This window comes from Sulfuracidifex tepidarius (genome assembly GCF_008326425.1).
Classification (GTDB): Archaea; Thermoproteota; Thermoprotei_A; order Sulfolobales; family Sulfolobaceae; genus Sulfuracidifex; species Sulfuracidifex tepidarius.
On the sequence record NZ_AP018929.1, the window covers coordinates 865,074 to 922,744 of the forward strand.

The 57,671-nt window shown below is 44.6% G+C and carries 49 protein-coding genes, 1 rRNA gene and 3 pseudogenes (2 of these 53 cut by a window edge); 26 read left to right on the top strand and 27 right to left on the bottom strand.

Annotated elements, in window-relative coordinates; translation table 11 throughout:
* Positions 1–144, top strand: partial view of a hypothetical protein gene (locus tag IC007_RS04030; protein WP_149528399.1) — the 3' portion only. 57 nt of this gene lie to the left of the window's left edge; only the last 144 of its 201 coding nucleotides appear in the window; its start codon lies beyond the left edge, outside the window; the stop codon is at positions 142–144.
* A gap of 691 nt (positions 145–835) precedes the next feature.
* Here IC007_RS04030 and IC007_RS04035 read toward each other — a convergent pair.
* Both IC007_RS04035 and IC007_RS04040 read right to left on the bottom strand, forming a co-directional pair.
* The gene (locus tag IC007_RS04035) at positions 836–2,494 is read right to left on the bottom strand and encodes a YncE family protein (RefSeq protein WP_149528400.1); all 1,659 of its coding nucleotides are present in this window, start codon (positions 2,492–2,494) and stop codon (positions 836–838) included.
* A gap of 9 nt (positions 2,495–2,503) precedes the next feature.
* Positions 2,504–2,833 (bottom strand): hypothetical protein, encoded by a 330-nt coding sequence (locus IC007_RS04040; protein ID WP_054846698.1) that lies wholly within the window; start codon positions 2,831–2,833, stop codon positions 2,504–2,506.
* 342 nt (positions 2,834–3,175) lie between these two features.
* Between IC007_RS04040 and IC007_RS04045 the strand changes: the two genes are divergently transcribed.
* The 4 genes from IC007_RS04045 (at position 3,176) to IC007_RS04060 (ending at position 6,231) form a co-directional block, all read left to right on the top strand.
* A complete protein-coding gene (locus IC007_RS04045) occupies positions 3,176–3,289 on the top strand; it encodes a putative integrase (RefSeq protein WP_232049043.1) in 114 nt (37 codons plus the stop codon).
* Positions 3,290–3,508: 219 nt separating this feature from the next.
* Positions 3,509–3,901, top strand: a complete 393-nt coding sequence (locus tag IC007_RS04050; RefSeq protein ID WP_162205022.1) for a DUF302 domain-containing protein — start codon at positions 3,509–3,511, stop codon at positions 3,899–3,901.
* Positions 3,902–4,157: 256 nt separating this feature from the next.
* Entirely contained in the window at positions 4,158–4,904 is a 747-nt protein-coding gene (gene cobB / locus IC007_RS04055; protein WP_149528401.1) for an NAD-dependent protein deacetylase, read from the top strand.
* Between the two features lie 58 nt (positions 4,905–4,962).
* Positions 4,963–6,231 carry an APC family permease gene (locus IC007_RS04060; RefSeq protein ID WP_054846696.1) on the top strand — a complete coding sequence of 423 codons (1,269 nt, stop codon included), beginning with the start codon at positions 4,963–4,965 and terminating at the stop codon, positions 6,229–6,231.
* A 179-nt stretch (positions 6,232–6,410) separates the two neighbouring features.
* Here IC007_RS04060 and IC007_RS04065 read toward each other — a convergent pair whose 3' ends face one another.
* From IC007_RS04065 to IC007_RS04075, 3 genes are all read right to left on the bottom strand, one after another.
* Positions 6,411–7,415, bottom strand: a complete 1,005-nt coding sequence (locus IC007_RS04065; protein WP_054846695.1) for a pyridoxal-phosphate dependent enzyme — start codon at positions 7,413–7,415, stop codon at positions 6,411–6,413.
* 184 nt (positions 7,416–7,599) lie between these two features.
* Entirely contained in the window at positions 7,600–8,133 is a 534-nt protein-coding gene (locus tag IC007_RS04070) for a hypothetical protein (protein WP_054846694.1), read from the bottom strand.
* Positions 8,134–8,198: 65 nt separating this feature from the next.
* Positions 8,199–8,501, bottom strand: coding sequence for a hypothetical protein (locus tag IC007_RS04075; RefSeq protein ID WP_054846693.1), 303 nt, complete (start codon positions 8,499–8,501; stop codon positions 8,199–8,201).
* A gap of 522 nt (positions 8,502–9,023) precedes the next feature.
* Here IC007_RS04075 and IC007_RS04080 point away from each other — a divergent pair.
* Both IC007_RS04080 and IC007_RS04085 read left to right on the top strand, forming a co-directional pair.
* Positions 9,024–10,448, top strand: coding sequence for an APC family permease (locus IC007_RS04080; RefSeq protein WP_149528402.1), 1,425 nt, complete (start codon positions 9,024–9,026; stop codon positions 10,446–10,448).
* 168 nt (positions 10,449–10,616) lie between these two features.
* Positions 10,617–11,983: pseudogene (locus IC007_RS04085) on the top strand (MFS transporter).
* A gap of 541 nt (positions 11,984–12,524) precedes the next feature.
* On the opposite strand, the gene IC007_RS04090 reads toward IC007_RS04085, so the two are convergent.
* The 9 genes from IC007_RS04090 to IC007_RS13270 all read right to left on the bottom strand — a co-directional run bounded on the left by IC007_RS04090 (position 12,525) and on the right by IC007_RS13270 (position 20,980).
* Positions 12,525–12,713 (bottom strand): hypothetical protein, encoded by a 189-nt coding sequence (locus tag IC007_RS04090; RefSeq protein ID WP_054846690.1) that lies wholly within the window; start codon positions 12,711–12,713, stop codon positions 12,525–12,527.
* Positions 12,714–12,789: 76 nt separating this feature from the next.
* Positions 12,790–14,664: a hypothetical protein gene (locus IC007_RS04095; RefSeq protein WP_149528403.1), complete on the bottom strand. Its 1,875-nt coding sequence runs from the start codon at positions 14,662–14,664 to the stop codon at positions 12,790–12,792.
* A 4-nt stretch (positions 14,665–14,668) separates the two neighbouring features.
* Positions 14,669–15,196, bottom strand: coding sequence for a hypothetical protein (locus IC007_RS04100; RefSeq protein ID WP_054846688.1), 528 nt, complete (start codon positions 15,194–15,196; stop codon positions 14,669–14,671).
* A gap of 835 nt (positions 15,197–16,031) precedes the next feature.
* Positions 16,032–16,232, bottom strand: coding sequence for a hypothetical protein (locus tag IC007_RS04105; RefSeq protein WP_232049013.1), 201 nt, complete (start codon positions 16,230–16,232; stop codon positions 16,032–16,034).
* Positions 16,233–16,554: 322 nt separating this feature from the next.
* Positions 16,555–17,346, bottom strand: coding sequence for an ABC transporter permease (locus tag IC007_RS04110; RefSeq protein WP_149528405.1), 792 nt, complete (start codon positions 17,344–17,346; stop codon positions 16,555–16,557).
* The gene (locus IC007_RS04115) at positions 17,333–18,250 is read right to left on the bottom strand and encodes an ABC transporter ATP-binding protein (RefSeq protein ID WP_054846685.1); all 918 of its coding nucleotides are present in this window, start codon (positions 18,248–18,250) and stop codon (positions 17,333–17,335) included. The genes IC007_RS04110 and IC007_RS04115 overlap by 14 nt, the downstream gene beginning before the upstream one ends.
* A gap of 183 nt (positions 18,251–18,433) precedes the next feature.
* Positions 18,434–19,261, bottom strand: a complete 828-nt coding sequence (locus IC007_RS04120) for a hypothetical protein (RefSeq protein WP_054846684.1) — start codon at positions 19,259–19,261, stop codon at positions 18,434–18,436.
* A 41-nt stretch (positions 19,262–19,302) separates the two neighbouring features.
* Positions 19,303–19,563 (bottom strand): IS1/IS1595 family N-terminal zinc-binding domain-containing protein, encoded by a 261-nt coding sequence (locus IC007_RS04125; RefSeq protein ID WP_054846683.1) that lies wholly within the window; start codon positions 19,561–19,563, stop codon positions 19,303–19,305.
* A 1,243-nt stretch (positions 19,564–20,806) separates the two neighbouring features.
* A complete protein-coding gene (locus IC007_RS13270; RefSeq protein WP_162302111.1) occupies positions 20,807–20,980 on the bottom strand; it encodes a hypothetical protein in 174 nt (57 codons plus the stop codon).
* 524 nt (positions 20,981–21,504) lie between these two features.
* On the opposite strand from IC007_RS13270, the gene IC007_RS04130 reads away from it, so the two are divergent.
* From IC007_RS04130 to IC007_RS04140, 3 genes are all read left to right on the top strand, one after another.
* Entirely contained in the window at positions 21,505–22,557 is a 1,053-nt protein-coding gene (locus IC007_RS04130; RefSeq protein ID WP_054846681.1) for a hypothetical protein, read from the top strand.
* Positions 22,558–22,566: 9 nt separating this feature from the next.
* The gene (locus IC007_RS04135) at positions 22,567–22,746 is read left to right on the top strand and encodes a hypothetical protein (RefSeq protein WP_054846680.1); all 180 of its coding nucleotides are present in this window, start codon (positions 22,567–22,569) and stop codon (positions 22,744–22,746) included.
* A 321-nt stretch (positions 22,747–23,067) separates the two neighbouring features.
* Positions 23,068–23,553 (top strand): hypothetical protein, encoded by a 486-nt coding sequence (locus tag IC007_RS04140; protein ID WP_054846679.1) that lies wholly within the window; start codon positions 23,068–23,070, stop codon positions 23,551–23,553.
* 219 nt (positions 23,554–23,772) lie between these two features.
* On the opposite strand, the gene IC007_RS14060 is transcribed toward IC007_RS04140, so the two are convergent.
* Entirely contained in the window at positions 23,773–23,895 is a 123-nt protein-coding gene (locus IC007_RS14060; protein WP_256202717.1) for a hypothetical protein, read from the bottom strand.
* Between the two features lie 311 nt (positions 23,896–24,206).
* Between IC007_RS14060 and IC007_RS13750 the strand changes: the two are divergent.
* Positions 24,207–25,341 (top strand): annotated as a pseudogene (locus tag IC007_RS13750) (IS200/IS605 family accessory protein TnpB-related protein).
* A 186-nt stretch (positions 25,342–25,527) separates the two neighbouring features.
* Here IC007_RS13750 and IC007_RS04155 read toward each other — a convergent pair.
* From IC007_RS04155 to IC007_RS04170, 4 genes are all read right to left on the bottom strand, one after another.
* Complete coding sequence (locus tag IC007_RS04155) at positions 25,528–27,216, bottom strand: MFS transporter (RefSeq protein WP_149528406.1); 1,689 nt, start codon at positions 27,214–27,216, stop codon at positions 25,528–25,530.
* Positions 27,217–28,147: 931 nt separating this feature from the next.
* Entirely contained in the window at positions 28,148–29,143 is a 996-nt protein-coding gene (locus tag IC007_RS04160) for a hypothetical protein (RefSeq protein WP_054846738.1), read from the bottom strand.
* 723 nt (positions 29,144–29,866) lie between these two features.
* Positions 29,867–30,355 carry a hypothetical protein gene (locus IC007_RS04165; protein WP_149528407.1) on the bottom strand — a complete coding sequence of 163 codons (489 nt, stop codon included), beginning with the start codon at positions 30,353–30,355 and terminating at the stop codon, positions 29,867–29,869.
* Position 30,356: 1 nt separating this feature from the next.
* Positions 30,357–32,018: a hypothetical protein gene (locus tag IC007_RS04170; RefSeq protein WP_149528408.1), complete on the bottom strand. Its 1,662-nt coding sequence runs from the start codon at positions 32,016–32,018 to the stop codon at positions 30,357–30,359.
* Between the two features lie 896 nt (positions 32,019–32,914).
* Here IC007_RS04170 and IC007_RS13275 point away from each other — a divergent pair.
* Positions 32,915–33,079: a hypothetical protein gene (locus tag IC007_RS13275; RefSeq protein ID WP_162302170.1), complete on the top strand. Its 165-nt coding sequence runs from the start codon at positions 32,915–32,917 to the stop codon at positions 33,077–33,079.
* Between the two features lie 726 nt (positions 33,080–33,805).
* Here the strand turns inward: IC007_RS13275 and IC007_RS04180 are convergent.
* Positions 33,806–35,257, bottom strand: coding sequence for a carboxypeptidase M32 (locus IC007_RS04180; RefSeq protein ID WP_149528410.1), 1,452 nt, complete (start codon positions 35,255–35,257; stop codon positions 33,806–33,808).
* Between the two features lie 1,432 nt (positions 35,258–36,689).
* Positions 36,690–37,535, bottom strand: a complete 846-nt coding sequence (locus IC007_RS04185) for an endo alpha-1,4 polygalactosaminidase (protein ID WP_054846735.1) — start codon at positions 37,533–37,535, stop codon at positions 36,690–36,692.
* 1,195 nt (positions 37,536–38,730) lie between these two features.
* Here IC007_RS04185 and IC007_RS13755 point away from each other — a divergent pair.
* The 3 genes from IC007_RS13755 (at position 38,731) to IC007_RS13765 (ending at position 39,903) form a co-directional block, all read left to right on the top strand.
* Positions 38,731–38,907, top strand: coding sequence for a hypothetical protein (locus IC007_RS13755; RefSeq protein WP_156303850.1), 177 nt, complete (start codon positions 38,731–38,733; stop codon positions 38,905–38,907).
* A gap of 97 nt (positions 38,908–39,004) precedes the next feature.
* Positions 39,005–39,610 (top strand): DUF8612 domain-containing protein, encoded by a 606-nt coding sequence (locus IC007_RS13760; protein ID WP_232049014.1) that lies wholly within the window; start codon positions 39,005–39,007, stop codon positions 39,608–39,610.
* Positions 39,610–39,903: an ATP-binding protein gene (locus tag IC007_RS13765; RefSeq protein ID WP_232049015.1), complete on the top strand. Its 294-nt coding sequence runs from the start codon at positions 39,610–39,612 to the stop codon at positions 39,901–39,903. The genes IC007_RS13760 and IC007_RS13765 overlap by 1 nt, the downstream gene beginning before the upstream one ends.
* Positions 39,904–40,930: 1,027 nt before the next feature.
* Here the strand turns inward: IC007_RS13765 and IC007_RS13285 are convergent.
* The 3 genes from IC007_RS13285 to IC007_RS04200 all read right to left on the bottom strand — a co-directional run bounded on the left by IC007_RS13285 (position 40,931) and on the right by IC007_RS04200 (position 44,420).
* Complete coding sequence (locus IC007_RS13285) at positions 40,931–41,077, bottom strand: hypothetical protein (protein WP_162302171.1); 147 nt, start codon at positions 41,075–41,077, stop codon at positions 40,931–40,933.
* A gap of 206 nt (positions 41,078–41,283) precedes the next feature.
* Positions 41,284–42,735 (bottom strand): hypothetical protein, encoded by a 1,452-nt coding sequence (locus IC007_RS04195; RefSeq protein WP_149528411.1) that lies wholly within the window; start codon positions 42,733–42,735, stop codon positions 41,284–41,286.
* Between the two features lie 275 nt (positions 42,736–43,010).
* Complete coding sequence (locus tag IC007_RS04200) at positions 43,011–44,420, bottom strand: hypothetical protein (RefSeq protein WP_149528412.1); 1,410 nt, start codon at positions 44,418–44,420, stop codon at positions 43,011–43,013.
* Between the two features lie 96 nt (positions 44,421–44,516).
* Between IC007_RS04200 and IC007_RS04205 the strand changes: the two genes are divergently transcribed.
* From IC007_RS04205 to IC007_RS14175, 8 genes and pseudogenes are all read left to right on the top strand, one after another.
* Positions 44,517–44,714 (top strand): hypothetical protein, encoded by a 198-nt coding sequence (locus tag IC007_RS04205; protein ID WP_054846917.1) that lies wholly within the window; start codon positions 44,517–44,519, stop codon positions 44,712–44,714.
* A gap of 422 nt (positions 44,715–45,136) precedes the next feature.
* On the top strand, positions 45,137–45,310 hold the full coding sequence (locus IC007_RS13290) for a hypothetical protein (protein WP_156303879.1): 174 nt from the start codon (positions 45,137–45,139) through the stop codon (positions 45,308–45,310).
* Positions 45,307–45,969 (top strand): hypothetical protein, encoded by a 663-nt coding sequence (locus IC007_RS04210; RefSeq protein ID WP_054846916.1) that lies wholly within the window; start codon positions 45,307–45,309, stop codon positions 45,967–45,969. Before IC007_RS13290 ends, IC007_RS04210 begins: the two co-directional genes overlap by 4 nt.
* A 149-nt stretch (positions 45,970–46,118) precedes the next feature.
* A complete protein-coding gene (locus IC007_RS04215) occupies positions 46,119–46,400 on the top strand; it encodes a PH domain-containing protein (RefSeq protein ID WP_054846915.1) in 282 nt (93 codons plus the stop codon).
* 545 nt (positions 46,401–46,945) lie between these two features.
* The gene (locus IC007_RS04220; RefSeq protein ID WP_370685226.1) at positions 46,946–47,182 is read left to right on the top strand and encodes a DUF1286 domain-containing protein; all 237 of its coding nucleotides are present in this window, start codon (positions 46,946–46,948) and stop codon (positions 47,180–47,182) included.
* An 87-nt stretch (positions 47,183–47,269) separates the two neighbouring features.
* Positions 47,270–48,467, top strand: a pseudogene (locus IC007_RS14170) (RNA-guided endonuclease InsQ/TnpB family protein); the annotation flags it as partial.
* A gap of 203 nt (positions 48,468–48,670) precedes the next feature.
* Positions 48,671–48,808, top strand: a complete 138-nt coding sequence (locus IC007_RS14070) for a hypothetical protein (RefSeq protein WP_149528413.1) — start codon at positions 48,671–48,673, stop codon at positions 48,806–48,808.
* 73 nt (positions 48,809–48,881) lie between these two features.
* On the top strand, positions 48,882–48,992 hold the full coding sequence (locus tag IC007_RS14175; RefSeq protein WP_369396121.1) for a hypothetical protein: 111 nt from the start codon (positions 48,882–48,884) through the stop codon (positions 48,990–48,992).
* A gap of 105 nt (positions 48,993–49,097) precedes the next feature.
* On the opposite strand, the gene IC007_RS13295 is transcribed toward IC007_RS14175, so the two are convergent.
* A complete protein-coding gene (locus IC007_RS13295) occupies positions 49,098–49,685 on the bottom strand; it encodes a hypothetical protein (protein WP_162302113.1) in 588 nt (195 codons plus the stop codon).
* A 542-nt stretch (positions 49,686–50,227) separates the two neighbouring features.
* On the opposite strand from IC007_RS13295, the gene IC007_RS04240 reads away from it, so the two are divergent.
* The gene (locus tag IC007_RS04240; protein WP_149528414.1) at positions 50,228–51,682 is read left to right on the top strand and encodes a hypothetical protein; all 1,455 of its coding nucleotides are present in this window, start codon (positions 50,228–50,230) and stop codon (positions 51,680–51,682) included.
* Between the two features lie 1,406 nt (positions 51,683–53,088).
* Here IC007_RS04240 and IC007_RS13515 read toward each other — a convergent pair.
* Positions 53,089–53,337, bottom strand: coding sequence for a hypothetical protein (locus IC007_RS13515; RefSeq protein WP_149528415.1), 249 nt, complete (start codon positions 53,335–53,337; stop codon positions 53,089–53,091).
* A 390-nt stretch (positions 53,338–53,727) separates the two neighbouring features.
* Here IC007_RS13515 and IC007_RS04250 point away from each other — a divergent pair, with 390 nt between their 5' ends.
* Complete coding sequence (locus IC007_RS04250; RefSeq protein ID WP_149528416.1) at positions 53,728–55,131, top strand: hypothetical protein; 1,404 nt, start codon at positions 53,728–53,730, stop codon at positions 55,129–55,131.
* 303 nt (positions 55,132–55,434) lie between these two features.
* Entirely contained in the window at positions 55,435–56,886 is a 1,452-nt protein-coding gene (locus IC007_RS04255) for a hypothetical protein (RefSeq protein ID WP_149528417.1), read from the top strand.
* Between the two features lie 707 nt (positions 56,887–57,593).
* On the opposite strand, the gene IC007_RS04260 is transcribed toward IC007_RS04255, so the two are convergent.
* A 23S ribosomal RNA gene (locus IC007_RS04260) occupies positions 57,594–57,671 on the bottom strand; it runs 2,931 nt beyond the window's last position.

The following is a 57,671-nucleotide window of genomic DNA, read 5'->3' on the forward strand; positions in this document are numbered from 1 at the left end:
GTCATGACGATTAAGAGCATAGATGTAATAAATGAATTAAATATTAATAAAAACAAAGCTAAACTAAACCTATTCTTTAATGTCAGAAATAATATAGATATGGTGAAGATGGATATACCATTCAAAAGCTCCATCAGCGCGTAAACCGAAGGATTAGTTGACGAGGAAGATATAACTATAGGTACGACCAAGTTGGAACCTATTGTAACTAAGATAATAGGTAAAATTTTATTATTTACATAGAATTTGAATTTATTATTTTTAATATTATTAGATATAAAATACTTTTTAAATCTTAAATTAGAATAAAACACAAATGCCGTAAAAATTAGAAACATAATAAAATAAAACCAATTATAAGTATTTAACGTAATTATTATGTACAAGGTAATATCAGCTATTAGTGTTCCAGCCATACTCGCAATGTTTGCAATCGATATAGCCCTACTCACATTATTTACATTTTTAATTCTAACATAAGACACTAAGGATCTCAATAAAATCTCAGTACTTATGAACAGAATAATTGATAACTGTATTATCAAAAAATTTTTAGTTATTAATAATAATATAGGAATATATGGTAAAAATAATATATATTTTAAAAGTTTTATAATTTTATTTTCATTCAAAAAGTTAAAAAATATTAAAATTATATCAACTACAGAAAATGTTGCTATACTTATTAACACTCCTTCTACAGAATTAGTCACGTGATATACAAATAAAAATACAAAGCCTAAAAAAAGACTTCTAATAAACCTAACATAAAAAGTCATAAACGATGTATCAAATATTACCCGTTTTTCATAGTTCATGCATTTTTCACTAAACCTTAGAGATATTTATATTCGTCAAAGATGTTGTATGTATTTATATTGATTTTTAGCTCTTTCAATATTCTGTCAATTATCAGCCTTAATATATCCCCTTTCCCAGCATCCTTTTTCACCTCATTATAAATGTGTAGTATTTTATCATCTTCTAAGTTTATGTTAAGGTTGTATTTAAAATATACCTTAGCAATTTTTACTATATAGTTATCTAGAGATATATCATTTATGTCTGTTGCTGAATTCAAATAGTTTAACAATTTTACATTCAAATAACTACTGCTTAAATTCTGTTTACCTTCTTGATAAAATTTTACTAATGCTGGCATTACACCGCCGTTATTTCCTAAATATAGCAATAAAATGTAATAGTTATCATAATATTTTCTGAATAAAATTTTTTTAACTTCGTCAATATTTAAGAATTGGTTAATCTTTATTTCATTTTGTATAGAATTGATTCTAATTTGTCTATCTACACCTAATGGATAAAGATCTATTATTAAATCATTAGTACCTAGGTGTTCACTATTTAATACTCTTAGACTTAGAGAGTTGCTATTCAGATCAACAACACCTTCAACTTTAGAATTATATTTACCAGCTAACTCTATTTTTGCTAGAAAATTATTCTTTGGCATATCCCCTCCTACAGCATATACAATATCACCATTTATTTCAGGTATGGAATACGGTGCATAACCAATTATTAAGCTATCTTCGATATCTAAGGATTTTAGGTTGACCTTCAATAAATAAGGTATACTATATATAATTACGCTATTTGCATCAACGAATATCGGCTTACCTGTTGGTTTACCCGGTAAAGGTAACACGTTTTTGAAAGTTTTACTGCTTAGGTCAATGATGTACAATTTTCCGCTATAGGTGGCTAGTATTAAATAGTCGTTATTTGGATCATAAGCAGGTGGAGTAATATGTAAGTTTTTTTCCTCCTCGATCTGTACTATGCCATCTATGTTATTTTCATTAAATAAAAATATATTGCTCCCACAAGTTGCTATATATTCCAATTTAGTAGGTATAATTTCAACATTATTATACGCTACTAACGGGGCGCTACATAGTTTAAAATATTGCTCTTTATTGTTTTTTAAGTCAAATACAAGAAGAAGATACGTACTATTGTACACATCATATGCATATGATAGCAGAACATTATCTACGTATTTACATCTGGATAATAACAATATTCCATCTCTAAGTTTTATCGTATTTTTTAATTTAAATTTAGAATTATCATTAATTTCTATTATATTAATATATGGTCCTATAGGTGCAATTAGTGTCTGATCATCCAACAAACATGGTGTAGATTTATTTCTCCATAAGATTTCTTCCTTAGACAATTGAAATGTGTCTAATACGGTTCCATTATTCTTATCTACTAAGGATATTTTGTTATATGAATGAGGAATAATTAGTTTTTCTTTAACTTCAACTAAATCATTATATGTCCCACCAGCTACTTGGAATTCTAACTTCCAAATTAAAGTGAAATTATCTTCTGAAAAGTTATATACATATTCCTTGTAATTAAATCTATCAATTTTTATTAAAAAAATCTTATCTTTATGTTGCAAATCCAAATGAGGAATTGTCCCTATTCCATGTAATTTGTGGACATTCCTTATGATCATCTTAAATACCTACGCTATTACTAAATCGAGTGAAGCATCCATTATGGCATAAGATAACTCATTCATGTTAATTTTTAAGTATTGCTTATTGAATATATCGTAAAGTATAAAACTTTGGTTATCATAGCCTACAACTATATATGGTTTTCCATTTCTATCAAGAGTTCCTACATGGCTCTCACTAAATTCTCTAGATAGATTTCTCGGATATAGCCTTATAATTGCGAATTTATTACTAGCAACTAACCTCTTTAAAGCCTCATAGAACCTCTGTTCTACTGGGTCGTAATGTATAACTACATCAAAATCTTCTATTTCTTTATTTAATTCAGTTTTCATCGGTTGTAGTTCGGCTATTTTTGGTCAAGTTAGCGTCTTGGACCTTTATAATTTTACTTATCAAAAGGTGAGTATATCCAACTATATTGTTAGTTTAATATTTATCATATAAATTAAAGAAAATGCTTTCAATTTAATGTAGGGTTTTATAAAAATCTTGCATTAATAAATAATAAGACATCAGCAAGATAAGACTATCCAGACTTTTTTAACTAAATCTGAAACAAACGTAATTGTTGGGCACACTGAAGAAGGGGGCATAGTTTAAATTATGATTTATGGGTTTTCTCAGCCGTGTAATATAAGATTCGTCAAAGAGGGAAGAAGTATTATGTTTACAAGATAGAGAAGGACTCAAAGGGTAACGTAAAGGAAATTTACATAGGTTCCTTAGATAAGATAATCGAAACTTACCTTAAATTGAAAGCAGGGGTACTGGGGGATTCGTCCCCCTAAAGGGCTCGAGCCGGGACTTGAACCCGGGACCTTCGGGTCCACAGGTGTTCCTCCTAGTCTTTAGGCTAAAATTGTCGCTATTCTCTTTAGAAATCGTTCTATTTTTCATAAAAACCAGTTAAATCGAAGTTCGCGCGAATAAAATAATAATTTTTTTAAATAGATTACTAAAATAACGATATGGGAAAAATTTTTATTAAGTTTTTGAGGATAATCTTCATGGAGCTCCTAAAGGTAAAGGAAAAGTTCCAAGAAGCAATAGAATTGTTGGGCAATGCGATTCAGGAAAACAACCTCAAAATAGTATCTAGAATTAATGCCCAGGAGAACCTAGCTAAGGCTAACCTGAAGATAAAAGGAAACTACATTTTCGAGGTATTCAGGCCCGACCTGGCTTACAAATTATTTAACTTAGATATAAGGGCAGGGATAGTCCCTCCCCTTAGGATTTACGTCTTTGAAAAGGGTGATGAGACGTTCGTGGAGTACTGGAAGCCAAGTGAAATACTAAACAAGTGGGGGGCGGAGGAGATAGGAAGGGAACTGGACGAAACGTTCTACAAGATCATGAAAAGGCTCAGCGTGATTGAAAGGGAAAGTCTCTCCCTCTGAGAGGATGAGGTTAATTACCATCGCGTTGCACTTCTCCTCTTTTCTAAAATTGTTCGCTCCCGAGAATGGATTATTTAAGTGAACTACTCCTGCCCTCACTGAGGTCTTCCGCTCATAGCCCCAGATAAACAAGGATACGTCACGGATGAACCTTCCCTTGAATAACGTGTTCACGTGCACGTTAGCTGTGAACACTCTTGGTAAACCCGTCTGGGAGGACGCGAAATCGTTATAACACCTCAATCTATTTGTCCCTATGTACGAGAAAATAGTGGAATATCTTCTTTCCTCTTCCTATCAAATAGCGTTCACCGGGGCGGGGATGAGCACGGGCTCAGGTATATCAGACTTCAGGGGACCTAACGGACTCTGGAAGAGATATTCCCCTGAAATTGCTTCTGCGGACTTCCTGAGGAAAGATCCCAAGTCTTTCTGGGAATTTTATTCAGTTAGAATGAGGGGGCTTTTCGAGGCATCGGCAAATCCCTCACATAAAGCCCTGGCAGAAATGGAGAGAATGGGACTCTTGAAATGGGTCATTACACAGAACATAGACGGCCTACATCAACAGGGAGGCTCCCGTAACGTTATCGAGATACACGGTACCATGAGAAGGTCTTATTGTTCTACGTGTTTTGAGCCTTACGAATCAAGCGAAGTCCTGAAAATGATAGACCAAGGACAAAACCCACCTCTGTGCAAGTGCGGAGGCGTGATCAGACCTGACGTTGTACTCTTCGGCGAACCCGTAAAGGAAATAGAGAGAGCTTTAAAGATAGCTTCTAGGGCTGACCTAGTCATGGCCATCGGGACTTCGCTTACAGTATACCCTGCTAACCTGGTTCCGAGGACGGTAAAGGAAAACGGCGGGAGGTTGATCATAGTGAACATGGAGGAAACTCCTTTGGACGAAGTGGCAGATGAGGTTGTCAGAGGCCAGGTAGAGAAGGTCTTACCGGAGATAGTTGAAGAGATAAAGTCTGAGTTGGGTAAAGTTAGATGAGGGTCGAGACAATTAGAAAAGGTGAAAAGTTAAAAGACAATTAAACCACCGAAGATCTGTGCAGAGATCTAAGAAGCTGAGCTTCTTTCAAGCATTGTCGATAGGCTTAGGAAATATAATAGGGGCAGGTATATTCATAATGGCTGGGGCTAGCATAAGCTCCGCAGGGCCTTCCGCCATAATAGCATTCGTGGTAACGGCAGTTTACGCTTCTCTTGTAGGTTTAAATAACGCTGAGCTGTCGTCCGACTTCCCCTCGGTAGAAGGAGGGGTGTACAGCTTCACCAACCTGACCATGGGGGAGACCATGGGGTTCCTTGTGGGCTGGTTCAGGCTTATAGCATACTCCATTAGCGGGGCTGCTACAGCGTTGGGGTTCTCAGGTTACTTGGTCTCGTTGGGCTTACCTACAGTTCTGTACTTCCCTTTTGCCGTAATCTTGATACTCGTTCTAGCTTTAGTGGATTATCACGGCTTAAGGCTTGCGGCGATAATCGAGAGCCTCCTTGTAGTGATTAACATAGTCGGTCTGATAGCATTCATTGCGTCCTCTACACTGATTTCGGGCTTCAGGGAGGAAAACTTCGCTCCGTTCTTACCTCACGGCGTTCTTGGTCTTCTCGTAGCCTCAAACATAGCCTTCTTTGCATACTCTGGGTTCAACACTATAGCTACGCTGACTCCCAGCGTTGAAAACGGGGAGAGGACGGTACCGAAGGCGATAATTGCCTCGCTCATGATAAGTTCCTCCTTATACATGCTCGTCACTTTCTCCATGATAGACTCTCTGTACTGGACTAAGTTCGGCACTGCTTCAGACCCTCTGTCGTTGGTACTGGAGAGCATCAGGACACCCTTACCTTTGCTTTACTTCATAGACGCAACTGCGCTCATAGCAGCTACAACTGTAACTCTGTCCATCATAATAGCTGCCGAAAGGACCATGGACCAGATGGTCATGGACTCCATGCTACCGCGTTTCCTGAAAGGAAAGAAGGAAACCTTAATCGTAATAGTTTCGGTCATGCTTGCTTCACTTAGCCTGGGAAATGTGGAAAGCATAGCGCTTGCATCTAACTTCGGTATAGTTTTCTCCTATGCTCTTTCAGGTATTCAAGTCGCAATAGCTAGAAAAAGAGGAATTAAAGGTAAGTTCAGATCCCCGTTATTTCCGTTCATACAGATAGCGTCTGTGATACTATCCTTAGTATTCATGGTATCCCTGGGGAGCGATGCGCTCATAATAGGAACGATAACTCTCATCATTGGCTTGGTATTATTTACTTTCCATAAGGAGTTCATTAAGCACGAGGGTCACAGCGTATGAAATCAACTCACTTTAATGCATCTCCCTTCATATTCTCTCCATCCTCTAAAGGCCTATGTTTCCCTTTGGGTGCAGGGGTAAAGGAGAGTTACTTTATTACTAAATTCGGAAAAAATATTATAACTTTTCCTAAGAAGTTATAAATACAATTTAGCCTCCCTTCAACGTCGTCTCAAACTTCAAATCGTCTTCAGGCCTGACCCCGTGAGTACCAGGACAGCCATGTCCTTGTCCTTCCTCTTTTTATACCCCGCTAACGTCGTAGCTGAGCTGTACTCCACTAATAGTCCCTTTCTAGCCAGATCCTTCCATGCGTCAACTATCTCGTCATCAGAGACGGTAACACATTCGCCTTCCTTGATCGCCTCCAACATTTCCCGTAGGAGGGTTGGGTTGGTAGAGACTAAAGCGTCTGCTATGGAAGTCACGTTTTCAGGCGGGTCGTAGTCCTCGTGATTAACCACGGAACAGAGAGGGCTCACTTGTTTGGACTGTACCGCGACTATTTTGGGCATATCGCGGATGACTCCTTCCCTTAACATATGCTTGAAACCCTCGTGAACTCCCAAGAGTAGTGTCCCAGCCGAAACGGGTAAGTAAACTTCGCTCGGAGACTCCCACCCCAAATCCCTAACTATCTCGTAGGCCAGAGACCTTATCCCGTCTCGGAAGTGTGGCTCCAAGACGTGAGAAGCGTGATATAACCCCGACCTCTCCGCCGCAAGTTCCACGTCCTCCCTACTTCCATTGACTTTCACAACCGAGGCACCGTAAGCCACAATTTGTTTCACCTTGTTCCCCTTAGCAGACGAAGGGACGAAGACTGACACCTTCATCCCCGCAGCTGCACCGTAAGCTGCTACCGATGCACCCGCGTTACCTGAAGAGTCCTCGGAGATCTCCCTAATCCCCGTCTGCTTTAGGTATGATATCATAGTCACAGATCCTCTATCCTTATATGACCCCGTGGGGTTCAGGAAGTCAAGCTTATAGTAAAGATCTCCCTTCAGCATTGGCGTGTTCCATTCTCCCAAGCTTACCCACTCCTTAACGTAAGGAAAGTTTTCCCTGAGGTTCCTCGAGAACGGAAAGTCCACCTCCAACTTGAAAGGACCTCCGCACCTAGTGCACTTAAGCTCCAGTCCTCCCCTTTCTTTTCCGCACCTAGTGCAGATCTGTTTCATGCATTTCATTTTCTATATGGAAATAACAAGTTGTTTTCCCCTCTCTTCGCCTCTAGGTAAGCCGTCCGAGGTCTAATTTAACTGTTAAGGAAGGAGAAAAGGGAAAGAGGGAGAAGAGGAGGACACTGAGAGAGACGATTAACGAGAAAACTCATGAAAAGTTAGGCTTTCCCTTTTGCTCTAATCATGAAGCTCTGGGTAGGAAACTCTTCGTGTTTAAGGTCACCAATAGTCCTACCAGACCTATCATTTTCACCACGTCTCCTACTATTGCAACAGGTCCCAGTCCGAAGAGATAGAGAGGTAACCCTGTAGTGAACACTACAGCTCCCCAGAAGAAGAGGGATGAGTACGCGGGCTTGATCTTCCTTGCAGTTAGGAATATCGGCACTCCCGCCAATGGTTCGAAGAAGTAACCAAGAAGTATTAGTTCTACACCCAGGAACTTACCTAGAGACAGGAAGACTAGACCTATTCCAGCGATAATAACTGCTAGAGTTCCCAATACGTCAAGCATCCTCTGTTTCTCCAGCTTCACATTGTGATAGCTCAGAACTGATGGTATAGCCATTGCCCATATTACCCATAGTATAACTACTGAGGGAAGAGAGAAAATGAAGTTCAGCCCCTTCAAGTCAAGTAGAACCAGCTCTGCCAATATCACCAAGGAAGCTACAAGACTCACCACATTACCTTGAAACAAATATTTAATGTTCATGGTATAAAAGTAATTTCAAGAATCAAAACATTATATTAAGTAACTTTTTATAACACGGCTACTTATCACGTCTTTCTCTTGAAAGAAAGAGGTTCTAGAGTTTCGTCGTTTTTACCTAATATTATCGATACCCCATCCTCGTCTTCGATGATTATAATCCTCATTATAGTTGAAACTAAGTATTCCTTTCCCCTCGAAGCGTCATCTTCGTATTCCCTGCAGTCCCATAGGGAGTCACACCCAAGGTCCAGCTTCTCCCTGATTTCATCCACGGGATACCCATGCTTCTTGTAATGCGATACTATCCACTTCATTATCTTCACAGATGTGTCTCCGTCGCTTTCCTTTCCGCATATGTTGCATCTCATGATATTTTTATTCGTCTATTATTCTCTAAAACGATTATCCGATACCTTTGTCCCACTCTTTATTAAGACTTGAACGACAATCCTCCACACATAGTCTTCGTTTATCTAACTTGTTAAGTATACCTTGCATGTCTGCATTAACTTGTTTTAACATAAAATAGATAATAGCTGTTTAAATGAATTTTTCTTTTTAAATTCTTTCAGAAATTCTCTCGCCTTTCCAAGAAGCTCTTACACTAGTTGCGCGTACATTATCGTTCAATATAAGCCAGATCGTGTTTCCCCCTTACTCTCCTTAGAGAGCATGTAACCTAACCTTAAATAGAAAACTCGTCTCAACGGAAGAAGAAATTTATATCCTTTATATTATACTAAATACAGGTTAAATTTAAATATACTGGATAGCCTATCCATATCCGGTAGTAAGAGCAATGATTAGAACTCATACCTTTACAACTAATATTAAGAGAAATCAAATAATAATATCAATAGATGGGAGATCCTATTACCGAGGTGTGTTGATTGGCTGAGCTCAAGAGGAAGGTGTTCCACATCCTCGATCTGGTGCCACTCTCTACCTCGAGCGTAGCGCCGGCTTTCAGCATTTCCGCAGCATACGGCGTGATGACAGAAATCATGGGAGTTCACGCGACGATGTCAGTCCTTGTCGCTTTCCCGTTCTTCCTGATGGCCTCCTTGCTCTTGAGGAAGTTGAACAAGATATCCCCTAACGCGGGAGCGTCTTACCACTGGGGAGCAAAGCTGGTAGGGAAAAGGTATGGTTTGTTCCAGTTCTGGATAGTCTCCCTAGCTTACTTCCTTTCTCTTCCTCCAATTGTGATACCTGCGGGAGAGTACACGCTTGACCTCCTTTACAGGATAGGGATCATTAGTTACTCGTTCGAAAGCAGCGTGTTATGGGACTCAATCGTGGGTATAGCATGGGTGATAGTGTCAGCGATACCGCTCATCTTAGGTGCGAAACCCACAGCCAAACTGACAGAGGCGTTCTTGGCAGTGGAGCTGGCAGTGTTGGTGAGCTTCATCGCGATAGGGATCTACTCCATCCCTAGGTCAATAAACCCTTTCTCGCCCTCGATGCTCTTTGACGGGAGCTTCCTCTTCAGCCCCAGGGGATTCTTGGGCTTAGCGGCAACCTTAGTAATAGTAGCCACTATTCTTGATGGATGGGAGATAGACAGTTACGCTTCAGAGGAGTCACAGAAACCTACCCAGTGGCCTGGGCTCTCGGGGATAGCAGGGCTAGCAATAGTCTTCTCCATTTACATGGTCACGATGCCTCTCATGTCGATGGAGACTCCCACCTCAGCACTCAGCGTCTCGGTAGATCCCCTCGCCACTTGGGCTTCGCAAGTCATCCCAAGATACGTGTGGGTGATGGACATAGCCGTGATCTCTTCTACTGCTAGTTCTCTGTGGTTAACAGCTTACATACTTAGCAGGGTATGGTACTCTGCTGGTAGAGAAGGTATACTACCCTCAAAGTTCTCTTCTGTCACGGGAAACGGTAGCCCTTGGGTGGCTGTAGTGTCAATTACGCTCTTAGAAGTGGTAGTGCAGATATTACAGCTTTCTTCCCCCAGCCTGCAGTCCTTCTTCGGGCTCGTCCTGACTGCAGCTGGAGCTTTCCTTTCCCTGGAGTTCAGCATGGATGCTTTAACCATTACTTACCTGGTCGTGAAGGGGTCAATCCCGCAGAGGTACGGAGCGGTCTCTTTACCTACCGCACTCTTCATGTCGTCTGTGGTCTTCCTCGGTATCCTAGATGCAGGTCAAGCTTTCGGAATCAACTCATCGCAATATGCCCTAGTTCTATTATCACTTATCCTCCCAGGTCTCCTTTTCCTGTTAAGAAATAGAAAGATGAAACTAGTAGAGGTGAAACTAGATGATTTGGAACGAGATGTACGAAAAGATCCAACTTAAAGGTTTAAATTCACACATTTCGTAATCTCCTTTTCGTATCTCTATCACTTTATGCTAAATCTAATTTAAAAACCTTTTTCAATAGAACTATATAAACCAGATATATCATCATTTATCTATATTTTCTAAGTTGAATACGCTTAAATTCAGCTCAGCTATTTTAGTCCCATGAAACTAGGCGACGTATTCAAACCCCTAGACGACAAGAAGTTCAGCATGTTCCACGTGAAGAGCTTGTTCACCACTGGAATGGGAGTATTTTCAGACGGATACCTCCTATCTTCAATAAGCCTTGTTTTACTCTTTGTGCTCACAGACTTCGGTATTTCTAAGAGCAGCCCGTCTTATGACTTCTGGTTGGGTGCGTTATCTGGTACCGTCTTCATAGGTGCAGCGTTAGGTGCAATCCTCTTCGGAGTACTAGCAAACAAGGGCAGGAAGACGTTTTACGGTGTTGACGTCATGCTCATGACAGTCGGGGCCGCGCTTCAGGCGTTCGCTACATCCCCCGCAGAGCTCGCGGCGATAAGGTTCCTGGTCGGTATAGGCACTGGTGCTGACTACGTTTTGTCACCCCTCATAATGGCTGAACACTCCAACGCTAAGGACAGAGGAAAGCTGATAGCTATAGGGTTCGGTCTGATGTGGAGCCTCGGTGCAGTTACAGCTTCCCTTGAGTTCCTCGGGCTTGAGGCACTCTCTGTACCCCATAGCCTGATGTGGAGGATAATCCTAGGTGCTGGTGCCATCCCAGCAGCTTCAGTGATCTACCTCAGGAGGAAGGTCCCAGAGACAAGCAGGTTCCTGCTCAGAATAAAAGGCGACGTTAACAAGTTCGAGACTGTAGTGAAGCAGATAACGGGAGAGAACGTCAAGGCGGACTCCAACTTGGCAGACAGAAACGGTATACTGACTTACTTCGGCAAATTCGGTAAGATATTCCTTATGGCGTGTGTCTTATGGTTCCTCTTCGACTTGACTGGCTACGCTAACGGACTCTTCGGTCCAACCTTAATAGCCAGGTCTATAGGAATTTACAACCCAGCGGTGTTCTCGTTGATATATCCCTTGTCTTCGGTTTCCCCGGCAAGTTTGTCGGAATATCCACAATTGACAAGATAGGTAGGAAGCCACTCCAAGCTATAGGTGCTGCAGGAGAAGGACTGTTCCTCCTGCTCTTCGCCTTGCTCTTGACCAGCATGTCGTCGTTGGGGCTGTTAGTGCTCTACGGACTTCATGAGCTCTTAGGAAGCATAGGACCCGGAATAATAAGTACTGCTGGCATGCTCGGTGTAGAACTTGCTCCTACTAAAGCTAGGAGCATGGTACAAGCGTTCACTGTGGCTTCCGGTAGAAGCGGAGCTGCAATAGCTTCATTCGTATTCCCTACGCTATTCCTTTCCGTAAGCAAGGAAATAGCCTTAACGTTCTTTGCAGTCCTGATGTTCGTGGCAGCCGCGATAACTCTGTTGGTGCCTGAGACTAAAGGCAAACCCTTGGAGGAATCTAGCAAGGAGGAAAACGTCGCCACCTAATGGAAGAGAGTCCTTTTTTGTTTTTCTTTATTCCATATATATATATTTTGTTTTATTTCATCTTTTTATGTTTAAATCTTTGTAGAATCAGGACGATGTCCTCGTCTGATTCCTAAGCTCCCGCTTCTGAAGGAAAAAGAAGTTCTTTCTTTCACTTTTCGCGTGGAGATATAGCTCGTGATGAGGTTTCCTGACAGCGAAGAATGATGTCGATGAAGACGATATCCGTTTTAAGGATTACGTCAATTCATAGAATGTTGAGTCCTTACAACGTACCAAATCTTATTTAATCGTTCATCTAAAAGAGAGTTTCACGTTCTCCTGATACGTGTTAAGACGTCCCACGAAACAGGATTTCGGTCATTAAAGGGAAAACAAGCTTTAAGTATCAGGGGTGATATTTGCTATTCTCCACAGAGCCTAAGGACTCAGTGAGGGACCTTTTCGATAGAGAAAAGGAGCGTGAAGAGCTCTTAAATAAAACGAATGGTTTCTCACTCTTTATCCATCATACTTTAATGACAGTGAATACTGTTTCACTTTAGTTCAATTGAAGAACGTCCATCTTTGACTTAGACGGAGATTTTCCCTCCCTCTTCTCCTCTTGGTAATTCTTAGCTATGTCCTTCGTCTCATTTACAGGAATTCGGCAATGAACCACGCAAGGAAGAAGTCTTTTACCGAAGTCGTGAACGTCGGGAAATGAGGTCTCCGAGATCCAAGGTGACAAATGAGGCGAAACAGATGAATGGATGAAAATGAGGAAAAAGGAAAGGAAGGAAAAAAGACTCTTATGTACTTAACCTCTACGTCTGAGCCTGAACTTGTACCGGTACTTGAACCGGCAATACGAAGTTCCCTGACGTTAGATAACCGACATTGGTATATAACTCGAAATTCATAGTTTCAAATAGTGGTTCGAACTCAGAAGCATCTAAGATACTTATGTTGTCTTTCTGATACAATTGTGGATTTCCAAATAGCTGAATCTGAAGAGGAATAGAGACTTTTATTGTTTGGTTAATGAAACCTCCCGGCGGGACTTCTATCGTTGAGGGGAAGTCTACTCTGGCGTAACCTACAAAGCATCCTTGTTCGGTCCCCGACGGCACACCGCTACTGGCAGGTAAGTGGAACACGAATTTCTCGTCCAGCGAAATATAGGCATAGTAAATATCAAGTGTAGAATTAGACGGGTTAGCCACAGCGAAGTTAAACTCTATCCTGATAGGAGTCTCTAGGAAAGACAGAGGGCCGATGGAAGTTACGTTTACCCCTTCAGGTTGAGCAAATGTATCTACTGTAACGGAGTTAAAGCAATCTACCTGCACGTTGGTAAGTTTTGCATCTATGTTTCCCTGAAACTCGGCAAACCCTGAGTCGTCATAGGAAGATTGAGATTGAATTTGGAAATTTCCATCGAAAGTACCTTTACCATACACGTGATAGTTGAAGCCCAGTACACAGTCAGATATCGTTATCTTTCCTTCCATTAGACCATTTAAATTCGCGGTAAAGTAGTTATCAAAGAGCCCATAACATACTTCGTACCCATCCTGAAATACAACCTCTCCAGAACCAGTTATGGTAGCAGTGGATGTAAGGTTGAGAGACTTAATTTTTTGGCTAATGGTAAGTTTGGTTCCATTGCTGAAGACGACTTGTCCCTTGAAATCATGGAAGGACGCCTCTGCCCCGCTTACTACTAGATTTGAGACAGTACCGTCAATTGTTACATTCCCCGGAGACCCGCCTGAAGGAACCAAGGTGATCGAGCCTTGATAAGACGCATCGCCAGAGAGGACGTTGCAATCAGGAAGAGCCCAGTAGCCCGAGAGATCTCCCTCAAAGTTAAACGGATTAGGTGGAGCGAAAATGTTAGAAGAAAGTTCTGCGCATAGAGGACCTTCATAATAGCCGTCGAAATTGAACTCCCCGCTTTTACCGCCTATAACTACACCGCTTAACGTCAGGGCATTTCCGTACTTTTCTACCAGCTTTGACAGAGGTTGAGAATTCTGGCTAGGATTGAAGAAACAGTAAGGTAAACCTACTGCCTGAGGGTTGCTCACCACATCTACGCTGTTAGGGTCTAGATATACTATACCCCCTGTCTTCTTAGTTAGAACTTGAGAAATGTAGTTATATGGAGTCACAGGTATCATGTTCCCGTAATTGCTCACTATAGCTATCTTCTGTAGGGCGGGTAACTGTACCTCTACTGCAGGGTGTCCGGCAAAGGACGCGTTAACAGTACTTGGAGAGACCTCGAGGTTCAGTCCCTTCTTTATCACGTTCCATGAATTTCCCTCAAATCCCAGTATGTCCTTTATCTTTAGGATCACGTTAGGGGTGACGTTCTGGAGGAGTAGTATGTAAAGCGTTCCGCTACCTAGATAGACCAATCCATAGTAGATGGGTTGGTTCGATGCTTCCAGGTCTACAGTGGAAAGTTGCTGGCTACTCTGTATCACCACAATCTCGTTGTTCTGTGCTGAAGCTAGGGAAGACACCACTTGAGCGTTCTGCGACGCCATACTCTGCGCTGAAGGTACAGAGAAGAGCAGGAAGCTGAAAGGAATGAGCACGGCCATCATTATGATCAGCACTATTATCATGCCTATGACAGTACTGAGGGCCCTCCTCTTTCTCTTGGTCAATTTAGCATGGAGAAACTTCATCCTCTCACCCTAGTATCGTATACCCTATCCTGGCCATCTCTCCGTTTATGTTGACCAGGAACCACACCATCACTGTAGATCCTTGGTTGAAGTTTATGAATTGAACCGCATTAGGAGAAGTAGTATATATCATCATACTCCCGTCATAAAGCACACCGTCTCCAGTGTTGTATACTTTCACGTTCTCCATTTTACCTGGTGTGCCGTTTATGTCAACCCAACCGTTGAAGGTCGGTGCAGCGGGAGTTATGAGATTTTGAGAAGAGGAATAGAAAGAGGAAAGGGAGAACGCCACGACGTATAATGGCCCGTTGTAACCCTTGAGGAATGGATAAATGACCACGTAGTTCTCATCACCTTCTTGATTCACCAACTGCTTCACTTGTAACGAAGTAGACAGGACTTGTGCCTCTTTAGAATCATTCACCTGAGCAGATTGTACAGTGAAGTACCCACCTAGGAATGAAAAAACTACTAAACCGATTATAATCGTAGCTGCAATCAAAATCAGTGAAGTGACACTCTCATTCATTATCTATCAATATAACTGGATTATAACTTCTATAAAACCCTTTCTTATGAAAATTCTCAGAAATTTTATTAAGAAGTACATTTTAGTTAGCTAAAGTATTTTTGTTTGGATATTCTTTTCCCTTGGCTAAAATGAAAGAACTTCGATAGTAGCTTGACTATCTTACGAGCTTATAAAAGGATACAAGGGGATTAAGTTTAAATGTTAAAAAAACCTATTTAACTTTAGAGTCGTCGGTTCACTCCTCAAGTCACAGCCGTTTAAGCTGCGAAGACTTGAAGGAGTGACTGGAGCAAGCTCTCTAACAATCCGAGGATTGTATTCAAGAGCTGCTCCACTAACTGTAGTACGAGGCTTAGGCTGCTTGATTCTGCCATATGCTTCGCCTAATTTTTAAAGAGTTAAACATTATAGATAAAAGTTTCTATTAATCCAGTGGTTTTATCTCGTTTTCTATTTTTTGATGAAAAAATCTAGAATCTAATCTGTTTTCCAATTTTTGAATAAATAAATTGCTTATCTCAGTTAGGCCTAAGCGAAAACCTGATGTTTCGCCATGAAGCGTAATACATTAGCCTGGGACAGGAACGTTTGAAGGATACATTAGCTGAATTACTACCAGAGGCTTTTGGAGAGGCGTTAAGATCAGTGAGCAAACTGAGTACTTGATTCATCTACTTCACGTTTCATAACACCTTTTTATCCCCCTCCTTTCCCTAGGGAAAGTAAAGTCTAAAAGATAAAGTGAAAAATTGATCATTTCTACATTTTTATTTAAAAAAAACAATTAGAGCTTTAAAATATTTAAAAAATCTTGAAATTACTTTCCAGAACTTTATTCATTACTTGTTTGCTCATCTTTAAGGTCTGCAAGAATTAACAATACATCCATACCGAAAAACCTTGTCTTCGCTATTGAAGGGGAGTCTGCTGAAAGAACCTTTCCGTCAGAGGTCTCTATCGTTAGCTTCTTAGCGTCTATTCCCTCGGCATTCACACCTTTGTCAGCAAGAAGGCTTGCAAGGTCTATCTTCATGCTCATGTTGTTCACAGTTTTTTAGAAACGTTTCAAGTATAAAAATAACCATGAAAAATCGAACGCTGCTGCCTGAAACTCAAGCCTACACCCTGAAATCAAGTTAACGGGATTTCCAGTTCATCATGGGATTAAATACAAATGAAGAGCAAAAAACGTTAAAACTAAAAGATAACACTGCTTTGACTTAAAAAGATACAGGATGCGGGAAGAGGTAACGACGTTAAAACGACTTCAGCTTTAGCCATAGAACTTGTTATACAAAAGTTTTCTTAAAGTGGTAAAGGATTAAAACAAGGTTGTTCATTATGCAATAGGTTTTTCACACATCCGTGAGCTGTCTCTTCCTGTAGATCACCAGACACAATACGATGCCCAACAACATATAGGCCAAGAATATGGCTATGCTCTCTGGCACGGTCGGGTTATATGTAACCGAGTCACCGGTTGGTGACAACACCCTGACCACATGAGGTGGATAAACCCTTTGTGCTAAGTCTGTAATGGACTGAAGTGCGTAGGTCACAAGGAAGAAGGGCTCCTTATTTAGGTCGCCCATGATGGATTGGACCAGGGGGAAACCTATCAGCAACACGAAGATAGAGATAGTGATTGACACCGTGGGGCTTTTCACCGAGGCACTGAAGAGGGACACGAAGGACACAAGGGAGATTATTCCAACAATCGATATACCTACGATTTCCCACCAAGTGGGTATGATGGAGTGATAGAGTATGAACGTGGAGGCGAAGGACCCTGCTAGGTAAGCTAAAACCACCAAGACAACAGCTAAGATTGAGGACAGGAACTTCACAGCGAATATCTTCTCCCTGTTGAACGGCTGAGTGAGGATGAAGAGCCCCTCCTTTGAGAAGTCCCTTGATACTAAGTCCCCCGCGAACATCGACGCTATCAAAATGAAGAGGATCTCTGAGTAACCCAGATTAGCTTCAGTGAAGAGGAAAGCTGAGGCTGGCTTCGTGACCACGTGAAAGTCAACGAGGAACGTGTTGATGAACGAGATCAGCACGGCTAAGGGAAGCATTATTTGGAACCTTTTCGTCCTTACATAGAAAAGAGTGTTGTAGTAGAAGATGTCTTTAACTCCTGCCACCGAAGACACCTAGCACTCTCACGAAGGCGTTCTCAAGACTCGAGCTACTGTCGTAAAAGCTCCTTACGTCATACGTCTCGACCAGCTTCCTCAGTATCTTCTTCCTGGTCTCCGAGTCGCCGTCGTAGAATATCTCGAAACGTCTGTCCCCGTCCTCCTGTACCCTGGTTACCATTCCGGCCAGCAGCTCCTTGAGGATACCTGGGTTTATTTGGTACTCGAACTCCACCTTTACCGAAGTAGGCCTGAAGATCCTCTCAAGGTTAGTTACGGAACCCTTGTAGATTATCTTCCCCTTGTTCATGATGAAGACGTAATCACACATGTCTATCACCTCTGACAAAATGTGGGAAGAATAGAGAATGGTCTTGTTCTGCTTGATTTCACGTATGACACTCTTTACCTTGTATATCTCAATTGGGTCCAGGCCATCAGTGGGCTCGTCGAGTATGAGGATCTGCGGATCCTGTGCTATCACAGCCGCTAGGAAAGTCCTCCTCTTCTGTCCCTTGGAGAGTTTACCGCACTTCGAGTTAAGGTTTGGTAAATCAAGTCTGGCGTTCAGTGACTCAACGTCAGCCTCTCTCCCCCTGAGCTTCGCTGCGAACTGGATGAACTCCCTCACCGTCATGAAGTCAGGAGGCTCTGGTACGCTCACCAGAGAGCCCATCTCCTTCAAAGCTTCCTCCTTGTTCCTGAATATGTCCTTCCCGTTCATCAATATCCTCCCCGAGTCAGGGTATATCAGGGTAGTAAGTATCCTGAACAAGGTAGTCTTCCCAGCCCCGTTAGGGCCTAGGATAGCGTAACATCCGGGCTTGTCTATTTCAAAGGAGACACTCTCCAAAGCGGTGAATTTACCGAAATTCTTGGAAAGCCCTTCAACTTGTACAGAAGGTGACATAACAAAGTGTAATAAACTTTAGCTATTAAAAATCTTGTCGTATAGGGTTTAAGCTAACTCCTAGATGCCCATGTCTCTCCTCATGAATTCAGGGTCTTCATGTAGTTTCAAGATATCTCAGGTTTAAAATATTTTATCAAGAGCTGTCATGCCTACTCTGTTACGTAGAGGTGTGAGATTCAATCACCTTCTCCTGAAAGCCAGGAACGAGAGGACTGCCATTATAGCTACCCCTACAACGAGCAACGATATAGGTAAGACGTAGCTAGTGGTCTTCTCCTTGGTGCTGGGCGTACGGACTGAGCCGTTCTCTAGCTGTTTCACTAAGCTACTTGGTATAGTTGAATTAGTTGAATTATAGGCTGTGGAGTTCTGAGTCCTTGAGTTTGTCGACGTTGACGTCTGAGTTGAGGTAGGCTTTACATGGTCACTAGGGAAATGCCAGTTCTTCACAGTGCTGAAGATCGTAGCTGAACCGAATGAAGTCGACGCTACTATCAGGAGCTGTAGTATCACCCCGTTAGTCTCATTGACCCAGATAGTCATGTTAGCAGTACCTATGGATTCGCTCTTCACCAAGTTCACCTTGTAAGCCTGAAAGTCCCCCTTTGGAGAGCTGAAGGTACAAGTAGATACAGTGGCTTGACTCCCGTTAACTGTGAAAGTACCGGCCTTGAGTGACGAGAGTTCCTTCTGCGACATCATGGGGAAGCCTGAGCCCAGCCCTATGGAGGTCGAGTAAGAACCGTTGTACATTTCCATCAGGAAGTACTCGGTCAGGTTCATGTTGTTCTTGCTCGCTACTGAATAGATGCTACCATACCCCTGGGTGCGAAAATATACTTCACCGTTAGAATCCCCTGTAACGTACTGAATCACGGTACCGTTGCCCTGCTCCTTTATGATTGAGAGAGCCTCTAAACAGACGGAAGTGTAATAACTTATCGCAGATCCCGCTTGGATTGAGTCTTGGGTGGATGAACCGGCTGAGACTACAGTACTCGATAGCATAAATACCACCACAAATAGGGCAATAAACCCTTTCCTCGGATTCATCTTTCTTCATCACAAGTTTTGGCAACCCACTTATAAATCGTGCTCTTCGGTATGAGAAGTTCCTTTGAGACCTCCCTCACTGACTTACCCTGTTTGACCAAGGAAACCGCTCTGTTCCTTACAGAATCTGGGTACTTGCTGAAAGTAGCGTTCTCGACCCAATACCTATGACAGTCCTTGCAGTAGTATACCCGTTTCCCACTCTTTAATTTCCCGTACTTAATGACGTTAGTGGACCCACAACACCTACATTTCATCTAAACATCAGATAGATTTTCCTGAAACAGGATTATAAAAGATTTTAGTTCAACTGTTATATAGTCAAAAAAGACCTTTAATCCTTTTTAATTAATATAGATTTTTTAACATTTAATTTCTATTATAAGGTAGTAAAGTATCTGTGAAAGAGCTTTTCGTATCCTATAATTTCAGGGTTTCTCTCCTTGTACTAGAGGAAATAGGCTTACCTATTTTCGTGGCAGAGTGTACAGAAGATTTTATATATATATAAAAAAAATCTCCTCTTTTCTTTTCCTTTTCTCCTGTTCTTTGCTTTACTCCAATTCCTATGAGGTAGTGATGGATACTGACTCCCTCCCCGCCCTAAAGGGCGAGGCTTTCAATCTTTTGTAATAACATGAGAGACAGAAGACTTTGGTAGTACATAAAAGGTGTAGATGGACATTGACAGTTAGTATTGCAAATTATATATAGATCTATACATCTTTTTTCCTTGGCTCAATTTACATGGAACCCGTCTAGATTCCTCCACTTAAATCAAGTCCTTCTCGCTGGTTGGTCTTATATCTCTTCCCTGTGATAAAGGTCAGTCTACATTTAGTCCTTTTGTAGGTTATTTGCATACCATAGAAAATCTGTCTAGAGGTTTCTACAGCAAGTAGACTTTTTAAATCATAAATCCGCCTAAAACAGAATGAAGTCAGGAGTTTCTCTGAGTTCAACCTGCGTCCTGATAACTCTTCAAACTTCACGCAAATTATGTTACACCCAACCGAGGAAAGTCACTACGTGCACTACAGCACTAACATAGAGTTCGATTCAGCTTGCGTAGTGGTTTGGCTTTCCTCTACAACGTGTAAGTTCCTTATATAAGATCGTAAATTAATGAAAGTTACCTTCTAGGCTATTATGATAATATAATTTATCAGGGGAACATAAGATTCTTAAACATTTGACCAGGGTGTTCTTACTATTTTGAACGAAATGTCTATTTCCTTACCAAAAAAAGTGAAAAGAGACGGACTTCACCTAGAAAACAACTCAGATCGACCTCTATATAAGCCTTTTGTTTAATAGATTACAAAATAAAGAGATTAAATGAAAGAAATTAGAAAATAAAATACAAAATAGCCTTTTCTTTATATTCCATTATATCCTTTGACGAGAAAAGATTATGACGGAACAGAACAAGCAATAGGTCCAACTGGACGCTGTCTGCATGCCAGTTTTGACAACACAGAAAATTTTCAATATATGGAATTAAAAAAAATCCTTGTTTTTATATTTTACAATAGAGCTAGGTGCAGCCCTATTATTAGGCCCTTCAAAAGATCTAATACTAGAGTCAAGATCTGCTGCAACAGCTGCACCAAACCTCCTAACAGACCTCCTAATAGACCCATAGTTTTTACCTAAATCAAAATCAGCGTTCATTATATATAAACTTTTCGTTTATAATAGAGCTAACCAAAAAAATGAAAATGTACTATAAAGATAAGAAATAGCTAAGAGGGAAAAAAAGGTTTTGCCTTGCTACCCCATCAGACGACCTCCTTATGCGCCCGAGAAGACGGTCAGGAGGGTCTTGATGAGGGTCTCCAGGAGCCCCAATATCAGGTTTAGGAGCTGTTCCAGGAGTTGCAGTACTGGACCTAGGGCTGAAGACTCTGCCATGCTTAACCCTGACCCTCTCTTCTACCTCATGCTAAAAATATGTTTTGTATTAGATTAGCTTAATACTTTCATATCAGTTTTTTGAGATAGAATTATATAGAATTAGTTAGCATGATAAATCACTCGAGTACTTGAAAATCGCTGTCGAGACAGTTTGTATACTACTATATACTATTAAATATAGATAAAAAAGAGATAAATCTTTTTAGTTCATTACATTATAAATAAACAAAATATTTACACTAAGCTTAAATAGTTGCTTTCGATTAAAGACTTGAAACATTATGAGAAAGAAAACTACAAAGTTTCTGAAAGTGATGGAGGTTGTCATTGTTTCCACGGGCCTCATAGCGGGCATCTTCTTGGTTTCCCTCCTTCAAGTCTCTGTGGTCGACGGTAACTTGGAACAAGGAGCTTTCATGTCGTCTTCTCCCCTCCTGACAATGCCGAGCACGGCGAACCTTAGCTACGACTGGGCAGTGGGTGGTTACACGAACGTGATAGGGAAGTCAGATTACGGTGCATTATGGGACAACGGCTTCTCCGCAGTGAAGCTTGGAAACTACACTGTGTCTTACATGGTTAACGTACCAGTGAACGTTTCAGGTTATCTCAACGTGAGCCTACTCAGCCCGTTCTTCAACTTCTTCGTCCCACCACCTACCCCCGTAACGGTGAACTGGATGTGGATACAAGACGGTGTGATATACATGGACAACGGCTCTGTAATGCCTGACATCAACATTTGGTTCGTCCCCAACGCTCCCATTTATGACGGTGTGATCTACTTAATTTATGGAGGAATGGAACTGAGCCATAATGGTCCATATAACGAGACAGTGTTTTACAGCAACGGACAGTGGGTCATAGAAATAAACGGACATAAGATAGCTACGGTAGGAGATAAAGGCGTGCAAATGAAGATACACGGAGAGGAACTGATAGCAACTGACGTCTTCGGAATAACGTGGCCTTACTCTCTCGTCAGTGGCTTCTCAGTGAAGATAGACAGTTTCTCCACTGAAACCAACGATGTGCTCCCATCAGCAGGTGTGGAAGTGCACAGCGCCTCCGCCTCTCAATTTACAAACGATAACCCCGACTTCGTTGCGACCTTCAAGTTCTACGTGAATAATGACTTAGAACACTTATACTACGCTAATTCGTCAAGCTTATCAGCTGACTACGGTTACATGGCAGGAGCTAGCGCACCACCTCAAACAGTTTACGGCAGCTCTCTCGGGTACATTAACCTCATCGGAACGAAGGCAGGGATCTCCAGTGTATCGTCTAACGCCTTAGCTTATCTGACCCAGATGCCCGGCACAGAATTCTGAGGGACGTTCATGAAAAGCTTAGCAGAGAAGTTAAAGGAGAAGGGCTACAACGCTGAAGAGATCAAGGTAAGGAAAGTACAGATAGACAGAGAAGATGAAACGTTCGAGATGAAACCTCTTTACTCTTTAGAAATAGAAATACAAGGAAGGAAGGTGTTGGCCCTAGTAGGGAGACTAAAAAAGCATTGAATGAACTTGTTGTGCGACCTCACGGTCAGGACAAGCTCGACTAAAGTACTCTTCTTTTTCACAGAGAGTAGTTATAATCAAGGAATCGGGGAGCTACTTTAAAATTATTTATTATAAGTCACTATTCTTTAAAAAGTTTTAAAGATGATAGACTGCCTTTAATTTTAGCTATTTCAGTGTTTAATATAAGTCCAAGACTTGTCTTGAGTATTTTTTATTAAAAGTTTTCAATAGTTAGTACCACAGCATAGAAGGAAAACGTTAAGTCAATAGGGAAAGTTTTATATGTTAATAATAAAATATTAGAAAAGGGGAGAAATTATGAATAAATGGTTGATAATTTTAATAATAGGAATAATAATCCTTGTAATAGGAGTAGGGCTCGTATTCTACGGTTCTAGTACACTAGCTGGACAGATAGTCTCGGCTGAGAATCACCTCAAAAGTGAGAGTTATATGACCCTACCCCCCACGAGTAAGATCACAATCCCGGTGGCTCGTGGTGAAATTAAGCAACTTCTCTATGAATCGAGTGAACCAGTGAGCGTTAACACGACTGTAGTTAACGATAACGGAATATACATCGGGGAACTGGTTGGAACCACATCTAGCACGACTTACACCATCGTTAACAACAACACTGTTCCGGTAAGCCTAAGGTATGATACTATTACAATAAGTGGTGCCCCTGTTGACGCTGCAGCTGCTGGCGTCCTCCTAGCAATCGTGGGAGTTATCGTAGCCATAGTTGGGGGTATAGTAAGCCTAGTAAGGTTCCTGAGGAACAGAAGCAGACCGATGGGCTGAAACCTCAGCAATTTACACTTCATCGGACTTTAAAGAGCAAGGATACTTCCTCTTAGAGCCTAGCTTTAAGGTCTCTCAAGTCCCGTTTAGACCTGAAATAAATCTTGTCTTTTAAGGTCTGACGAAATATAGTGTGAAACCAGAAGTTAAAACCTCATGTTTTTTAATCCTCTTCTGGATTTACCCCTTAGTTGCTCATTCACAAGATATCATCGCTGTCTAGAGATTAATAGCTCTCTTCATGGTAGCGTCGTAAGGCACGGAGAGGAAATCCATTAAGATCTCCTGCCTATTGACGACTTGTAGCGAACACCCAGTTTTTCTATATATCAGACAATTCACGTCTCCTTTATGAATTCAGTTTATTTATCGAAATCAAATGAATTTAATTGAGAATTCTTGTACGAACTGGGTTAGTGTTACGAAATGATTTTTATCCATTTTACAGGGGAGGAGACTTTAGAATCTAAACCTTGTCTTTTAAAATCTGACGAAGTGTAAGCATGAACCCTAACGGATAAAAACATTTAGACAGCAGGAATTCCGTAAACTACTAACCTTTATTTGATCTACTACAAATTACAAAAGATTGAAAGCCTTGTCCTTCCAGGGGATGGAAATTTAAATAGTTCTTTTCTTTTTAAATTTCCTTAATGGCTGGGAGGGTTAAAGCGATCAGAGCTACTGTTTCTATGAAGATCGCTCTCTCTGAACCCCTCCTAGCCCTCGTGAACGACTACGTGAAAGCAATACGTTTTTCGTTATTTTGGTTGAAGGAAAATGTCCCGAACCCAGAAGAGAAGGGAGTGTTAGGAAAAGTCCACGAGGAGTTATACACGAAGTTAAGAGAGGAATACGACCTACCATCAAAGGTTGCTGAGGACTGTTATAGGGATGCTCTCGCGATATACAAGGGTTGGTACAACAACCCGAGAAGAGGACGTTCCCGAGAGTGTACAAACCTACAGTGTGGCTACCCTAGAGCGAGCTATAGCGTGGACTTCGATAACATGACTGTTAGGATAGCGAGTGTTGGTGAAAACTACCACTGGGTTATCCCAGGAACCTCAAGGACTACATGAGTTGGAGGATGAAGAAGCACGTCTAATAGTTAAAGGAGACAATGCTTTCCTCAAGGTCGTTTTTGACAAACCGTTGGAGAGAGATGAACCAAGGGAAAGTGTTGCTGTTGATGTTAACATGGGTGAGGTAGTAGTCGGAAGAGATGACACTCACTACGTTAGGATCCCAACTAGGCTTGAAGTTCATCACTGCAAGTCTTTAGCTGAGAGGTTACAGAAGTATTACCCAAAGAGGTGGAGGGAGAATAAGAGGATCCTCCACAGGACTCACTCCTTCCACCTAAAGGCTGAGAGAATGGAGGATGCTAGGAAAGTGGGGAAGTGGGTAGTTGAAATAGCAAGGATGATGGGTGCCAACGTCATAAAGTTAGAGAGTCTCAGGAACCTCATCAAGAACGTGGATAAATTATCTAAGGAGTTTAGGGATAAGTTATATCTAATGCAGTACCGTCGTGTTCAGTACTGGATAGTGTGGCAAGCTAAGGAGCGTGGCGGTCGTAGAATTCGTGAACCCCAGTTACTCTTCCGTTTCATGCCCTAAAAGTAGGAAAAGGATGGAGGAGATCTCTCATAGGTATTTTTCCGCTTTCCGTCTTGCGGTTACGAGAACGACCGTGACGTTATTGCGATCATGAACCTCAACAGGAGGGGTTCTCTGACCCTCTCGACTGCCCCTCAAATGAGATATGTAAACACGAACCGATGAGGGGAACCCTCGCCGTGGCGGGGAGGAAGTCAGACTGACAAAAATCCCTTTGTATTAAAAGTAGGTTTTACATCAACTTTGATAAAAATTGAAGCATTCCACAAAACATCTAGGAAAGTTAAAAAGAGGTGAGGGAGAGGAAAAGAGCCTTCAAAGGGGAAGTTGCAGAGACAGCTAAATCCTTTGTCATTGCTGTTTAATCTCCCCCTTTCTCTCGGGTACCTTGTCTTCCTCAGCTATCACCACCTTGCCTCTCATGGCCGACACTATAGCAGCTACGAACGACATGGCCGCGCCAACGTAGAACGCTACCCGCAAAGCCTGCATGAACGCTGGTGCTATCGCATCAGGGAACCAATCCCTCGCCTCTATAGTTGAGAGTACGCTGTGAGGTATTGTAGAGACTACAGAAGGTGGTAACGTGGAGATTATCTCCCTCACTGGGTTGTATCCAAGGAAGGCGGAGAACAAGGCCCCGGTCACGGGGATGTGGTACGCCACAGGCGCAAGCTGCGGTGCCCCAGCGTCAGTGAGTGACGCAGCTAACGTGTGAGGCAAAACCCCAGAGAGGGTGATGATCACTATGGTGAAGAACATTGCTATACTGGCAGTCTGTCCGGTGTTCTGAAGCGTTGCCCTCATCCCCGACGCTGAGCCCCTAACTTCCTTGGGGACGCTATTCATGATTGAGGCAGTGTTGGGGGAAGCGAACATCCCGTTTCCTATACCCATGAAGAAAATTATGGCTGCAAACTCTGGATAGCTGAAGTCGTAGGATAGGGTGGAGAGAGCAAGGAAACCTGAGCCCACTATCACCATGCCCAGCGTCGAGAGGAGCCTTGCCCCGTACCTGTCGGAGAGCCACCCGCTTATCGGACCCATGGACACGAACCCTATCATAAGGGGTATCATGTATATCCCAGCCCACAGTGGAGTCTCACTGTAACTATAACCGTGAAGGGGGAGCCATATCCCCTGGAGAAAGATAACTAACATTATCATGAGACCACCGTAGGCAAAGGAACGCAACATGCTAGCGAAGTTGCCCGCCGAGAACATCCTGATCTTGAACAGACTAAGCCTAAATATGGGGTACTTGACCTTGGTCTCCACAAATACGAAACCAGCTAGGAGTGCGAGCCCTGAGCCCATGGACGCAAGAACCCACGGGTTACTCCAGCCGGTTTGAGATCCACCGTACGGCATCAGACCGTAAGTAACAGCAATGAGGACAAGAACAAGCCCTAAGGCGAAGGTGAGGTTCCCCGGTACGTCAATTCCCTGTCTCTGTGGCTGGCTCAGCTCCTTAAGTTTGGTGTAGCTCCATACCGTTCCGAAGATACCCACCGGTACGCTGACGAGGAACACTAACCTCCAGTCTATTGTTGATAGAATACCGCCAAGGATCAGCCCCACAAGAGATCCCGCGAGTGCGGCTATCTGGTTTATCCCTAATGCTTTTCCCCTTTCCTTGATCGGAAAGGCGTCCGTCAGTATGGCAGCGCTGTTGGCGAAGAGGAAAGCCCCACCTATCCCTTGTATAATCCTGAAAATAATGAGCTCTAAAGCACCCGTATCTCCCTTCCCCGGAGTCAGGGAGAGTAGTATGGACCCTATAGTGAAGATAAGGAAACCTAAATTATAAAGCCTTACCCTACCGTACATGTCGGATAACCTGCCGAACGAGACTAGAAGGGTAGCTGTAACCACATTATAACCCATGAGGATCCACAGAAGGTATTGGAAAGACACCAGGGGATTTATGTCTATCCCCCTGAAGATCGCGGGTAGGGAAATGATAGTGATGGTACCATTGATCGTCGCCATTAGGATCCCCACGGTAGTATTGCTCAAAGCGATCCACTTATACTGCATGATTATAGTTAAGTATTTAATATTTTTATACTTAACTTTCTGCGAAAGATAGAAGAATTATCACTACTTGCTTAAAATTATTAATTTAAACTATAAATCTTACTTTTATAATTTTATAAGTAAAATCTAATCGAATAATTATCTTTGTATAATAATTATCTTTGTATAATGCTCCCGGATAGTAGAGGAGAAGGGGTATTAACACTTTTCATTTTAGAAGAGTCTTTATTAAAAAGTTATTAACGTTTTGCTCTTTAGGTCTTCTGATCCAGCCCCAGATCCTTGATTTCTTCTTGTGATGACCGCTTAAAATCTTTAATGAAAATTTTTTAGTTAAAATGAAAAATTAATGAACCTTTATTATGAAATAGTCCCATATGATCTTCTATATTTTTGTATATATTTAGTATGATAGTGCTATTATAGCAAGGAGTTTTAGATCCCTATAAAAGTACTGGAAGAGAAAGAGACTGACTCCCCGCCCTAAAGGGCAAGGCTTTCAATCTTTTGTAAAGAGAGACAGGAAATTAATGGGAAAGTAATAGTGCGAGGAGAGGGCTTCGCTTTATCGTGCTTGGAGCAGAGACAGAATGAACAGTTTAGGTAATTTTGAGGTCGACTTTCATAAGATTCATGTAAAAAGGTTCCTTCGTTCTTTTCCTGTAAACTGTATGTCTGACCTAAGGGGTAATGGAGGGCAGGGTAGAGTGTGGCTGACTTTTACAGAGAGTCATCTTTCTGTTTCAGTCTCCTCAACGAGCAGATACTCCAACACCTATTACAGTGTACAATAGAGTTGTGTGTGACAACGGCCATGAATTCATTACGGGTTAAGATACTATCGGGAGAGACGATCCACACATGGTCTACTTTTGATATTATGAGACTAAGGCCGCAGGATACATGAGGAATGCATGTCCCCTTCATGACATCAATCTAAGGTAAGGGTGAAGATCCAAGGTACGGGCCTCTTGAAGTTCAGGTTCACCACTACGTTATCGTCGCTACCTTGGCCTACAAGAACGTGCGGGTCTATTACGTAGCCTGGGTGCCCGTCCACCATACCCCAGTCCCACATCATCCCTCCAGCAGAAGGTGAGAGTATCACAGTGATGTAAGGTTTATTAGACGACTCGTTGTAGGTGACTTGACCGTTCACCGCATAGGCGAAAGCCAGGAAGGGGTACTGATCCGGGAAGGGTATGACGGAAATGTTGTAGGGGGAGTAGTACACCAGCGAGAAGTTATAGTCCTTGAACACCGTCCCGTTGGAGAACCTCTGGTATGTACCAGGCTGAACTACTACTATGAGGTTAGAGTCCACGGTAACTCCACCCTTGGTCCCGTTTATCTCGTAAGTAACCCCGTTCACGGGGGTTAACCCGAAGGCGGGCTTCACGGGGTAGCTAACTGTCTTGGGAGGTTCCCCGAAGGGCTTTGTAGACGTGACGAACTTGTACAGACCAGGAGAGGCGTTTGAGAACATGATGCCGTCACCGTACATCCATGATACTTGTCCCGCTGTGGAGACCCCGGTGAAGTTACCGTCAAAGGAGGAGTAATTGACCTTCACTGTGGACCACGTATTCGGAGCGAATACTAACACGAAAGGTAGGATCTTCCCCGTGAAGTAACCTTCGGTGGAGTTGTCCACTTCGAGCGCGAAACCTGGTCCACTGGTGAGCATGAGGGTGACTTCGTAGGAGGTAAGGGTCATGTTGCCCACGTGAGCGTAAGTCCCTGGCGGTACCACCAAGATCATTGGACCGAGCCACATGACCGTACCTTGAAGGTCATGGATGTACTTCACCGATTCCGCATCAACAGACATAGAGGGTTCGTGGGTAGAAAAATGATAAGCGAAGAGCCCTCCTGCCAAGCTTAGAAGGAAAAGAGAAACTATTACGAGGGGAATCTTTTTGTTCATGTAGAGTAGAACAAAACTGGAGAATTTAAACTTTCTTCAATTTAGAGAGATATATCACGATGCACTTTTTCACTCTGCCCACAATTGACTACACTATTAATAGATGAGTTTTTACACAGCTCAGCAAAGAGACCATACCTTTACATGGGTATGTAGCACAACTTCCTCTGCTTCTCTGTTCTTGTGATCCAGTTGCGCCAAGCGGTGAATCCGTGTACACATAGACTCACTAGGGTTAAACTATGTGTGTTCTACAGATGGAGGTGTCCAAGTACCTTACAATGGAGTAGAACCTTTTCTGAATAACAAACTTCAGGTGTAGTTTACGAAGAAACCTAGAAGAGGAGTTTCAACCTTTCTCGTGTAATTCAAGAAGCTAACGTTGATTTGCCCATTGCTATTGTAAAAGGACATGCTCGGGCTCGAAAACGGGAAGTACTCTTCCGCTTGGTAGTAGCTATTTCGTCAAGTTTGGGCTAGCTGGGCTCGTCGAAGGTCTGACATCTACAACGTTTACACGTACCGTTATCAAATTATAGCTCTTAGCAGTGTGCAATATTACAACGCAAATGACCAGTTAGTCATGTCTGTTAATGGCACTGGGCATGTCTACTTGAGCTATGAGACTCCACTGTTAAGCACGTTTGACTTTAATTGTTTTACAACTTATTATAATAATATATAACAATATTAATCCATTATTTATATAAGGAAAGAAAAAGTTCAACTGCCAGGGAAACGGTTTGGAAAGGAAGGTTCCTCAGTGTGTGAGCTTCTGTAGTAAAGGAACGCGGCTATTATGCTAGGTATAATCAGTATGTAGAAGTAAAAGTTGAACACTCCCAATGGGAAGGAGAGTGCGCTCACTCCCCAAAGCCAGGATCTCGTCTTAAACGCCAAGGCTAGGTAGATCCCAGAGAGGAACAGGGACGAAATGAGTGAGACTAGTAGAGCGGGATAGAACAGGAAAATGACACGGGTAACAACAAACCCTAAAGTAAGGTAAACCACGTTCTTGTCCCAAAGGGAGAGGAAGAGAACCAAGAGGATCGCAGTGAAAATGAGACGTGCCACGTCCAAGTTCCCTGGGTCGTAAACCATGAAGGAAGGAGTATAAAACGAGGAAGTGGTAAGGAAAGACGAGACATCGAGATAAGCGAAGATGGACAGGAAGTAAGCCACGTAAAGGATAGAGAATAACCTCAGGTTCACCTCACTCACCGTAGTAGCTGGTGTAGTTCATCACGAATCCGAAACTGGGAACGTGTTTAACAGTCGAGTAATTCTCGTAGCTCAAGTAGACATGCCCAGTGCCATTAACAGACATGACTAACTGGTCATTTGCGTTGTAATATTGCACATTGTTGGGAAGTTGAATTGATATAGCGTCTATAATAGCTGTAGATATTAGACCCTCGACGAGCCCAGCTAGCCCAAAGGTACTTAATGAAATAGCTATGGTCGTAGCTGCAGCCAAAATATCGGTTGGTATTTCGTATGGGTTATTGACGTGGACGTACGTAGATGTCGTATAAGTTGCCCACGTATTTCCTGATCTAGCGAAGATTCTTGAGCTTTCGTAGTTTATGTCACCGTCCTTCCACCTCACCTCCCCGTAATGGGAGAAAGATACGTGGGTACCCTCTACTTGGTACAGCATAGTTGGGGTACCGTTTCCCTCGATGAACGACTTGTCTGTACCTTCAGGTGTGTGATATTCCACGCACGTGAAGGATGTGGTCTCCTCCACTGCTCCTCCTACGTCACGGTATGATGGATTAGCGTAAAGTACCTCCGTCACTGTCACGTTAGCTTCTGGTACGTTCAGGAAGGAGCCTGCTTGATGTGCCTTTGAAGAGACGACCGGGCACGCTATTGTAGAGACGCAGTATTGCACCACGGCCACAGTAGCGTTGTAGTAAGTGTACATAGTAGGTGAGAATAACTTATGCAGGAAAGAATAGTAATAACTAGAGAACCCAAACCAGTTCACGTTAGCGCTGTAAGACGTACCTATGTACGGGCCTCCATAGTTTGAGGAGTTGCTCACGGCCTCCCATCCTACTTTACCAGTCAAAGCTGAAGATAAGTATATTGAACTGTAGTCGTCGCGGTGAGCTACGTTGTTGGAGATGGTCAGCCAGCTCATGGGGACTTCCAAGTCGTGAATTACGATACCCTTATAGCTCGGGCGGTAATCTGACGGAGGGTACCCATCAGCGTAACACGGAGCACTTCCGTTGAATGGAGTGACGTTAATCACGTAGTTGTCCAGTTTGCCTGAACCTCCTCCGCATCCCGGGCAATAAATACGTGGCGTCGCGTCAACCTTCTTGTCCAACTCGTCCTCCAATGAGTGGAGGTAAGAGTAGTCCACGTGCACTTCCCTCGGTACAACGTTGATCGTGCTCACCACTTGGATGGGGTAGCCGTGGAAAACCCACCGAGGGTTGTAATCCACCTCCTCAGCCGAGTAGTACATGTGACCTGACTTCACGTACGACGCTATCACGAGGAGCGAAGTGTTACCTTCCTTGCCCTCCCAAGCTTTAATGTATGGCGAAACCTCACTGAAAGGGATAGTGAGCTCGTCAGTCCTCCTGGTCTCCAGCTCCACCACCTTGTTGGGCAAGTTGACGAAGACGCTTACTATGGTGGGTTCCTGGGTTCCTGACACATATGTCTTCACTAGGAATGAAGGGTCTCCCATCCTGTTGAGGAAGTACTCTACCTCACCGTTGTCGGTGTGGTAGAAACCAACTAGGATTGGAGAGAACAGGAAGTACACTACGCCGAGGAATGAAGCTGCGACTGTCATGGCAAGGAGGACGTAAGAGAGGCCCTTCTTCCCCCATAACATACCTTTGTGGCTCATAATTTACCTCGCCCGCATGGAGCTTTCATTATATTTGTAGCTATGTAAATAAAAAATTTCCGTTCTGTTAACGCCTTTACTTTCATACATTTTCCTGTCTTCCAACATTTTCGCGTCTCCATGATATTACCAGCATTAACATTAGAGCTATTGGTTATATATTTTGTGATATTAGGTTTAGAAAGTTTTCATTCTACGTATTTAACCTTTTCCTTAGACTTTGAAAAGCAAGGAAACTATCGCCAATACGTTAGGCGTAGATAATCGCTGATGAGAGATCGTTGTGCACTCGCTCTGTCTTTCAAAATTCAAGGAAGTGTAACCTTAAGCAAAAATTTTTCAAGTAGTATCAAGTCTATATTTAATATATTTTAGTTTCTAGTAATTAACTGAAAGCAACGTAGCTTCCTGTGTTAGCGCCCCGTCTCTAAATCATAATTCTCAAAATATTGAGTCAATACAGATTTTTCTCCACTGTATCACGTGGACTGAGACTAGAACCTTTGAGTCCCCCTGTGCGTACGTCAGGCTTTTCCTCTGACAACTCATCAGTGAATTAACCTACACTATACTTCATCAGGTGTTAAAGGGCAAGAAACATTCTGCGTCGACGTTCAAGGCTCACAGCGCTACCTCACGCTTGGTGTTAGACCATTAGCTCCTTTGAACATTGAAGTAACTCTTTACGGCGAACGTTGAGGTCTCAAGATAGTACAGATCTGAAATATAGATCTTGTCTTTTAAGGTCTGATTGAGTATAAACTGAGATCCGAAATCGTTTTACCACCACGATTGCTAGTAAATAATGAACCACACGCGTCAAACATCTAAAAAATAACGGTTTTAGTTAAATTTTTACTAACGGTTTTATTAATGCGCTTGACGTTTCAAAATCCGTGTTGTCCACATCTCCCCGAGTGTACGTCTCCCCCACCTACTCTACGGAGTTCCGCGTCTCTTTCCCGCACGAGAGGGAGTTAAGGGCTTTCGATAAGGAATCCCGTAAATCATTTCCTCCAACGTTAAAGGTCAGGAGACCCCTTGATGAAATTAATTATTAAAAAACAATCTTCACTTTTCAACTTGATATGTGATTTCTATACCTTACTGTTTCTGGCCCTGAGCTTGGTCTTTCTTCTGAGTCTTGTTCTTCTTGCCCGCCATTTTGGCTCTAAATACATGATACTCTCAGGACAGTTAAAACACTTTTTAGGCAAGAACGGTTATATCTCTAACATTAATAGAGAAGGGAGAACCGCATAAATATCTAAATTGCATGGCTCAGATTAACTTGTCTTTTCATTACAACCGCCTCACTAGTGTAAATAATTTAATATTTCTTAGACGTAGAATGAAAGAAAGTAACGTGCATCCGACGTGCGAACCTTAGTTCTTTATAAGGGGAAAGAAAGTTAGGTCTCGAATCATACCCTCGATACCCCCGTAGCTCGCCCATTATGCTACGCTTCACGAGAAGAACACCCAGATAATGCGTCCTGAGACTCTGTCCTACCTAGTGTGCAATGGTACAGAGAATGGTATCCCGCATTTGCCCGCTTCATCTGTGACGTTTGCTCCTACCTACCCAAGGATCGCAAGATCGTGATTCGAAACGAAGACTCCACCGCGATAGTCTTAACCGTGATGTTTCGAGAGGAATCCTCTCATCCTGTCCCTTCTCCTCCCTTTCTCCTGAGGGGAGTTCCAGAAGTTACACATAAGACCAAAAACGGCAAGTAAATGCAAGAATTTTTGTAATAAAGAGACTGGATCGGATCAGAATATCCCTACTCTGTTCCCACATATTTCCTCTCCAAGTAATCCACCAACCTCGTCGGGTTATAGTCCTCGCCGAAGGACCTCTTGAGTAGTTCCTTGGGCGGGTAGGTGGCGCCGAACTTATGTACCTTCTCCCTTAACCAGTCCTTAACTACTTCCAGCTTACCTCCCCTGATCACGTCGTCTTCAAAGTCCATGTGGTGGTAAATCACGGCAGCCACGATGTTTCCTACAGTATATGAAGGGAAGTATCCGAAGGACCCGTGGCTCCAATGGATGTCCTGTAGGACTCCGTCAGAGTAGCTCTTAGGCCTCACTCCCAAGTACTCCTCTAACATGTCGTCGAAGAACTCCGGCAGCTCGCTGACACCCAATGACCCGTCTATTAGCTTCTTCTCGGCGAAGTACCTAACTGCTATGTGGAAGTTGTAGGTGAGCTCGTCCGCGTCTACCCTTATGGGTTGCGGCCTCACGGCGTTCAGATATCTGTAGACCTCCTCCACGCTTTTCCCCTTCACTAGGGGCTTCAGCCTTGGGTAGATTAGTCCCACGAAGCCCTTGCTCCTGCCTATGTTGTTCTCCCATAACCTGGACTGGGACTCGTGAACACCGAAGGAAGGTGCCTGAGCGAGAGGCGTGAACTCCAAAGACTCGTCCATCTGGAGCTCATAAATTGCGTGACCGGACTCGTGGATCAGGGAGTAGAGGGCCCTCTTGAAGTCGAAACCCTCGTACCTCACGGTTATCCTAACGTCGTGCCTGTTTATTCCAGTGGTGAAGGGGTGTGGGGACGAATCTATCCTGAACTTACCTCTCGGCATCCTCAATACGTCGTAGGCTATCTCGTTCACTACCCCCTCCATGATTTCCCTAGGATACGGCTCGTCCTCCAGCCCGCTAGGAGAGTTAAACCTCCCCTCTGCCTCCACTTTTTGAAGCACCCTCTTGAGGTCAGGGAGAAGAGAACCGAAAATGCCGTCCGCCTCATTAACGGTCAAACCCTCTTCGTAAAGGTCGAGGAGGGAGCTGTAAGGGTGGTCATTGTAGCCTAGAAGTTGCGCCACCTTTACCTTGAGTTCCACCATCCTATCCAAGTAGGGCTTGAAGGAAGAGAAGTCGTTCTTTACCCTAGCGTCCCTCCAGACCACTGCGGACTCTGCTGAGAGCTTGTTGATCTCCGCATCTACTTCCTCTGGAACGGAATCTATATACCTTATCTCCCTCCAGAGTACCCTCTTAATTCCCGCCTCCATGTCGTCCCTTGGCTCGAGGTGCTCCACGTCCGCCTTGATTTCCAGTAGCTTCTTCCTCCTCATGGAGTTGAGGGTCGCCATTTCTTCAGCCCTATAAGATATGCCCTCTGGTGGCATGTAGGTCTCAATGTCCCAACCCATTAACCTCATGGCGTGGCTTATCGCCCAGACCTCCTTGAACTTGGTGAGAAAGGAATTAGAAATCATGTTATCATATAGCCTAGTTGGTTTATTAACTCTTCTGGCTTGAAAGCGTCTTCTTCAACAGGCGTGCTCTACGTCTTTGGGGCTAGGTGACGCAATCGCGATCGGGCTTTACATGCCTATTCGATGTCCAGTCTGCAGGTAGGACCTACGGAGCGCTTACTTGCCCGGCGCCGTCCGACTTCTGGTGTGCTCGGAGCGCTGGGCTTTGGTCTCGTTCACTGTTCCGACATCAGAACGGGTATAAAGACAGCTAAAGCGATGGCCCTTTACCTTTGCCTGAGCATAAGATGGGGTAAACGGGCCTTATGAGACGTGGAACCCCGGGTATAGAAGGTCAAGGTCTCTCGAATTTCGCCTTTTCCATGAATTGCACCAGAAGTCGGGCACTACACAGGAAGGGTTGAGGTCTCTTGAGTTTCATCCCCCTTTTCAAGAGCGTCAATAACATTACCGAGGGAGAAGTCATCCCTCGGGCATCCGTGACCTTATCGCTTCCCGTCATGGACGACCATGGTATGTAGGTCTATCGAATCCCACGCCTTTACCACCCATCCCCTGGGTGGAGACAAGAGGTTCTATCCACCTTGCCCATACACGTAGCTAAAGCAGACTTAAAGGCGCGGAGCTAATCGTTCTCATACACCGCGAGTAGAGATAGCTCCTTAGACAAGTGAATTAACTCAAATCGGAGAGGCAGTGCACAGTGAACAGGAAATGCCTCGGGATATGGAACAGTTTGCGGAGATCAGCCACATGTCGCAACGAAAAAAGTCAAACACACTTTATGTCGATAAGACTAACATGGGTGACTTCATTTCAGGGCTTGTTGATCCAAGTCTAGTGAAATGCCTTGAAACTCCGAGGGAGAGTTTCCTTCCCACGTTAACTGATTTTCCTCGACTCCGTTGTCATTGCTGAGATGAGAGCATGTGGGACATGAGCGTTTGGAATCTAAATTACGTGTTTTAGCCTCCAGATAGTTCTGTCCTTCAAGTTCCTCATCTCCTCAAAACGGCGTCTGTTGGACACGTGCGTGTGATGACCTCTATATCAAGAAGTGACGCGGTGTGTTTATTATTTTAAATTTTAAAAACATGTGTCTCTAATTCAAGGAAAAATCATTAAATCACTATTTAAATGCATTACGAGAATAATCAAGGTAAGTCCCCACTTCTCTTTCTCTAGATGTAAAGGAACTTCCCCTATTGCAGTTAAGGACTTCTTTCCTCAATGCCACGCTGGATGTCTTACAGTGCAGAGGTGTGGAGAGATAAATACACGGTAAAACATGCGAAAGTCAACGGGAAGTAACGCTCGTATAAGTAGCTCAAGATGAGAACTTAAAAGGAAACCTAAATCTCCCCGTCGCGGTTTTCCCTCTCACATCCTTTTCATCTACCTACGGTTTCGAGTAACAAGTTCTCGCTCTGCATCACTGTGGCCAAGTTGCAGTTACGTTCCAGTTGGTCACGAAACTGGGTACTGACTCCTCTTTGGCTAGTTCCTTTACCTCGTTGTAGAAAGCGTCATGAGGATGAACCGCGTAGCCGAATGCCAGTACGCTCACGTTGTAGCTCTCCACGTACGCTGTGAGGTTCTTCACTTGGGTGAAGTTATTGAAGGAAATGTTATTTGGCGAAACCACTTGTGTCCCGTAATCCTCAAAGAGAACGAAGTTAATGAAACTTGAGATGTTATGTAACACGTAGAACCCCCTGTTAACCCCTATAGTGGCGTTGGGGTACTCCTCTCTAACCCAGTGTATCACACTGATCATACCCTGCTCAGTCCCCGGGTACTGTTCAGCGACGTCGACGTCGTCGAACATGACCCCTTGAAAGCCCATTGACATGACGTATTTCACTTGACATTCAATGTACTCCTCCCAGGCAGGCGACGATACGTTGACCACGGACTGGTTCCACTGAGTATCGTACCCTATTGTTACGTTGGACGAAAGGGAACACGGCCCCAAAGACATGTTGGCGAACTCTCCGAGGTCTAAGTAAGCTATTTTCTCTCCGTGAATTTGGGATAAGACGGTGGAGTTGACCTGAGTGGGGTCGATGATAACTAAGGAGAAGTTGTTAAGCCAACCTATGACGCTTTGATTCACCGTGCCGTAGTATACTGCAAATGCCTCAATTCGGTTTGTGTGCTTCGTCCCCGTGACATGCTTAGTCCCCGTGACGCCGGAGTTATTCTCAAAAATTACAAACCAGGAGAAGAGAAGCATCACAACAAGGCTCAATATAACAAGTTTTGCTTTAGCTGACATAGACTGTCCTAGAAAAACAGTAATTTAAGCTTTACTTAAGCTTGGTGTATTTTTTTAAAAAAAGGGACTGCAATAGTCGACGCATAATACACGTAAAATGAGCCGATCAATTAAGTAATCTGGAAAAGAAAATTTTTTAAACAGTTTTCTTTTATACTGTATAGGGTTCTTAAAAAAAGAGCAATGTCAAAGTGTCCTTTACCTTATTGTGACAAGGAATTCAAGTCCAAGAGAGACCTTAATACACTTAAAGAAGTCTGTGAAAGAATGTCCGGTATGCTGTAAGAAGGCAACTTATGATGGACTAATCAAACATCTAAGGATGTCTAAAGACGAGGATCACAGGGGGCTCTCGTTTAAACTCTCCGAAACAAACCCGAAGATTAATCTAGGACGCAAGGAAATTAAAGATGTTAAACCTTAGATAAGGAAATGAGCAATAACGGTTAACGGGTTTAGTCGATCACGCTATTGTTTTGATGCAGAGAATATAAAGTCTTAAATATCCTTTATGGTCAACCGCGATGTAGCTTCCTCTGGATCAGTAACGGTAACTCTGTCATGACAGGTCTAAGACCTTTCTTGAAAACGAATCTATATATTAAAATAATTAGAATATCTAAATAAATATACATAAATAGAGCTGGCAGTGCTAAACAAAAATATCCCGGTTAAAAAACAAGCGATCCTGCGTCTAGAAATCACTACGTCCCTTTATACAAAAATCTACTAAGAAAGCTCCTGTATCAAAATTTGTATAAATTACTAAAAATTTAGTAATTTTTTTATAATAGATTAAATTGTAGATGCGAATCCTTATAGTATAAAAATTTCATTTAATTCTATTTATTTTGCTTTATTTACAACAAAAACGATCATGAATGTCCATGAGACCTTCTTAAAATAATTATAAACTGCAACAATTTTCTCATAAATACTAAATATTTAGAGACATAGTTTGACTCCACGGTAACCTACTTAGAGGTTCCTAAAAAGAGATTATTGAACGTCATAATTAGGTCACTCTTAAAACGACCTTCTAAACCGCATTTCCAAGTATTTTCAAGTAAATACTTCTTGTAAAACTTATAGATTACATGAATTTAATTAATATTAAGTATACTTACATTTAATTTATGTTTACAATCTTGTTATTCAACTATCAAAGGTTTAAATATCTGTTGTTAATAGACTAGTGGAGGAATTCAGCGATTTAAACCCTTGGTGGTATAGCAGAGATTGGAGGGATTCACTTATCCGATGGGAGAGCCAAAAGATTAAGTGGAGACTTAGCTGGATAGATGAAGTCTCAATGAAACCTTTCAGCTTGAACTTCGTGTACGGTGCCAAGCTGGTAAGACTACTGGGCTGAAGATACTTGTGAAGGGACTATTGGAGAAGGGGAAGGACTCCACCTCAATATTTTACTTAGACTTCGACTATATAGCCTCTTTACAGGAAGGGAGATAATGGCGGAGTACGTTAAGGAGAAAAGGAGGAGAGGAGTCAAGAGTGCGGTCCTGATCCTTGACGAGGTAACTCCCCTAGAGGACTGGTGGAAGATCATCAAATATTACATAGACAAGGGAGAACTCTCTACAGACGTAATAATCGTTAGCGGTTCTTCTTCCTTAGGAATCACCAAGTCGGTCGAAAGGTTCCCAGGGAGGAAGGGTTACGGTAAGGAAATTTCGGTGCTACCCCTGTCTTTCCCTCAGTTCGTAGAAGTTCACGGATACAAGAGAGAAGAAGTCCTGAGCGATTCGGCCCTATCCTCGGCACTCTTCGAGGAATACACCAAGAAGGGGGGTTTCCCTAAGTCGATAAACTGCCACAGCGACGCGGAGGAAGCGTTGATAGACGGGATAACCTCAGAAGTATATAAGGGTGGTAAGGACCTAAAGAAAGTACAAGAGGTCTTGAGGTCTATTATGACTAAAATCCCATCAGCCCTCTCTTTTAATTCAGTAGCAAACGACGTAGGGATTTCCCACGTCACCGTGGAGGAATACATTGAGTTCCTTAAGGACTTGTTCATGATCCAATCGCATATTACAAGGTGGGAAACGAGGTAGTGTATAGGAAAGAAAAGAAAGTGTTCTTCAGAGACCCCTTCATTTACCGTACTTTGGCCAAGTGGCTCCACAGGCAGTTGAGAGACGACGCGATATTAGAACACGTTGTCCAAGAGCACTTGTTCAGAAAGTACGGTGAGGTGTTCTACTTCAAGAACGACTTTGAAATCGACATCGTTGTAGGAGGTCTGAAAATCGAGGTAAAAGCAGAGAGGTCTCATAGGGGCTATCCCAAAGACGTTACCTTGTTATCTAAGGGTGAAATACCGATGTTCTTATTGCGTGGAATGTAGCACCCATACGGAGTTGAAAGCTATACTCTCGTGTGATAAGCGTACAAGTCATGGGACACCCAAGGGGGTCGCGGGCTGCCCATCAAGCATAGGCTCCGCTTCGACCTTAGCTGTGCCCTCAACGTCTTAAGGCATCAACGTCTTAATGTCATAACAGCTCGCGATGAGGAGGCCTCTCCCCTTCCCGATCCTTCATAACGGAGTAGCACCCGTAAAAAGGTGTACTCAAGGCCTCGGGAAACCCTCAGGGCGTGGAGTAGGTCAGCCTTAGAACCTTGGAGATCACGGGCCCACGATCCTATAGACTCCCTTCCCTTGCTAAGGTGGTCCTACCCGGACGCCTGTAAACACATCGTTACGTCCCTTTCCCAGGATTATCCCTATCTAGCTCGTTGTGGAAATATCGGGTCTAACTCATTAAGTCGTAATGAAAACTCTTTTTCTATGACGAGTCCTCTTTCATTCATCTTTTTCACCCCAAAATTTTTCTTGTTTTGGCCAAGCTTTTTTAAAAACTTCCATAATACGATAGAACTTATTAAAGATATCCTTTACGCGTTAGTTGAATACCAAAACTACTTTTAAAACTTTCGAGTCTGGTACGTGCTTAGTGTATCTCTTTAAATTATTTCCGATAAATAATGAAACATGAATAATGCAACATAAGAGAAGTTCTTCGATAATTCTGTCTGCCTTGGCTAGGTCCTGATTCCGGGCTTTGCTTACCACCAAGTTGGCGTTGCGGCCGCCCAAGCGTAAAACCCGAGTGGAAGCGTTCTTGACGGGGTAAAGGACTTCCCTCTCAGGGACTCACAGAAGATCCCGGAGAAAGGGGGCTCAGTGAGCCACCTCGCCCTGATCCTTTCTCTCAGCTGTCGTAAACGTACTGAACTCGCGGGTCACACGTCGAGGTTCACCTCGACGGGGGAGCAACCTGGGTCAGCATCCGGACTCTCGTTTTGTATCGTTGGAATCGTACGCCTTGTCGACGTCAACTGGTCACGTGTTTGCCCTCGTGTTGGAGTTCTTACCCCCCCCCCGCATTAGCTAATGGCTCCACCCCGTTAGTGGTGACCTTCACCACCCTACCCGAGGCGTTCACGCTGGGCATCGCCATGAAGGACGTGATAGAGCTGTACTCGGACATGAAGGGGCTTGACAGAGTGGCCTCCACCACCTTGGACTAGCCCCTCTCCATCATTACCTCAGCCCGGATCTTTAGAAATCAATGCACGCTGAGAGGAGTCAAGATCTAGAATTTAAGTGTTCACAACACACCTCCCGGTTCTGTCGCAGGGTCTACAACATGCGGGTTCCCCGCCCGCAGGCGCAGTGGCCCCGAGTCCAGAGGGCCCTGCTTGATCGAGCAGGTCCTACAGGTCAGTACGTGATAGAACGTCTGTCAACATCGGAGTAAACGCAGTCAGTCGCTTCGTCCAACCAGGTCTCGTAGTCCTCATCTACCGTGCTCTCGACACACTCCTGTATCCTCCCTACGAGGAACATTTCACCGCTCTTCTCCACCAGGGATCTGATGGCCTCCACCACCTTGTGGTAGTTCTCCACGTAGGGTTTGGCGTCTGTCATCATCTGCTCACGGTCGTTCCAGTCCAAGTGGTCCACTATGGCTGATGCCAGTGTCTGGCTTATGTGGTACGTGCTTTGGAGGGAGATGATGACTTCCCTCGCGTTCCCTAGCGCCCTCACGCTCTCGTTGAAGACGTCTTGGACCCCCAGGGCGGAGGCGAGTTGCTCGAAGGCTTGGTCGGTGTAAGCGGTAGGGAGAGGTACCAACACCAGGGAGACCACGGGCCCGGCTAACTGCGTCGCGCTCGCCACGAGCCCCACTATCCCGGGCTCCTTGCAACCGGAGAGGCAGGAGTACGCTGTGAATACCGGGGCGCCTATGAGGGCATCGCTGAACCCTTTCACAGTGCTCAGGCTATTGCAGATCGAGTCATCCTGTGTAATGAAGAGGTTGCAAAGCTTCTCCTGAAGCTGGCTGTCAAGCACGGCGACCGCCATCATACCGTTTATCACCGCGTTAGGGTTCTTCTGCTGGAACGGCGTCCCGACTGTCCTGGCGACTATGAAAGGGACGGGCGGTTGATCTGAGGTTAACTTCAAACTCTCCTTCAAGGCGGTTGCGCTCAATTTATCGCCTGATATGCCTACAAGAATACCTGGAACTTTTAAAGCATGGAATGGAAGACTGGTGTAGTAAGGTAGGTAGTTAGGCATGACCCCTCCCGCGTCCCTGCTGTTCTCAGCTGCTGTCTCGAACCAACCTATGACGGGAGTGCTGCAACCCTCGGGCGGGTTAGGCTGTTGCCAAGGCGCGCTCGTCAACTTCCTCCTCTTCAACCTTACCACAATGATGTTCGCTTTCCTCATCAGCGTGGGGATACTGCTGTCGCTTATGAAGAAGCACGCTCCCCCTTGCAGGGCGAAGAAGTCCTTCCCGGCTCCCCAGTAAGGGGAAGCCCCTCCCACGTAGTAGTAGTTACCCTCGGCGCTCTCGATGATCACGCCGTGCCTGAAGAGCTGGAATATGTTGCTGACAGGCTCTACTTTACCGTTTATATTGGCGTTTTTTATCGCCCTGTTTACGATACCTAACGCGGGGTAGTACGTGTAACCGCTGTCCTTCATCCCCTGCACTGTGCACCCCAAGGTGTTCGTGATGTTCTCTATGTCCTGGCTTATCTCCGACCCCACTGCAGACGCTGCCCCCACCGCGTCCGACAAAGCCTGCCCTACCTCAGACGCTGCGTCCGATATCGCTTTTTCTATTCCTTGCGCTATTTCAGATAGAATAGACGATATTGACACGTTTCATCATTTTAAGTTTTGAGGTAAAAACATAAAAATATTGTGGTTATGAATGCTACGACCATCAAAGACGTTTTGTCTTTGAGTTACGATCTCTTCAATCCGGATGTTAAGATAGCCGACATTTGTCCTAATTGAATGTTTATTTAAAAAACACGGTTCCACTCCGGCGCCGATAATTGGATCGATCCACGGGGTAGTGCTCGGAATGGAACGCGTCGGGCCTGTATACCTTGTTCTTTCCTACCTCCACCATCATCTACCTCCACCATCATCTACCTCCACCAGGAGTCATTGGTGCTATCTACGCATTCCAAGGCGTCATATTCCCAACAGTCGTAGTCCTCGTAGAAGGTAATCTCGGCGCACCTCTCTATCCTGTCAGCACGGGACGGGTCTCCTTCTCTCTCCACGTGGGCCCTGAGCGTCTCCACCAACTTGTGGTAGTTCTCCACGTAGGGTTTGGCGTCTGTCATCATCTGCTCCTCACTGTCCCATTCCACGTAGTCCATCACGGCTGAGGCAAAGGTATAGCTCACGTTATACTTATCATGGAGGGAAAGGATGACACCGTTGACCTTCTCCAGCGCCCTCACGCTCTCGTTGAAGACGTCTTGGACCCCCAGGGCGGAGGCGAGTTGCTCGAAGGCTTGGTCGGTGTAAGCGGTAGGGAGAGGTACCAACACCAGGGAGACCACGGGCCCGGCTAACTGCGTCGCGCTCGCCACGAGCCCCACTATCCCGGGCTCCTTGCAACCGGAGAGGCAGGAGTACGCTGTGAATACCGGGGCGCCTATGAGGGCATCGCTGAACCCTTTCACAGTGCTCAGGCTATTGCAGATCGAGTCATCCTGTGTAATGAAGAGGTTGCAAAGCTTCTCCTGAAGCTGGCTGTCAAGCACGGCGACCGCCATCATACCGTTTATCACCGCGTTAGGGTTCTTCTGCTGGAACGGCGTCCCGACTGTCCTGGCGACTATGAAAGGGACGGGCGGTTGATCTGAGGTTAACTTCAAACTCTCCTTCAAGGCGGTTGCGCTCAATTTATCGTCTGATACGTCTACAAGAACACCTGGAACTTCTAAAGCATAGAATGGAAGACCAGTGAAGTAAGGTAGGTAGTTAGGCATGACCCCTCCCGCGTCCCTGCTGTTCTCAGCTGCTGTCTCGAACCAACCTATGACGGGAGTGCTGCAACCCTCGGGCGGGTTAGGCTGTTGCCAATGCTCCTCAATTCCACGACCGAGATGACCCCTCTTCAGCCTGACCACAACTATGTTTGCTTTCCTCATCGACTTGACCACGTTCTCGCCCTTCACAAGGAAGCATGCTCCTCCTTGCACGGCGAGGAAGTCCTTCCCATCCCAGTAAGGGGAAGCCCCTCCCACGTAGTAGTAGTTACCCTCGGCGCTCTCGATGATCACGCCGTGCCTGAAGAGCTGGAATATGTCAGTAGGGCGTTTGTCCTCCTTGTACAGAGCATCGGCTATCCCCAACGCGGGGTAATGCGGACAGCCCTTTTCTCCCTTCACGGTACACTCTAACGTGTTCGCGACGTTCTCTACGTCTTGTTCTGTCCTCGACGAAACCCCAGTCCCTACATTCTTGGCCCTCCCCGCATTCGATATTGCGTTTTCTATTCCTTGCGCTATTTCAGATAGGATAGACCGTGTAGACACGACCAATCAATATTGTTATACAAGCAAAACATAAAAAATATATATGCACTGTGTTAGCCGTGAACAACCCGCTTTAAATACGACGATTTAGGCTCTCTCTCGATGTCCTCCACGATCTGCACGTCTATTGAGACCGGCTCTCTTTTCCCCTTCACCTCGTGTTACCGCAATCTCTCCTCTACCTTCATTCTCATGGAGGAAGCATTCCTTTTCCCTCTCATAATGAGAGACAGAAAAGAAGATAGAGAGATCAGTAAGGCCGGGAAAGTCTTCTCGTATTGCGAGAGAAAAGCGAAGTAATTACACGTCGGGTGCGTCCTTCAAAAATACACGTATGGACATGCTTTTTCCATGTCCCTCACTTTACACACTCCTCCTCTTGTTCCATAACAAAGGTTTGTATTTAGAATCTACCATACTTCGCTAGCTCCTCAATTACTCTCCCCTCACCTTGCGCGCTTCTCTCTAAAGCGTAGACCAGTCCAGACGTTCGTTTTAAATTATCCACTGGATCATTCCTAGACCTTATCCATAGCAGGAATATAGGAGTAACTTATTCTACGCATAATCTCTATGAGGCATTAGAACTAGCTGAAAACGTAATTATCATAAACCATGGTAGAGTAGTATTTAAAGGCTCTCTTGAGGATTTAAGACATTTTATCGGAAGAATAAAAGTTGGTTTAAAGGTACGTGGAAATCCCGTCACTATCTTAAACTCTATGGGTTATGATACTTATCAAGACAGTGGATTATGGATAGCTGAAGTCAAGTCAGAAGACGAAATTGGAAATATTGTTAAAGAACTTACAAAACATAATATTATTATACTTGAGGTTAAGGAAATTGGTAATCCACTTGAAGATGTATTAGAGCAGTTAAGTGATAAATCATGACGAGCGGTATTGTTAGAGCTTATGTAACTAGGCTTAAGATAAATATAAGAAATATGATCATATTATCTCTAGCATACGGAATTGGAATAATATCGTCAACAGTCATAGTAGGCGTTTTGTTTCCAGAAATCTACACTCCTACTACACGTCAAGCTCTCGAAGCTTTAGCTATTAGAATGCTTAATATCCATAACCATGTCCTCCCTAAGGATGCTTTAGGAGTTGTGGCCGCAGCTATTTTTACGCCTTTTTTAGCCGCTATTATAGCTGCCTTTGTAGCCTCGGGCACCATATCTGGTACATTTAGTGAGGATCGTAATGAGGGAGTATTTGAAGTTCTACTCTCATCGCCAGTGTCACATAGAGATATTATTATTTCACTTTTAATTTACACATTATTAGCATCCTTAATTGTTGAGGGATTAGTTATAACAATCACATCTGGAATATCACTATTATCACTATATCTTATGGGATACCTTAATAGCTTTGGCATTTACTATTTAGAGCTCGTTACAATACTTATACCTTCACTTACTTTTCCAGCAGTCCTTATTAGCTTATTACTCATAACTATATCCCCTTCTCTAGGTCGTGTTAGGACTGGACTTACTCCAGGCAGAACTTATTATCAACGATTTCACTTCTTCCAGTACTAATACCATTTATAGTATTAAATATTGAGCCCCAGATAGATCCTATGGAGTTAGCTTCCTATACTTCAATATTTTCAGCAATTTTAACGCTAATTTTATTAATACTTTTACCTCGTGTATTGAAAGACGAAACACTCTTACGGTGAAGTTATATGGTTCAAATATGTATTAAAGGAGAGAATTTAATCATAAAGCTTAGAGGCTTTGAGAAAATTGCAGCATTAAAGGGAAGTCTAAAGATTCCGTTTAATTGCATAGAGAGAGTAGCTTACGTTAAAGAATTAGATGATACCGAGAAAGAACAAATATATCCAAAGATGAGGCTAGGCGGTCTATCTATTGGAGAAATTATATATGGCAGATTCACTACTGGCTTAGGTCTAGCTTTCTTCGCTACTAAGAAACTGGAAAGGTCTATTGTAATATATATATAAAATGTTCTTTTCCTTATAAAATTATTGTCATAGAGGTATCGGATTCAGAAACTTTAAGTGAATTAGAGAAAAAGTTAAAAAATAGAAATTTTAATGATTAGAATTCCATTAGAAATTTTAACAATTTATATTCAAATAGAATCGTAGATGTTGCGTTTAGTCTAGTATATTAGCAAATAGCATAGCAACCTACATTTAAAAATTCATCTATTCCGGCATTATTACGTAATCTTATGAAAGTTAATCTTCTTTGCAAGATTCGATAATCCTTCACTTTCATTTGTTTCTAAGAATTTAATAAACATTTAGTTCTCTTTAGTTAATGTCTATAACACTTTTATGTAACTCTTTGACGATGACGAATATTTGCACTGTTAAAGGATGGATAAGATTTCTGTATGGTTATATCCAATTGGTGATAATACTGGACTGCATTTGAAATTCAAAACAAATAGAGTACTTCCTTTGAAGAAATCCTTGGAAAATGAAGTTAAAGCAGAAGTAGAATTACTAAAAAGTTTGTTAGATGCTTTGAGGAGGTTCTGATGAAGCTTAGAACTCATTTTGTGTTTTCTGTTGGTTTGTTGGTTTTGGTTAGTTCTTTTGTTTTTAGTAGTTTTTATTTTTCTTTGTTAGTGTCATCTTTTATAAGTGTTTTGGGTAATAGTGTTATTGATAAACTGGGGCATAGGGAGGTTTTAACTAGGCGTGGGCAAGTTCCCGTTAGGACTCCCCTAACCCATACTTTGCCCAGGAGTGTTTTTTGGGTTTTATCTTCATAGGGGGTTCAAAGGGGGCGGAAGACCCCTTCCGTCAGGGAGGGATGGATAGCCCTCATATTTAAATATCGGCCCTTCAAAAATCTCCTAATGCCTGACGTAGGATTCAGGTTTCGAGCTTACACAAATTCTCAAACGTTGAGGGCGTTAAAGGCCCAGTTGAGGATGGCGTGTGAGGTGTAAAACACCCTGCGTTGGGCAGACTCCTATTTCTACCAAAGAGATGGGAAAGGTCTGAATCAAACCCAGTTGAGGCAACTCGCCTTGGACCTGAGGAAGCAGGACGGGGAGTATCAACAAATGCACTCTCATACTCAGAACGTTGCGGATCGCTTCTACGAGGCTAGGGAGGGGTTCTTCAATGGATTAGCGCGTTTCCCCAAGGAGAAGCCCCACAAGTACTCTTCCCTGGTCTATCAGAGCGGATGGAAAGTCTGAGCGTGAAGATAATCAGGAAGAATAGTAAAGAAGCGAGGGCCACCCCAAGGAGTTGATGAAGTTGAGCCTCTCCCACTTGGGAGTCTTCAAGGTCCTCGTGCACAGGGACTTCCCCCTCGATAAGGTAAAGAGGGTAATCGTGAAGTTGACCCCTCCGAGAGGGTCTACATCTCCTTCGTGGTCGATTACGAGTTCCCCAAGCTACCTAAGGTTAACAAGATCACGGTACTAGACGTGGGCATCAAGACCCTCATCATGACTTCCGATGGGGAGTACTTCCCCAACCTGAAGCCTTACGAGAAGGCGTTATGGAAGGTGAGGCACCTACACCGAATCCTGTCCAGGAAGCAGTTCCTCTCCAAGAACTGGTTCAAAGCAAAGATCAAGTTAGCCAAGGCATACGAGCACCTCAAGAACCTGAGGAAAGATCTCTACATGAGGTTAGGTAAACACTTCGCAAGGAACTACGACGTCCTCGTTATGGAGGACATACAAGTCAAGAAGCTCGTGGACAAGTCCCCCAGGAAGTTGAGGCTCCACGACGTCTCCTTCCGCGAGCTGAAGAACACCTTGAAGTACCAGATGGAGAAGCACGGTAAGGCACTCCTCCTTGTGGACCCACCCTACACGTCCAAAACCTGCGCCAAATGCGGTTACGTGAGGGAAGACCTAACCCTCCGATAGGATCTTTTCCTGTCCACGATGCGGTTGGGTGACTGACCGCGATTACAACGCCTCCCTGAACATCTTACGTAGATCGGGGTCGGTGCGACCCTTAGATGTGGAGTTCCGCCCTCTACCGGTATCGGTACTGGCAAGGTGGAGCCGTGAATCAGGAAGCCCCGTCCGTAAGGGCGGGGTGAGTTCACTATATGGTGTATTATTTAATGCTCAAATTTTGGCAACATTGATTGGGGAGAATTTTAGTTGGCCCATCACACATGCTTCTTGATGTATTCACAGAAAGGGGAACTCGTAAAGACTTTATCCGAAAATCCCTGCAAAACTACGCGACCTTAAAAACTTTTAAAAAATTAACCCAAAAGATTACGTATGAATAAAAACCTAAGCAACGATGAGTACTACGAAGCCTTAACCAACGCAATCTACATAGCAACAGCGTCACTAAACCTAAGAAAAGACACGGCAACAAAACTCGTACTAGGAGGAATAAGCGGAGGAGCACACTAGAAATAGCACAAGAAACAAACATGAACTACGAGACACAATACTAAAAAACCTGGACAAGATAGCAAAAAACGACCTGGTAGACGCACTAAAAAAGATAGTAGGAAACCACCCGGTACTCGTCATAATAGACGACACGGACGACCATAAAACCTACGCAAGAGCTTGGTCTTCAAGTATTCCTTAGTTTTGAACCTAGGAGCTAAGAGGCTCTCTAGGTTGATAAAAAAAGTTTATCAAGGAAGTGGAGAAATCAAAAATTTGTTTAAACGTAAGGGAAACCCGTAAACTGCTATACGTAGTTGGGCATCATGGAGACGGTGCCGTGGTTTGTCTGTGTCCACTGCAGGAAGTCCCCCAAAGCCCCGTTGCAGGAAGAAGGAGGGTTTATCTGGATCCAGCTGCTGGACTTTGCCACTCTGTCGAGCGTTGTTACGATCACGTTAGAGTCGGCCTGCTCCAGTAGGTTCGTCAGGGGGTTTATCTTCCCGCCTTTGTCCTTTTCCCTTGGCAGAAAGAACTGTGCACCTCCCTGGAACACGTCCAAGCTCGACGAGGCGATCCAGTCCGGAGACTTCCCTCCCACGTAGTAGTAGAGGTACTTCGCGTCGTCCCCCTCTCCTACCTGCTCCCTCACGATCATGCCGTGCCTCACGATGCCGTAAAGTGTCTTAGCACCCCTGGATACCCTGTTGGTCACAGCCAAGGCAGGGTAGTACGTGTAGGGCTGAGCCTTCTTCACCTCGTCTTGCAGGCAGTTAGATGTCGTCTGTTGCGTTATCAGTTGAGTTATCGTGTTTATGTCGGCGGGTATTGACGCCATGCTCGACGCTGCTGCAGACACTGCCGAGCTTATCCCTTCAGCCACATCGCCCAGCATCTCGGATAACCAACTCACGATAGACGACATGTCATATATCTTTTCCCCCTCTCTACTTTTAAATATTCTCACAATAGTGAATATTATGGCCTAATGGACCGCAGGACTCCCCGACCCCTCCTGCACTACCCGAGTGAGGCCAACTTCCTTGACATCTACCCGATTAGCAGTTTACGGGAATTCCTGCGAGACGAATGTTTTCATCTAGTAGTTGTTATAAAAAAACAAATTTTATCCATTTTATAGTGAGAAGATCTTGAAACCTATAGCTATTATTTAACCTCTATCACGCACTATTAAATTATTTTTAAGGTCACGTAACTTTGCAAGGGTTTTCCGATAAAAGTTACCGATCTACCAATCGACTGCGTTGCTGGGAGGAAACGCACCCACATAAAGTGTTTTCTGCCCACGGTGAGTATGAAGAGGTACGTAAAACTCTTCCATTAGCGTACCACGCGACAATAACGTGAAGAGATAACTAAACACCTATAACCACAATATTTTTATGTTTTTACCTCAAAACTTAAAATTGATGAAACGTGTCAATATCGTCTATTCTATCTGAAATAGCGCAAGGAATAGAAAAAGCGATATCGGACGCAGCGTCTGAGGTAGGGCAGGCTTTGTCGGACGCGGTGGGGGCAGCGTCTGCAGTGGGGTCGGAGATAAGCCAGGACATAGAGAACATCACGAACACCTTGGGGTGCACAGTGCAGGGGATGAAGGACAGCGGTTACACGTACTACCCCGCGTTGGGGGTAGCGAACACGGCGATATTGTATGAGTACATAAACGGTGAACAAGGGCCAAAGGTAAGCAACATATTCCAGCTCTTCAGGCACGGCGTGATCATCGAGAGCGCCGAGGGTAACTACTACTACGTGGGAGGGGCTTCCCCTTACTGGGATGGGAAGGACTTCCTCGCCGTGCAAGGAGGAGCATGCTTCCTTGTGAAGGGCGAGAACGTGGTCAAGTCGATGAGGAAAGCAAACATAGTTGTGGTCAGGCTGAAGAGGGGTCATCTCGGTCGTGGAATTGAGGAGCATTGGCAACAGCCTAACCCGCCCGAGGGTTGCAGCACTCCCGTCATAGGTTGGTTCGAGACAGCAGCTGAGAACAGCAGGGACGCGGGAGGGGTCATGCCTAACTACCTACCTTACTTCACTGGTCTTCCATTCTATGCTTTAGAAGTTCCAGGTGTTCTTGTAGACGTATCAGACGATAAATTGAGCGCAACCGCCTTGAAGGAGAGTTTGAAGTTAACCTCAGATCAACCGCCCGTCCCTTTCATAGTCGCCAGGACAGTCGGGACGCCGTTCCAGCAGAAGAACCCTAACGCGGTGATAAACGGTATGATGGCGGTCGCCGTGCTTGACAGCCAGCTTCAGGAGAAGCTTTGCAACCTCTTCATTACACAGGATGACTCGATCTGCAATAGCCTGAGCACTGTGAAAGGGTTCAGCGATGCCCTCATAGGCGCCCCGGTATTCACAGCGTACTCCTGCCTCTCCGGTTGCAAGGAGCCCGGGATAGTGGGGCTCGTGGCGAGCGCGACGCAGTTAGCCGGGCCCGTGGTCTCCCTGGTGTTGGTACCTCTCCCTACCGCTTACACCGACCAAGCCTTCGAGCAACTCGCCTCCGCCCTGGGGGTCCAAGACGTCTTCAACGAGAGCGTGAGGGCGCTGGAGAAGGTCAACGGTGTCATCCTTTCCCTCCATGATAAGTATAACGTGAGCTATACCTTTGCCTCAGCCGTGATGGACTACGTGGAATGGGACAGTGAGGAGCAGATGATGACAGACGCCAAACCCTACGTGGAGAACTACCACAAGTTGGTGGAGACGCTCAGGGCCCACGTGGAGAGAGAAGGAGACCCGTCCCGTGCTGACAGGATAGAGAGGTGCGCCGAGATTACCTTCTACGAGGACTACGACTGTTGGGAATATGACGCCTTGGAATGCGTAGATAGCACCAATGACTCCTGGTGGAGGTAGATGATGGTGGAGGTAGATGACTGGTGGAGGTAGGAAAGAACAAGGTATACAGGCCCGACGCGTTCCATTCCGAGCAAGGTCGGCTGTCTTAACATCCGGATTGGAGAGATCATAACTCAAAGACAAAACGTCTTTGATTGTTGTAGGCTATGATTATAACCTCTATAAGAGCAGGCGTCTCTTTCACAGGAGCTTTAGACTATGCGTCTTCGTCTTACTAACGGGGGAATTTCTTTCACTAACAACAAGAGATTTAAGGTCATTGAAATGAGAGAGCCTCCAGATGGCTATGATTATAACTTGTACACCCAGTCAAAGGAGGTACCTCATAGATTAAACCCGTGTCATTCACCATGAGTATGATGAAAACTCCTCCTGTATCTCCTGCTTGTTCATGAGCTCTTGGAAGGCATTGTCGTCTTGGGTGAGGCCGACGGCTTGGTTAATGAAAACTCCTTCTTAGCCGCATTGTCACGTGAAAATAATTTGAAGCGATCCAGTGAGTATCCATTTACTTAGTTATGCCTAAAGGTCAAGGTAATACAGTGGCTATGGCGATGTTGCCTGAACTTACGATTTCCGCTGTTCCACAGAGTTAGGCACGTTATGCATTCCTCCATGGTTTGCCCTTGACCTTCAGGGTCTGACTAAGTATAAACGAGTCTGGGACAAATTAGTCTAATGATTCCAAACCTATATAGCGTTTCAGGATTTGTGAACTCACCCCGCCCTTACGGACGGGGCATCCCCACCTCACGATGGAGATTTCCTGCTTCTCAGAGGAACCTCGATCCCCCTTCACCCACAGCGGAGGTTCCATCTAACGGAACCGTTCTCTGATGCCCCGTGTGGAAGAGGGGTTACGGAGGGTTCCTCTCCACAAGCGTAAGTTCCCCCAGTCCCGAGGGTACTGACCCAGCTCTTACAGCTGAGGTCTGAGAGATGGCGCGATTTTTAGTATAAAACCGTTTCTATAAGGGGGCTATCCATCCCCTCCCTGACGGAAGGGGACTTCCGCCCCCTCAACCCCCACAAGGTTAAAACGCTTTAGACCACAGTAGGTCGTGGATCACGACGCTCGCTAAGACCTTCAAGTGATCCTCTCTTCCCCGACCTTGGTTATGATCCGTCTCCTCTTGACGGATGAGGTCGGGGACTCTGCATTCTCGCGCTTGAAGCGCCTTTTATCCCGGTGGGTTCTCATGAACCCAAGATCATCTCCCTCCGCCTCTTCCCCTGACCGTGGCGTTAGACTTAGGTACCAAGTAGACCGTGGGGAGAAGCTGTCCAGCGTGGACTTGTCGTAGCACTTGACCTAAAGGAGTCCGCCCTCACGTCACGACCCCTCAGGACCTCGAGGGCCATCCCATGAGCCTCTCGCTCTTGAGCGAATAGCCGTGCTACAATCAAGTTAATGCCCGGGTCGGAGATGAAGAAGGAGTACATGAAGTCCTTCCCTTCACCTCTTCCCCTGTCTCCCTTTCACTCCTGTGATGCTTGGTCGCGGAATAGCTTGTCGCGTCCGTGACCGCGTCCACCTTAAGCCCTTCTACGGTCTTTGAGAGCAGGTTGTAGAGGAAAAGGACGTCTGGGTCGGAGTACAGTCCCTCCACGGTCTTGTAGCTTATGTCTCCTCCTTCGTCAAGTATTGACACGCCTCTGCGGTCTCCTGTTGGATGAGCCTAACTATTCCTTGATTATCGGTGTGATACCTTCTCTCGTGGGGTCAACTTGTCTCTTCTCACTTGTTTTCCCTGACTTCATGAATTTTTATGCTCCATCTACGTCTGCCTCAACTCTCGACCGAACCTCCTTAACCTATCTAACCTCTCCTCCTCAGTGTTCTCACTCTCACTGATCCTACTTTCCTTGTAAATCTAGATCAAGTCCTCTATTGGCTCCTTGAAGTAGTCAAAGCCCCTCTGAGTTAACTTCCTATTCACGTGTTCATAATACAAAATAAGGGGTGTCTAAATTTTTGTCCCAGACTCAGTATAACCACAATATTTTTATGTTTTTACCTCAAAACTTAAAATTGATGAAACGTGTCAATATCGTCTATTCTATCTGAAATAGCGCAAGGAATAGAAAACGCAATATCGAATGCGGGGAGGGCCAAGAATGTAGGGACTGGGGTTTCGTCGAGGACAGAACAAGACGTAGAGAACGTCGCGAACACGTTAGAGTGTACCGTGAAGGGAGAAAAGGGCTGTCCGCATTACCCCGCGTTGGGGATAGCCGATGCTCTGTACAAGGAGGACAAACGCCCTACTGACATATTCCAGCTCTTCAGGCACGGCGTGATCATCGAGAGCGCCGAGGGTAACTACTACTACGTGGGAGGGGCTTCCCCTTACTGGGATGGGAAGGACTTCCTCGCCGTGCAAGGAGGAGCATGCTTCCTTGTGAAGGGCGAGAACGTGGTCAAGTCGATGAGGAAAGCAAACATAGTTGTGGTCAGGCTGAAGAGGGGTCATCTCGGTCGTGGAATTGAGGAGCATTGGCAACAGCCTAACCCGCCCGAGGGTTGCAGCACTCCCGTCATAGGTTGGTTCGAGACAGCAGCTGAGAACAGCAGGGACGCGGGAGGGGTCATGCCTAACTACCTACCTTACTACACCAGTCTTCCATTCCATGCTTTAAAAGTTCCAGGTATTCTTGTAGGCATATCAGGCGATAAATTGAGCGCAACCGCCTTGAAGGAGAGTTTGAAGTTAACCTCAGATCAACCGCCCGTCCCTTTCATAGTCGCCAGGACAGTCGGGACGCCGTTCCAGCAGAAGAACCCTAACGCGGTGATAAACGGTATGATGGCGGTCGCCGTGCTTGACAGCCAGCTTCAGGAGAAGCTTTGCAACCTCTTCATTACACAGGATGACTCGATCTGCAATAGCCTGAGCACTGTGAAAGGGTTCAGCGATGCCCTCATAGGCGCCCCGGTATTCACAGCGTACTCCTGCCTCTCCGGTTGCAAGGAGCCCGGGATAGTGGGGCTCGTGGCGAGCGCGACGCAGTTAGCCGGGCCCGTGGTCTCCCTGGTGTTGGTACCTCTCCCTACCGCTTACACCGACCAAGCCTTCGAGCAACTCGCCTCCGCCCTGGGGGTCCAAGACGTCTTCAACGAGAGCGTGAGGGCGCTGGAGAAGGTCAACGGTGTCATCCTTTCCCTCCATGATAAGTATAACGTGAGCTATACCTTTGCCTCAGCCGTGATGGACTACGTGGAATGGGACAGTGAGGAGCAGATGATGACAGACGCCAAACCCTACGTGGAGAACTACCACAAGTTGGTGGAGACGCTCAGGGCCCACGTGGAGAGAGAAGGAGACCCGTCCCGTGCTGACAGGATAGAGAGGTGCGCCGAGATTACCTTCTACGAGGACTACGACTGTTGGGAATATGACGCCTTGGAATGCGTAGATAGCACCAATGACTCCTGGTGGAGGTAGATGATGGTGGAGGTAGATGACTGGTGGAGGTAGGAAAGAACAAGGTATACAGGCCCGACGCGTTCCATTCCGAGCACTACCCCGTGGATCGATCCAATTATCGGCGCCGGAGTGGAACCGTGTTTTTTAAATAAACATTCAATTAGGACAAATGTCGGCTATCTTAACATCCGGATTGAAGAGATCATAACTCAAAGGAGATATTAAGAGATCATAACTCAAAGACAAAACGTCTTTGATGGTCGTAGCATTCATAACCACAATATTTTTATGTTTTTACCTCAAAACTTAAAATGATGAAACGTGTCAATATCGTCTATTCTATCTGAAATAGCGCAAGGAATAGAAAAAGCGATATCGGACGCAGCGTCTGAGGTAGGGCAGGCTTTGTCGGACGCGGTGGGGGCAGCGTCTGCAGTGGGGTCGGAGATAAGCCAGGACATAGAGAACATCACGAACACCTTGGGGTGCACAGTGCAGGGGATGAAGGACAGCGGTTACACGTACTACCCCGCGTTAGGTATCGTAAACAGGGCGATAAAAAACGCCAATATAAACGGTAAAGTAGAGCCTGTCAGCAACATATTCCAGCTCTTCAGGCACGGCGTGATCATCGAGAGCGCCGAGGGTAACTACTACTACGTGGGAGGGGCTTCCCCTTACTGGGGAGCCGGGAAGGACTTCTTCGCCCTGCAAGGGGGAGCGTGCTTCTTCATAAGCGACAGCAGTATCCCCACGCTGATGAGGAAAGCGAACATCATTGTGGTAAGGTTGAAGAGGAGGAAGTTGACGAGCGCGCCTTGGCAACAGCCTAACCCGCCCGAGGGTTGCAGCACTCCCGTCATAGGTTGGTTCGAGACAGCAGCTGAGAACAGCAGGGACGCGGGAGGGGTCATGCCTAACTACCTACCTTACTACACCAGTCTTCCATTCCATGCTTTAAAAGTTCCAGGTATTCTTGTAGGCATATCAGGCGATAAATTGAGCGCAACCGCCTTGAAGGAGAGTTTGAAGTTAACCTCAGATCAACCGCCCGTCCCTTTCATAGTCGCCAGGACAGTCGGGACGCCGTTCCAGCAGAAGAACCCTAACGCGGTGATAAACGGTATGATGGCGGTCGCCGTGCTTGACAGCCAGCTTCAGGAGAAGCTTTGCAACCTCTTCATTACACAGGATGACTCGATCTGCAATAGCCTGAGCACTGTGAAAGGGTTCAGCGATGCCCTCATAGGCGCCCCGGTATTCACAGCGTACTCCTGCCTCTCCGGTTGCAAGGAGCCCGGGATAGTGGGGCTCGTGGCGAGCGCGACGCAGTTAGCCGGGCCCGTGGTCTCCCTGGTGTTGGTACCTCTCCCTACCGCTTACACCGACCAAGCCTTCGAGCAACTCGCCTCCGCCCTGGGGGTCCAAGACGTCTTCAACGAGAGCGTGAGGGCGCTAGGGAACGCGAGGGAAGTCATCATCTCCCTCCAAAGCACGTACCACATAAGCCAGACACTGGCATCAGCCATAGTGGACCACTTGGACTGGAACGACCGTGAGCAGATGATGACAGACGCCAAACCCTACGTGGAGGAGGCTATCAAGATAGAGGACGGGATAAAGGAGGCCCTGAAGGAAGCTAAGGAGGAGTACCTTGAGGAGTACGTAGACGAGTGCGTGGCGTACCACGTCAACGAGGACTACGACGAGTGGTACAACGACTCGCTGGACTGCGTGTACTCCCACTCCAGGAAGTTCGGGATAGCACCGTGAAGTCCCGCGATATATGTCGTGATGCTCCCGACGAAGGGGACAGTCAGGATAATCCGTGTTAGGGGAGTCTCCAATAGTATCCCCAGACTTCCGGGCAAGACACTAGAGTATAGTCTACTTTTTTTAAAAAAATAAAAATCTATGGTGAACTATTAATTGAAAGTTTTATGTGCTACCCTAATAAGGACTGAACCATCCGTGCTTTATGGGTCTCTTCACCTTCTTAGGTGTTTAAGTCCGGTTTTCGCGTAGTCTCCTAAACGTTAGTAAGGGAGTCACAGAGCCTTGATAAGATCCTGATAAAACGAAGTAATTCATGGCACATGATGGCCATCTTCTTTTCCTCCTGACTACTTGTAGGAGAAGTCACACGTGAACACTAATTAAATCGCTTATAGATATACTTAAGTTTCTGCGAAAGATGGAAGAATTATCATCATTTGCTTAAAATTAAAGTGAGACTCTCTGTAATGGTGTGTGTATATATATATTTTCTTCCCCTTCCCATTTTCGCTTGTTACGTGTTCTTTTTTCCTGCTCTCTTTCTTTTTCCTTACTCACTCCGCCTCATGCACCTCACGATGGGATGTGGACAAAAGACAGTGCACTCATGAGAGATTGAACAAGTAAGAAAAGGGAAAAAGCATACATGGAATGAAAAGTGAGGGCCTTGGCTAGTTGCAGAATTTACCGGATAGCCTAAGATCGCTGACTAGGGATAGCCCGATTAGTAGACGCGGGCTCATCCCTCGGTTTCCCTCGGGACTTACACCCCGTCCCTATCA

Excerpts from the sequence above, each read along its gene's own strand:
- IC007_RS04035 (WP_149528400.1), bottom strand. The coding sequence starts at position 2,494 with ATGATCATAAGGAATGTCCACAAATTACATGGAATAGGGACAATTCCT.
- IC007_RS04040 (WP_054846698.1), bottom strand. The coding sequence starts at position 2,833 with ATGAAAACTGAATTAAATAAAGAAATAGAAGATTTTGATGTAGTTATA.
- IC007_RS04050 (WP_162205022.1), top strand. The coding sequence starts at position 3,509 with ATGGAGCTCCTAAAGGTAAAGGAAAAGTTCCAAGAAGCAATAGAATTG.
- cobB (WP_149528401.1), top strand. The coding sequence starts at position 4,158 with ATGTACGAGAAAATAGTGGAATATCTTCTTTCCTCTTCCTATCAAATA.
- IC007_RS04065 (WP_054846695.1), bottom strand. The coding sequence starts at position 7,415 with ATGAAACAGATCTGCACTAGGTGCGGAAAAGAAAGGGGAGGACTGGAG.
- IC007_RS04070 (WP_054846694.1), bottom strand. The coding sequence starts at position 8,133 with ATGAACATTAAATATTTGTTTCAAGGTAATGTGGTGAGTCTTGTAGCT.
- IC007_RS04075 (WP_054846693.1), bottom strand. The coding sequence starts at position 8,501 with ATGAGATGCAACATATGCGGAAAGGAAAGCGACGGAGACACATCTGTG.
- IC007_RS04095 (WP_149528403.1), bottom strand. The coding sequence starts at position 14,664 with ATGAAGTTTCTCCATGCTAAATTGACCAAGAGAAAGAGGAGGGCCCTC.
- IC007_RS04100 (WP_054846688.1), bottom strand. The coding sequence starts at position 15,196 with ATGAATGAGAGTGTCACTTCACTGATTTTGATTGCAGCTACGATTATA.
- IC007_RS04105 (WP_232049013.1), bottom strand. The coding sequence starts at position 16,232 with ATGAAGATAGACCTTGCAAGCCTTCTTGCTGACAAAGGTGTGAATGCC.
- IC007_RS04115 (WP_054846685.1), bottom strand. The coding sequence starts at position 18,250 with ATGTCACCTTCTGTACAAGTTGAAGGGCTTTCCAAGAATTTCGGTAAA.
- IC007_RS04120 (WP_054846684.1), bottom strand. The coding sequence starts at position 19,261 with ATGCTATCGAGTACTGTAGTCTCAGCCGGTTCATCCACCCAAGACTCA.
- IC007_RS04125 (WP_054846683.1), bottom strand. The coding sequence starts at position 19,563 with ATGAAATGTAGGTGTTGTGGGTCCACTAACGTCATTAAGTACGGGAAA.
- IC007_RS13270 (WP_162302111.1), bottom strand. The coding sequence starts at position 20,980 with ATGAACGCTGATTTTGATTTAGGTAAAAACTATGGGTCTATTAGGAGG.
- IC007_RS04130 (WP_054846681.1), top strand. The coding sequence starts at position 21,505 with ATGAGAAAGAAAACTACAAAGTTTCTGAAAGTGATGGAGGTTGTCATT.
- IC007_RS04135 (WP_054846680.1), top strand. The coding sequence starts at position 22,567 with ATGAAAAGCTTAGCAGAGAAGTTAAAGGAGAAGGGCTACAACGCTGAA.
- IC007_RS04140 (WP_054846679.1), top strand. The coding sequence starts at position 23,068 with ATGAATAAATGGTTGATAATTTTAATAATAGGAATAATAATCCTTGTA.
- IC007_RS04155 (WP_149528406.1), bottom strand. The coding sequence starts at position 27,216 with ATGCAGTATAAGTGGATCGCTTTGAGCAATACTACCGTGGGGATCCTA.
- IC007_RS04160 (WP_054846738.1), bottom strand. The coding sequence starts at position 29,143 with ATGAACAAAAAGATTCCCCTCGTAATAGTTTCTCTTTTCCTTCTAAGC.
- IC007_RS04170 (WP_149528408.1), bottom strand. The coding sequence starts at position 32,018 with ATGAGCCACAAAGGTATGTTATGGGGGAAGAAGGGCCTCTCTTACGTC.
- IC007_RS04180 (WP_149528410.1), bottom strand. The coding sequence starts at position 35,257 with ATGATTTCTAATTCCTTTCTCACCAAGTTCAAGGAGGTCTGGGCGATA.
- IC007_RS04185 (WP_054846735.1), bottom strand. The coding sequence starts at position 37,535 with ATGTCAGCTAAAGCAAAACTTGTTATATTGAGCCTTGTTGTGATGCTT.
- IC007_RS13760 (WP_232049014.1), top strand. The coding sequence starts at position 39,005 with ATGGCGGAGTACGTTAAGGAGAAAAGGAGGAGAGGAGTCAAGAGTGCG.
- IC007_RS04205 (WP_054846917.1), top strand. The coding sequence starts at position 44,517 with ATGTCCTCCACGATCTGCACGTCTATTGAGACCGGCTCTCTTTTCCCC.
- IC007_RS13290 (WP_156303879.1), top strand. The coding sequence starts at position 45,137 with ATGGGTTATGATACTTATCAAGACAGTGGATTATGGATAGCTGAAGTC.
- IC007_RS04210 (WP_054846916.1), top strand. The coding sequence starts at position 45,307 with ATGACGAGCGGTATTGTTAGAGCTTATGTAACTAGGCTTAAGATAAAT.
- IC007_RS04215 (WP_054846915.1), top strand. The coding sequence starts at position 46,119 with ATGGTTCAAATATGTATTAAAGGAGAGAATTTAATCATAAAGCTTAGA.
- IC007_RS04220 (WP_370685226.1), top strand. The coding sequence starts at position 46,946 with ATGAAGCTTAGAACTCATTTTGTGTTTTCTGTTGGTTTGTTGGTTTTG.
- IC007_RS14070 (WP_149528413.1), top strand. The coding sequence starts at position 48,671 with ATGAATAAAAACCTAAGCAACGATGAGTACTACGAAGCCTTAACCAAC.
- IC007_RS13295 (WP_162302113.1), bottom strand. The coding sequence starts at position 49,685 with ATGCTGGGCGATGTGGCTGAAGGGATAAGCTCGGCAGTGTCTGCAGCA.